Origin of the sequence: Polynucleobacter sp. (genome assembly GCF_044342855.1) — a bacterium.
In the GTDB taxonomy this organism is placed as follows: Bacteria; Pseudomonadota; Gammaproteobacteria; order Burkholderiales; family Burkholderiaceae; genus Polynucleobacter.
Genome location: NZ_JBIIPA010000013.1, coordinates 1 through 57,480, shown reverse-complemented (window position 1 = coordinate 57,480; position 57,480 = coordinate 1). Strand labels below are relative to the sequence as shown.

Here is a 57,480-nt window from a genome sequence, read left to right as displayed (position 1 = left end):
TAAACCGCGGCGATAGCGGTCCAACCAGTAAGTTGCAATCGTTGTTTTCACGTCCGTAATTTCACCCTGCTCCACCCACTCCAATAGTTGCTCCAGCGGTGCGGCAAATACATCTAAAAACTCTTCATCATCTAGGTGACTTTTGCCGGAGACCAAGCCTTCAGCAAGATAGATATCAATAAACTCGGTCGAATAAGAAATTACTGGATGGATGCGGCGGATAAAACTCCACTTACTTGCGGAGTAACCTGTTTCCTCTTCCAATTCTCGCTGAGCACATACTAGATGATCCTCTTTGGGATCTAGCTTCCCCGCCGGAATCTCCAGACAAGCCTTAGCAACGGGGTATCGATACTGGCGCTCCATTAATACCCTGCCATCATCCAAGATCGCCAAAATAGCTACTGCGCCAGGATGTGTCAGGTATTCACGTACCGCTTGATTGCCATCGGGCAAACTGACTTGATCGCGCTTCATATTCAGAAAGATACCGCCATAGATATCCTCACCTGAGAGACGTTCCTCTCTCAAATGGGCATCACCAATGGGAAGGTCTTTGAATGATTTTTCAGTCATAGCGCGTCTTTCATTAATTGAATGTCAATCATACAAAACTCAGATGACAGAAAAGAGAAAGGCTCCAATAAGGAGCCTTCATCACAAGCCAATTGGGCTACTGATTTATGAGCCCAATAAAGTGCGGCGCATTGCATCAAGGCACACAGCCATTAGCCCAGCTGGGAAAATCCCCAAAGCCAAGACGAATACTGCATTCAGACTCAAAAGGCCATGAGCAAATCCTGAGCCAGTGATCTCGGAAGCTTGCTCATCCTTTGGCTCATCAAAGTACATAACCTTAATTACCCTGAGGTAGTAGAAAGCGCCAATCAATGAGGCGATTACGGCAATGATGGCTAAGGATGTGTGCCCGCCATCTACCAAGGCTTCCAGTACACCCAACTTGGCAGCAAAGCCTACTGTTGGCGGAATACCGGCTAAAGAGAACATCATTACTAAGCCAATAAAAGCAAACCATGGATGGCGCTTATTTAAACCCTTGAGATCATCAATGGTTTCGCAATCATGCCCTTTGCCTGACAACATCATCAAGAGGCCGAAGCTTCCCAAGGTGGTCAATACATAAGTAATGGCATAGAACATCGAAGCACTAAAAGCATGGTCATCAAATACGGACAACATGCCTAGCAACACAAAGCCCATCTGCGCAATTGCAGAATAAGCCAACATGCGCTTCATATTTGTTTGTGCGATAGCTGTTACGTTACCGACCACCAAGGATAAAACCGCTAACAAGACCAGCATTGGCTGCCAATCTCCCATGAGAGGCAATAAAGTATTTACCAGCAAGCGGAGTAACAAGGCAAAGGCCGCAAGCTTCGGCGCAGCTGCAATCATTAGTGTCACTGCTGTTGGAGCGCCTTGATATACGTCAGGAACCCACATATGAAATGGCACTACGCCTAATTTAAAGGCTAGACCAGAAACAATAAATACCAGACCAAAGGCCATTACCAAATGATTTACACGAGGATCAGCAACCGTTCTGAAGATTTCGATAAGATCGAGTGAGCCGGTTACGCCGTACAACATAGACATGCCGTACAGCAAGAAACCAGAAGCTAATGCACCCAGAATGAAGTATTTAATACCTGCTTCAACACTCTTCTCATTGCTATGACGCATCGCTACCAATGCGTAAGTAGGCAAAGCCATCAACTCAAGACCTAAATACAGAGTCAAAAGGTTTGCGCCCGAGATGAGTATGCACTGCCCCAACAAGGCCAGCAAGGTTAGGACAATGAAGTCTGGACGGAACAACGCACGATCAGTCAGGTATTGCTTTGAATATACCAAGCTAACCAATACCGCTCCACATGAGCAAGCCTTTAGCAGGTTTGAAAAGGGGTCCGACTGAAATAAGCCATTCATGGCCACAACAGAAACATCTCCAATACGACCTACATAGGCAAAGATCAAATAGGCCAGCAAAATGATGGAGAAAAAGTAAACGAAACCTACACCACGCGGCGTATGGAAGATATCCTGCTCGACACCAGGGGTTGCTGGCTGACGCTCGGGAACATAAACACTTGCCACCAACAAGAGGCAGGCAGCTACGAGTAAAACAAGTTCCGGCAGGACGGCGTATAGGTCAAATGCTTGCATTAGCTTTTACTCAGAGTTTGCTAACAGCAACATGCTGCAGCAGATTAATCACGGCTGGATGAATGATGTCGGTAAAAGGTTTTGGATAAACACCCATACCGATCACACAGATGGACAACACTGCCATCATGAAATACTCACGCGCATTAAGGTCTTTTAACTCCTCAACATGCTTGTTAGTAACCGCACCGAAGAACACGCGCTTCACCATCCACAAGGAATAAGCGGCACCGAGGATCAATGCAGTAGCTGCCAAGATACCAATGGCAAAGTCGTAATCAACTGCAGCCAAAATCACCATAAACTCACCAACGAATCCAGAGGTAGCAGGCAAACCGCAGTTAGCCATTGCCATCAAAACTGCAAATGCTGTGAACGCAGGCATGCGATGGACAACGCCACCGTAATCCGCAATTTGACGGGTGTGCATGCGGTCATACAACACGCCAATAGAAAGGAACATTGCGCCGGCAACAAAACCATGAGAAATCATCTGCACAATACCGCCCTCAATCCCCAGAGGGCTAAAGAGGAAGAAACCGAGGGTCACAAAACCCATGTGGGCTACTGAAGAGTAAGCTACTAACTTCTTCATATCCTTCTGCACCAAAGCCACTGCACCAACGTAAATCACAGCCACTAAAGATAAGAAGATGACAAATGGGCCTAGATACTGACTTGCATCTGGGGCGATTGGCAATGAGAAACGTAAGAAACCGTAAGCGCCCAACTTCAACATGATTGCAGCCAACACAACAGAGCCACCGGTTGGCGCCTCCACGTGAACATCTGGCAACCAGGTATGCAAAGGCCACATTGGCACCTTCACGGCAAAGGCCATGAAGAAAGCAAAGAAGAGGAGGATTTGCTCAACGATATCAAGGCGCGCATTGTGCCAAGCCAAGATATCAAAGGTATTCGTTACGCTATACAGGTACAGCATGGCAATCAAAGTGAGTAATGAGCCAAGCAAGGTGTACAGGAAGAACTTAAATGCTGCGTAGATGCGGTTATGACCACCCCACACACCAATAATGATGTACATCGGGATTAAGGTTGCTTCGAAGAAGACGTAGAACAGCAATGCATCTAGAGCAGCGAATACGCCAATCATTAATCCTGAAAGGATTAAGAAGGAGGCCATGTATTGCGAAACCTTCTTATCAATTACCTCCCACGCTGCGATCACCACAATAATATTGATGAATGCGGTCAAAACGATGAACCACACAGAGATACCGTCGATACCCAAGTGATAGTTAATGTCGTAACGCGGAATCCAGCTGAGTTTTTCAACAAACTGCATACCTGGGTTGGCAATATCAAAGTTAATCACCAGTGGCAGAGTTGCAATGAAGCCAAGAACTGAACCGACGAGGGCTAACCAGCGAACGCCGGCAGTCGGCTTCTCCGAACCGTAGAACAAAATAATGATGCCGAAGAAAATCGGGATCCAGATGGCGTAAGAAAGAATCATGATGGCTACTTAAGTAACAAAGGCCTAGCGAACAAAAGGCAGGTAAGCGTACAAAACCCAAGCCAACAATATCGCCAAGCCCGCAATCATTGCGAAGGCATAGTGATAGAGATAGCCGGATTGCAAATGGCGAATAACCCCGGAGAAGCGCCCTACTGCATGCGCACTACCATTAACCAAGAAACCGTCGATAACCTGCTGATCACCGCGATGCCATAAGACACCACCGATCCACAGCAAGCCCTTAGCGAAAACAGCTTGGTTTAAATCGTCTAGATAGTATTTGTTATCCAATAGCTTCTTGATTGGCGCAAATGCCTGTGCTACTACACCCGGCAACTTCGGAGCCCAGAGGTAACCAATCGCAGCAGTCAATACGCCCAGCACAACCAGCAGTAATACCGGCGATGTCAATGAATGGATTGCCATGGCAATCGGACCATGGAACTCTTCAGCAAGTTCCTTCATCGCTGGGTGCTTACCGATATCGACAAAGATCGAATCGCCGAAATAGGTACCAAATAACAAAGGTGTAATTGTGTAGTAACCAATGATGACTGAAGGAATTGCCAACAAGATCAATGGCAAGGTCACAACAAATGGTGACTCATGTGGTTTTTGACCTGGAGCCAAACCATGATTTGCGTGATCGTCACCCTGCTCTGCATGATCATGGTGGTGATCGTGCGCATGAGCATCATCATGACCCCAGCGTGCTTTACCGTGGAATACATAGAAGTACAGGCGGAAAGAATACAAAGCCGTTACAAAGACGCTAGCCATGACTGCGAAGTAAGCAAAGCCTGAACCAGGAATGTGGCTAGCAGCTACCGCTTCAATGATGGAGTCTTTTGAGTAGAAGCCGGAGAAAAATGGCGTACCGATCAATGCCAAGTTACCCAGCAACATCATCAGGCAAGTAATTGGCATGTACTTCCAGAGACCGCCCATCTTGCGCATATCTTGCTCGTGGTGCATACCCAAAATCACGCTACCCGCAGCAAGGAACAAGAGCGCCTTAAAGAATGCGTGCGTCATCAAATGGAAGATCGCTACTGGATAAGCAGATACACCCAAAGCGACAGTCATGTAACCCAGCTGTGACAGTGTTGAGTAAGCAACTACCCGCTTGATATCGGTCTGGACAATGCCCAAGAAACCCATAAAGAGTGCAGTGATCGAGCCAATCACCAAGATGAAGCTCAAGGCTGCATCAGACAATTCAAACAGCGGTGACATACGTGACACCATGAAGATACCGGCAGTCACCATCGTTGCAGCATGAATCAATGCTGAAATCGGGGTTGGGCCTTCCATGGAGTCAGGCAACCAAACGTGTAATGGGAACTGTGCTGATTTACCCATCGCACCGATGAATAGGCAGATACAAGCTACCGTGACTAAATTCCAGCTAGTACCAGGCAATGTTTGCGCAGCAAGCGCTGTGTTCTGAGCAAAGATCACGTCGTAGTTCATGGAGCCAGTACTAGCTAATAGCAAGCCAATACCGAGAATAAAGCCAAAGTCACCAACCCGGTTAACTAAGAAGGCCTTCATGTTGGCAAATACAGCGGATTGACGCTCAAAGTAGAAGCCAATCAATAGATAGGAAACCACACCCACCGCCTCCCATCCGAAGAAGAGTTGCAAGAGGTTATTACTCATTACCAACATCAACATTGCGAAGGTAAAGAGTGAAATGTATGAGAAGAAGCGGTTGTAACCCTCTTCGCCCTGCATGTAACCGATGGTGTAGATGTGGACCATCAAAGAAACAAAGGTCACTACACACATCATGGTGGCTGTTAGTGGATCAATTAAGAAGCCAATATCCAGATTAAGCTCGCCTAATTGCATCCAGCGGTACACGGTGCCATTGAAATAGAAGCCATCCATGACCTGAACGAGCACAAAGCAAGACAAGACGAAGGCGATCATCACACCAAGGATGGTTACGAACTGGCAAGCGCCGTTACCAATGCGATTACCACCCAATTTGGTGCCGAAGAATCCTGCAATTGCGGAGCCAAATAATGGCGCCAGCGGAATTGCGCAGAGAATAGGAAGAGTTAAGGTCAATTGCATGACTAGCCTTTTAGGTGGTCAAGGTCTTCAGCATTGATGGTATCTACCTTACGGAAGAGAACAACCAAAATTGCCAGACCGATTGCTGCCTCAGCAGCAGCCACAGTCAAAATAAAGAATACGAATACTTGACCAGCCATGTCACCCAAATAATGAGAGAAGGCTACAAAGTTCATGTTCACCGAAAGAAGCATTAATTCAATTGCCATTAAGAGCACGATGATGTTCTTACGGTTTAAGAAGATACCGATCACGCTAGTCGCAAACAAAATTGCGCCAAGCACTAAGTAGTGAGCTAGGGTAATAGTCATTTCTTCTCCCCACGTGTATCTTGTTTTGCGGCCATATCAGAGCCCATCTTCACGATACGCATACGATCCGCAGAGTTCACATTCACTTGCTCATGAATATTCTGGGACTTCGAATCTTTACGATTACGCAGTGTCAATGCCACGGCAGCGATGATAGCCACCAAGAGAATGACGCCAGCAACCTCGAAGGCATAAACATAGTCAACAAAGATCAACATTCCTAAGGCTTGGGTATTACTAGTAGCCATTTCTTCGAGCATCGGCTGTACTGGTGCACTAGTCCCAATAAAGCTGCGAATCAGGACGATGGATAACTCCAATACGATGACCGCACCCATTAAGAAAGCTACGGGTAAGAATTTCTTGAAATCACGACGTAAGTGCTCAAGATCTAGGTCCAACATCATGACCACGAACAAGAAGAGCACCATAACAGCGCCAACGTAAACGAGGATCAAGGCTAGACTTAAGAACTCCGCCTTCAGAAGCATCCAAAGGCCAGAAGCGCAGAAGAAAGCTAAAACTAGGAACAGTGCGGCATGCACTGGGTTACGAGCAGTAATCACGCGCAATGCTGAGAGCACTAAAAGGCCAGCAAAGGCATAGAAGAATGCTGCAAAAAGTGTGGAAGTATCGAATGTCATATGTCGTTGTGCTTTATTCGATTAACGGTAAGGCGCATCAGCTGCGCGGTTAGCGGCAATATCTTTTTCATACTTATCGCCTACTGCCAAAAGCATTTCTTTAGTGAAATACAAATCGCCGCGCTTATCACCGAAATACTCAAAAATATTCGTTTCAACAATGGCATCAACTGGACAAGCTTCTTCGCAGAAGCCGCAGAAAATGCACTTGGTTAAATCAATGTCGTAACGACTAGTACGGCGCGTACCATCATCGCGCTCAGCAGTTTCAATCGTGATTGCGTAAGCAGGACAAACAGCCTCGCACAATTTGCAACCGATACAACGCTCTTCCCCATTTTCATAACGGCGCAAAGCATGTAAACCGCGGAAGCGCACGGACTGCGGCGTCTTCTCTTCAGGATATTGAACGGTAATTTTTGGTTTGAAGAGATAGCGACCAGTAATCGACATACCGACCAAGATATCTCTCAACATCAAGCTATCGAGGAATTGGGAAATTTTCTTAAACATGATTGATCAACTTATTTCCAAATATTCAATGGGGATACAACCCATGCGCCAACGACAACTACCCAGAATACAGAGATAGGAATAAAGATCTTCCAACCCAAACGCATGATTTGGTCATAGCGATAACGTGGCAATGTGGCACGCAACCAGATAACGCAAGACAAGAGGAAGAAGGTTTTTGCAAACAACCAGAAAAAGCCTGGGATATCACGAAGGATTGGTAAATCAACGATAGGCAACCAGCCGCCTAGGAACATCGTTGCTGCTAATGCCGCGATCAAGATCATATTGGCGTATTCAGCCAAGAAGAACATTGCAAAGGCCATGCCAGAGTACTCGACCATATGACCCGCAACAATCTCAGACTCACCCTCAACCACGTCAAATGGATGACGGTTCGTTTCAGCAACGCCAGAGATGAAGTAAATCACGAACATTGGCAGCAGCGGCAACCAATTCCAAGATAGGAAATTCAGGCCCATGTTGGCAAAGTAGCCCTGCTCTTGTGAAGCCACGATCGTGCTCAAGTTCAAAGAGCCGGAAGTCAACAACACGGTAACCAATGCAAAACCCATAGCGATCTCATAAGAAATCATTTGAGCCGAAGCGCGCATTGCACCAAGGAACGGGTACTTGGAGTTAGATGACCAACCCGCCAAAATCACACCATAAACACCAATGGATGAGATTGCCATTACATATAACAATCCAGCATTGACATCAGCTAAGACCATTTTGGCCTGGAAAGGAATCACTGCCCAAGCAGCAAATGCCGGCATGATCACCATGACTGGAGCAATGAAATACAGCACCTTACTTGCTTGAGTCGGAGAAATGATCTCCTTCATCAAGAGCTTCAAGGCATCAGCGATTGGCTGCAGCAAACCTAAAGGGCCAACGCGGTTAGGTCCAAGACGGATATGCATCCAGCCGATTAACTTACGCTCCCAAAGCGTCATGTAAGCAACAGCACCAAACATCGGCAACACGATGATCACAATACGCACCAAAGCCCAAACAAGCGGCCATAGTGAGCCAAAGATGGCCTCACCTTGGGTGGTAACGAGGTTCAAGAAATTATCCATCTCGTCCCTTATGCCTTGCTAACTGTTACAGGACCAAACATCGATCCCAATTTAGCGCTAGCCATAGTGCCCGCAGAAATTCTGACGGCACCCTTAGCTAAGTTCGCCTCTAATGTGACAGGCAAATCTACAAACTGACCACCTTGGGTCACTCGCACAGCATCGCCCTCTTTCAGGCCCAACTCATTAAAGAGTGCCTGACCTAATCCAACTTGATTGCCACGCTTAGCATCACGCGTTAACTGCAATGCAGATGAACGGCGTACGATTTGATCGCCGGCATAAATGCCAACGTCAGATAAGCGCTCTAAACCTGCTGATGAACCTGCATTGCCATTAGCTAAATTAGTTAAGCTAGTCGCTGTAAATTGATTTGACAACATAGTGCAGTAGTTTTCACCAAGCGCCTCACCCAACACCTCTTCAGGCATGTTGTAGAGGAAGCCATCTAAATTCAATAAGCCACCCAAAACACGGAGAACTTTCCATGCTGGACGTGAATCGCCCAAAGGTTTTACAGCTGGCTGAATCGTCTGCCCACGGCCTTCTGAATTAACAAAAGTAGACACTGTTTCTGTAAATGTAGAGATCGGCAGAATCACATCGGCCACCTCAAGAAGATCAGCGCTCTTATAAGCGCTTAAGGCAATCACTGTATTAGCCTTAGCCAAAGCAGCACGAGCTTGCGCAGGGTTTGGCAGGTCAGCGTCTGGCTCGATATTCATCAAGATTACAGCACGGCGATCACCGGATAACACGGATTCAACACCGGCACCGTTGGCATTGACCAAGCTAGCACCAACAGCATTACCGCCAACAGGCAAGAAACCTAAAGTTGCACCAGTTTGCTCAGCAATGAATTGCGCCAAGACATGCAAGTCAGATGCTTGTGGATGCGCGATTGCAGCAGATCCCAGTAAAACAGAAGCGGATGTACCGGAAAGCAAGCTATCTGCAATCTTTTGCGCAGAAGCGGATACTGGTAAGTTTGGTGTGCCAGCCGGAGCAGTAGCAGACTTCGCTTTGGCCACAGCCAATGCCACTTCACTCAAAGTATTGAGCCATGCGCTTGGAGTAGCGGCAATACCAGTATTCGGAATTAACCAATCGTCACCACCCGCATCAATACGTGAAACCTGCAAGCCACGCTTAGCTGCAGTACGTAGACGCGCAGCAATCAATGGCTGCTCTTTGCGCAAGAAGCTGCCGATCACCAAAACACGATCCAACTCACTTAATTTGCTAATGGGCATACCCAACCATGGGGCAGAGGCAGCGCCCTTCACGTCAGTTTGACGCAAACGAGTCTCAACCTGCTTAGAACCCAAACCACGAATCATCTTCTGGAGGAGGTATAACTCTTCAGTACTAGAGATTGGATGCGCTAAAGCACCAACTGCTTCAGGGCCACTCTCAGAGGAAATGGTTTTAAGTGAATGCGCAACGTAATCCATTGCAGATTGCCAATCAGTCTCAAGCCACTGACCGCCCTGCTTCACCATTGGTGTAGTTATGCGATCAGCACTATTCAAGCCTTCGTAGGCAAAGCGATCACGATCGCTAATCCAGCACTCATTGACTGCATCATTATCCAAAGCAACAACGCGCATGACTTTGTTAGCTTTAGTTTGAATAGTAGTATTCGCACCAAGACTGTCGTGCGGACTTACTGAGCGCTTGCGACCCAATTCCCAAGTACGCGCTGCGTAACGGAATGGCTTACTTGTTAAAGCGCCAACTGGACAAATATCAATCATATTTCCAGATAACTCTGAATCAATGGTTTGACCTGCAAAAGTCGTGATTTCAGAATGCTCGCCACGGTTGACCATACCCAATTCCATGACGCCAGCAACTTCTTGACCAAAACGTACGCAACGGGTGCAGTGAATACAGCGCGTCATCTCTTGCATCGAGATGAGTGGTCCTACATTCTTATGAAATACAACACGCTTCTCTTCTTCGTAGCGTGAATTCGACTTACCGTAACCAACTGCTAAATCTTGTAACTGGCACTCACCACCTTGATCGCAAATTGGGCAATCCAAAGGATGGTTAATTAGCAGGAACTCCATGACAGAACGCTGAGCCTCGACTGCTTTAGCAGAATGCGTAAACACCTTCATGCCCTGCGTCACTGGAGTTGCGCAAGCTGGCATTGGTTTTGGCGCCTTCTCTACCTCCACCAAACACATACGGCAGTTAGCGGCGATAGATAATTTCTTGTGATAGCAGAAGTGAGGAATATAAGTGCCGATCTTGTTCGCCGCGTGCATCACCATCGAACCTTGCGGAACTTCTACAGCCTTACCATCTAATTCGATTTCAACCATGCTCACTTTAAGATGTCCCGTGCTCAATGTCTTATAAAGGTTTAGCAGAATCTAAGCAGCGCTTATGTTCTACGTGATACGCAAATTCATCCATGTAATGCTTCAACATGCCACGAACTGGCATTGCAGCTGCATCACCCAAGGCGCAAATAGTGCGACCTTGAATATTGGCTGCTACATCATTCAATAAATCTAAATCTTCTGGACGTCCTTCGCCATGCTCAATTCGACTCACAATGCGCCATAACCAACCAGTACCTTCACGGCATGGGGTGCACTGACCACAAGATTCTTCGTGATAGAAGTAAGACAAGCGCTCTAAGGCGCGAACCATACAGCGTGTTTCATTCATCACAATCACAGCACCAGATCCCAACATCGAACCTGCTTTCGCAATGCTGTCGTAATCCATTGTGAGAGTCATCATCTCGGCGCCAGGAATAACTGGAGAGGAAGATCCACCAGGAATTACCGCTTTCAGTGGGATGCCATCACGCATACCTCCAGCAAGCTTCAGTAGCTCAGAAAATGGAGTGCCCAATGGAATCTCGTAGTTCCCTGGATAAGTCACGTCACCAGAGATGGAGAAAATCTTTGTACCGCCATTATTTGGCTTGCCCAACTCTAAATACGCTGGGCCACCAATTGCCATGATGAATGGCACAGCAGCAAATGTTTCAGTGTTATTGATCGTGGTTGGCTTGCCATACAAACCAAAGCTAGCAGGGAATGGTGGCTTAAAGCGTGGCTGACCCTTCTTACCTTCAAGAGACTCCAGCAAAGCAGTTTCTTCACCACAGATATAAGCACCCCAACCTGGAGCAGCATGCAACTGGAAGTTGAAATCACTTCCCATGATTTTGTCGCCAAGATACCCGGCAGCACGGGCTTCTTCAAGAGCCTCTTCGAAGCGGGAATAGACTTCCCAAATTTCGCCGTGAATATAGTTGTAGCCCACGGTGATGCCCATAGTGTAGGCACCAATAATCATGCCTTCAATCAAAGCATGTGGGTTGTAGCGCATGATGTCGCGGTCTTTAAATGTACCGGGCTCACCTTCGTCACTATTACAAACTAAATACTTTTGGCCGGGGAATTGACGGGGCATAAAGCTCCACTTCAATCCCGTTGGGAAGCCTGCACCTCCACGACCACGCAATGATGAAGCCTTTAATTCAGCAATGATCGCATCCGGTGCGATTTTGTCATTAATGATGCGACGCAGCTGTTGATATCCGCCACGGCTTTCGTAATCCTTTAAACGCCAGTTCTCGCCATTCAATCCAGCTAGGATCAAAGGCTTTATGTGTCTGTCGTGCAAGCTGGTCATGCTGCTTTCCCTTCTGCACGGAGCTCATTTAAGAGAGCGTCAATCTTTTCATTACTCATGAAGCTGCACATGCGCTTGTTGTTCACCAACATCACTGGAGAATCACCGCAAGCACCCATGCACTCACCCTCTTTAAGAGTGAACGTGCCGCAAGGCGTTGTCTCGTTATAGCCAATGCCAAGAGTTTGTTTTAAATATGTTGCAGCAGTTTCACCATGCGTTAACTGGCAAGGCAAGTTTGTACAAATCACCAACTTGTACTTACCAATTTTTTTAGTGTCATACATGTTGTAGAAAGTAGCCACTTCATCAACTGCAATCGTTGGCATTTCTAAAATTTGTGCGACTGTTTCAATCACCTCTGGTGAAACCCAACCTATTTCGGTTTGAGCGGCAATCAGAGCAGCCATCACAGCGGATTGTTTTTGCTCTGGAGGGTATTTCGCGACATTGCGCGCAATGTCTGCGAGTGTCTTATCTGAGAGTTGAAGAGTTGTTGTCATGAATTCATCCTTGGCGCGCTGTATTAGCGGTCAATCTCCCCGAACACAATATCTTGGGTACCAATAATAGTTACGGCATCAGCCAACATGTGACCACGTGACATCTCATCCATTGCGGATAGATGCACAAATCCTGGTGCACGAATCTTCATGCGATATGGCTTGTTCGCACCATCAGAAATCAAGTAAATACCAAACTCACCTTTTGGATGCTCAACTGCAGAGTAGGCCTCGCCATTAGGAACGTGCATACCTTCAGTGAAGAGTTTGAAATGGTGAATCAACTCTTCCATATTGGTCTTCATATCTACACGCTTCGGTGGAGATACTTTGTGGTTGTCACTCATGACAGGGCCGTGGTTTGCTTTGAGCCAAGCCACGCACTGTTTAATGATGCGATTGGATTGACGCATTTCTTCCATGCGAACTAAATAACGATCATAAGAGTCGCCATTTACGCCAACTGGAATATCAAAGTCGAGTTTGTCGTAAGTTTCGTAAGGTTGCTTCTTACGCAAGTCCCACTCAATACCAGAACCACGCAGCATTGGACCAGTGAAGCCGAGCTGCAAAGCGCGCTCAGGAGTCACAACACCAATACCCACTAAGCGTTGCTTCCAAATACGGTTATCCGTCAAGAGATTGCAATACTCATCTACGTTAGCGTCAAATCCATTAGCGAATTGCTCAATGAAGTCTAGCAATGTACCGCTACGGTTTTCATTTAAACGCTTGATTGCAGAAGCACTACGAATCTTCGACTTGGAGTACTGAGCCATCTCTGTTGGCAGGTCACGATAGACGCCACCCGGACGGTAGTAAGCGGCATGCATACGAGCGCCAGAAACGGCTTCGTACATATCAAAAATATCTTCACGATCACGGAATGCATAGAGGAACACTGCCATAGCACCCACGTCTAGACCGTGACAACCAATCCACAAGAGGTGATTGAGTAAACGAGTTAACTCGTCAAACATCACTCGAATATATTGAGCGCGTTCTGGCACGTCTACTTGAAGCAATTTCTCAATCGCCATCACGTAAGCATGCTCGTTTGCCATCATCGATACATAGTCCAAACGATCCATATAAGGAACGTTCTGAATCCAAGTACGTGTCTCTGCTAATTTTTCTGTAGCGCGATGCAATAAACCAATATGCGGATCAGCGCGTTGAATCACCTCTCCATCAAGCTCTAACACGAGACGCAATACGCCGTGCGCCGCAGGATGCTGAGGACCAAAATTGAGGGTGTAGTTCTTAATTTGTGCCATGACTTAAACCGGACCTCCGTACTGCTCTTCGCGCACGATACGTGGCGTAATTTCACGCGCTTCAATCGTGACAGGCTGATACACCACACGCTTTAACTCTGGGTCATAACGCATTTCTACGTTGCCAGAAATTGGGAAATCTTTTCTAAATGGATGGCCGATGAAACCGTAATCAGTCAAGATGCGACGCAAGTCTTCGTGACCATCAAATAGAATGCCGTACAAGTCAAATGCTTCGCGCTCAAACCAGTTAGCAGCAGCCCAAACTGGAGTTAGCGAAGCCACTACTGGGTAAGCATCTTCTGGCGCAAATACGCGTACACGTAAACGCCAGTTGTGCGCCAAAGACAATAGATGGGTCACAGCAGCAAAACGCTGACCACCCCACTGCCCTTCGCGGAAATCCTGATAATCCACGCCACACAAATCAATCAGCTGCTCGAAAGCCAATGAAGGCTCGTCACGCAACAACATAGCGGATTCAAAATAGGTGTCTGCATTAAGAACTACAGTCACTTCACCTAAAGCTGTTTCAATAGACTGAGCGCGCTTACCTAAAACTTTATCTAGATTGGCGGCGAGTTGAACTAAACGATCTGACATGGCTTAAGCCTTCCGCGCAATCGTGCTGGTGCGAGAGATCTTGGATTGCAACTGAATGATTCCATAGATCAACGCTTCTGCAGTTGGAGGACAACCAGGAACATAAATATCGACTGGCACGATGCGGTCGCAACCGCGAACTACTGAATACGAGTTATGGTAATAACCGCCACCATTGGCACAAGAGCCCATCGAGATAACCCAACGTGGCTCAGGCATTTGGTCATACACCTTACGAAGCGCTGGAGCCATCTTGTTACACAAGGTGCCAGCAACAATCATGAGGTCTGATTGACGTGGAGATGGGCGGAAAACCACACCAAATCGATCTAAGTCATAACGGGATGCGCCTGCGTGCATCATTTCTACAGCGCAGCAAGCAAGACCAAATGTCATTGGCCATAGAGAGCCATTACGTGTCCAGTTGATTAACTGGTCTGCAGTAGTGGTAACAAATCCTTCTTTGAGAACGCCTTCTAATGCCATATCTATCACTCCCAGTCGAGAGCGCCCTTTTTCCAGATATATACAAAGCCAACGATGAATTCCAATAAGAAAATCACCATAGAGGCGTAGCCGAACCAGCCAATGTCACGTAAAGCCACACCCCATGGGAACAGGAATGCAGTTTCTAAGTCAAATAAGATAAAGAGGATAGCAATGAGGTAGTAGCGCACGTCGAACTTCATACGCGCATCTTCAAAAGCTTCAAAACCGCACTCGTATGGAGAAAGTTTTTCAGCGTCAGGCTTCGAGGGAGCCAAGATTTTTCCGAGGAACATGGGGACTAAACCAACCCCAATACCTACGAGGATAAAAAGCAGAACAGGAAAGTAATTAGCAAGATTCAAAATGGCCCTGAGTCGTTCGTCTGGTAAGTCCTAAGAAGCTACAAATTATCAATTATTCCGGTAGATAAATCCTTGATTTACAGCATAAACCCCTACAGTTTTTACAATTTGGTGCCGACGGCGAGACTCGAACTCGCACAGCCTAAGCCACTACCCCCTCAAGATAGCGTGTCTACCAATTTCACCACGTCGGCATCTTGTAAAACCTGTCAATTCTACTGCATTGCACCACTTAGCTACCCCAAAAATAGGGGTAGAAGTCGTTTAAAACCTACTTTTTTACTTTGGAACCGCTGGCTTCGTTGGATCTTGAACCGGAACGGCTGGTGCGGCAGCAGGAGCTGCAGCGGGAGCAACGGTGCCAGACAAAATACCAGGGCTAACTTCCTTCTTATTGCCAATCCAGGTAATCCCCAAAGTGCAGACAAAAAAGGCTGCTGCAAAAATAGCAGTTGTGTGGGACAAGAAGTTGGCTGAGCCGCTGGCGCCAAAAAGGCTGCCAGAGGATCCAGACCCGAAAGCAGCACCCATATCGGCACCCTTACCCTGCTGAAGCAACACAAGCAAGATCACAGCCAAAGCTGAAATAACCTGCAAAACGATCAATAAAGTCTTAAACCATTCCATGGCTTATCTCCAAATAAAAAATCTAGGCCTGACAAATAGCGAGAAAATCCTGTGGGTTCAATGAAGCACCCCCAATCAATCCGCCATCAATATCTGGCATTGCAAACAATTCAACGGCATTGTCCGGCTTTAAACTGCCGCCATACAAAATTCCCACATGGGAAGCTACATCTTCATCAAATTCCTCTAGCTGCAAGCGAATTGCTCGGTGCATGTCTTGAGCCATCTGAGCACTTGCTACCTTACCCGTGCCAATCGCCCAAATAGGCTCATAAGCAATGAGACAGTCTGCTAAACGATCTTGCAAGACAGCAACCTGTCTTGCAATTTGACCTCTAACCACTTCAACTTCGCGACCTGAATTGCGCTCATCGGCAGACTCACCAACGCAAATCACCGGAATCATTCCGCCATCGAGCACCTGAAGAGCCTTCTCAGCAACCCGCTCATCAGTCTCCCGATGGTATTGGCGACGCTCAGAGTGCCCAACAATCACGTAAGCGCAATGCAACTCTTTAAGCATGGATGCAGCAACTTCACCGGTATAAGCACCAGCAACATAAGCAGATGCATCCTGAGCACCCAAGCTTAAAAAAGCGAGTGAGCATTCTTGAATCAATTCACCACACTGCGACAAATAAGGCGCTGGAACGCACACTGCATACTTCCGACCTGCAGGCATGCCCTGCTCCATGCCACGACAAACGGTTTTGACCCAGTCTGCATTGCTTGCAAGACTGCCATTCATTTTCCAGTTGCCGATAACAGTGAGTGGACGCATTAAATCTAACTCAATACTTAAACAGTTAACACAATCTTGCCAACGTGCTCAGAGGATTCCATCAAACGATGGGCATCAGCAGCCTGGTCCAAGGTAAATGTTTTATAAATCACCGGCTTTAACTTGCCCGCATCTAACAAAGGCCAAATACGCGCATGCAACTGCTGGGTAATTTGCTTCTTGAATGACACTGGACGTGGGCGCAACGTAGAACCAGTGATGGTTAAACGGCGACGCAAAATTTGACCAGTATTCACCTCTGCCTTTGAGCCGCCCATGATTGCAATAATCACAATGCGGCCATCATCAGCCAAACAATCAATTTCTTTTTGTACGTAAGCACCAGTGACCATGTCGAGTACTACATTGACACCTTTGCCATCTGTAGCTTTTTTCACTTCTTCAACAAAGTCTTGTGTCTTGTAATTGATAGCCAAGTCAGCACCGAGCGCAACACACGCTGCGCACTTCTCATCAGTACCAGCAGTAACAAATACTTTATGACCTAAAGCTTTAGCAATCAAAATGGCAGTAACACCAATACCGCTCGAACCACCTTGCACCAACAAAGTTTCACCCTCAGATAACTCACCACGCATGAAGACGTTGCTCCACACAGTGTAAAAAGTTTCAGGCAATGAAGCCGCTTCTTGATCAGTAAATCCTTTTGGGTAAGGTAAGCATTGCGCAATAGGAGCAGTACAGAATTCTGCGTAACCACCACCCTGCACAAGCGCGCACACCTTATCGCCAACTTTGAGACCAAACTGATTATCGGCGTGAGCTAAATCACCACCGACAATCTCGCCAGCTACTTCAAGACCGGGAATATCCGATGCGCCTGCTGGAACTGGGTAATGGCCTTTACGTTGCAAAACATCTGGGCGATTAATGCCGGCAGCAATTACCTTAATCAAAATCTCACCCGTACCAGCAGCCGGAGCCACTGGATCAGGACGAGTGGCAGACACCAGCATTTCTGGTGCGCCAAATTCTTTGATTTCCATTACGCGCATATGAACTCCCGCTCGCTTACTTTACTTAAGCAGTTTCGTCAGATGCCGGAGCGGCTTCAGCAGTAGCTTCAGTTGCGCCTGCTAAAGGAGCAATCGTGCCACCTTCATCAGCCATTGCAGCCTTGAGTGATAAACGCAAACGACCACGCTCATCAGCAGCTAACAACTTCACGCGAACCACTTGGCCCTCTGCTAAATAGTCCTTAACTTCTTTTACACGCTCATTGGAGATTTCAGAGATGTGCAATAGACCATCTTTACCAGGAAGAATGTTTACCAAAGCGCCGAATTCGAGCAATTTCACCACTGGACCTTCGTAGATCTTGCCTACTTCAGCTTCAGCGGTAATACCTTCGATACGTGCTTTTGCTTCAGCCATGCCTTCAGCAGAAGTAGACGCAATAGTTACAGTACCGTCATCTTTAATGTCGATGCTGCAACCAGTTTCTTTAGTCAAGGCTTGAATTGTTGCGCCGCCCTTACCGATTACTTCACGAATCTTGTCTGGATGAATCTTGAAAGAAACCATACGTGGAGCATGTGCAGACAATTCAGTGCGAACTGAACCCATTGCTTCTTGCATCTTGCTCAAAATGTGCAAACGGCCTTCTTTAGCTTGGGCCAATGCAACTTGCATAATTTCTTTAGTGATGCCTTGAACTTTAATGTCCATTTGCAAAGCAGTAATACCGTTAGCGGTACCAGCCACTTTAAAGTCCATATCGCCCAAGTGATCTTCATCACCCAAGATGTCTGTCAATACGGCAAAACGATTGCCATCCAAAATCAAGCCCATTGCAACACCAGCAACGTGCGCTTTAACTGGAACACCAGCGTCCATCATTGCCAAACAGCCGCCGCAAACGGAAGCCATGGATGAAGAACCATTGGACTCAGTGATTTCTGAAACTACACGAATGCTGTACGCAAAATCTTCAGCGCTAGGCAATACTGGAATCAATGCACGCTTAGCCAAACGACCGTGACCAATTTCACGACGCTTTGGGCTACCTACGCGACCAGTTTCACCAGTTGCGAACGGAGGCATGTTGTAGTGGAACATGAAGCGATCACGGTACTCACCTTCGAGCGCGTCAATGATCTGCTCATCACGTGCAGTACCTAAGGTAGCTACTACGAGAGCCTGTGTCTCACCACGAGTAAACAATGCTGAACCGTGTGTGCGTGGCAATACGCCATTACGAATTTCAATCGGACGAACAGTACGTGTATCACGACCATCAATTCGTGGCTCGCCGTTCAAAATTTGGCTACGAACAATCTTCGCTTCGATTTCGAACATGATGTCGCTAACAGCAACCGCATCAACATCGCCCTCTTCGGCAAGCTTAGCTAATACTGCTTTAGTAGTCTCTTTAAGTCTGTCTGAACGAGCGCCTTTTTGACGAATCTGATAAGCCTCGCGCAATGGCCCTTCAGCCAATGCAGTTACCTTAGTGATGAATGGCTCATCTTTAGGAGCAGCAGTCCAATCCCACTCTGGTTTGCCAGCTTCAGTCACCAACTCATTAATTGCGTTAATGGCAGTTTGCATTTGGTCATGACCATATACAACCGCGCCCAACATGATTTCTTCTGACAACTGATTCGCTTCTGACTCAACCATCAATACAGCAGCTTGTGTACCAGCAACAATCAAATCCATTTCGCTAGTAGCTTGCTCTGTACGAGTTGGGTTCAAGAGGTATTGACCGTTAGCGTAACCAACACGTGCTGCGCCGACCGGGCCAGCAAAAGGAATGCCTGAAACAGCCAATGCTGCTGAAGCAGCGATCAAAGCAGGAATATCAGAAGGAACATCCGGGTTGATAGACAACACATGAATCACCACCTGAACTTCGTTCAAGAAGCCTTCTGGAAACAATGGGCGCAATGGACGGTCAATCAAACGGGAGATCAATGTCTCGCCTTCTGATGGACGACCTTCACGACGGAAAAAGCCACCAGGAATTTTTCCTGCGGCGTAAGTTTTTTCGAGGTAATCAACAGTCAAGGGGAAAAATGACTGGCCTGGCTTGGCTGATTTAGAGGCAACTACTGTGCCCATTACAACTGTGTCATCGATATTGACGATTACAGCTCCGCCGGCTTGACGAGCGATCTCGCCTGTTTCCATTGTTACTTGATGGTTGCCCCATTGAAACGTCTTCACTACTTTTTTAAACATAGTCATTCTGATCTTCTCCAAATTGTTCACGTAAAAGCCACATGGATTTCACGCTTGTCGTGGGATAAAGCAGTGTCACGACAACACTGGAGCGATTGAAGATCACAGGGGATGCCATTCCAGGGAGACACTGAATTCGAAAACCCAGAAACTCATTGGAATGACACGATCCCCTACACAAATAATCTTGAATCGCTCAAAAAACATGCCATCTGCTTAAGACTGATTCTGTTACGAAACAACCCTAAGAAAGATGGCATTGCAATACCGATAAGAATTACTTACGGAGACCTAATTTCTCGATCAATGCGCGATAGCGACCCAAATCCTTGCCTTTGAGGTAATCCAAAAGGCGGCGACGGCGTGAAACCATCTTCAACAAACCACGACGGCTGTGATGATCTTTAGCGTTAGCTTTGAAATGGGGGGTTAATTCATTGATACGGGCTGTTAGCAATGAAACTTGAACTTCAGGGCTACCTGTATCGTTTGCGCTGCGCGCGTTTTCTTTGACGATTTCCGCCGTTTTAATATCAGCAACTGCCATTTTCATACTCCTTACTTGCGAACACCTGAGCTTTCACCCAATTCGTGTCGTGCATTTATTAATCAAATAAAACAAAAAATCTTTAAAAATCAAAGCCCTCGAATTGTAGCAGAGAGAATCCAAAAATTAAGCCCTTCCCTACGAAACTTGGTATTCTTTAGCTACATCCCAAAGTCAGTTTTTACAGAAACTCTAATAAAATCAAGAACTTAATAAAAATGAAACTATCTACTTTCCGCATAATCGCCATATTTTTAGGCACCCTACTCCTTCAAACGAACGCATTTGCCCAATTTTCCAACCCTTTTGGCCCCCAAAAGACGGTTGAACAGCAGCGCCAAGAAATTCTCAAAAAGAATGAGGACACCCTCAAGCAGCTCTATGCAATTCAACCCAAAGCCAAAGAATTGATTGAAAGATCAGCTGGATATGCAACTTTTAGTAACTTCGGTATGAAGATTCTGATTGCTGGCGGCGGTACAGGCAGTGGCGTTGTGATTCCAAGAGATAGAGCTAAACCCGTTTACATGAACATGGCTGAGGTTCAAGCCGGCTTAGGACTTGGAATTAAATCCTTCCAAAACATTTTTGTTTTTCAAACTCAAGCGGCTATGAATGACTTTGTTAATTCCGGCTGGACTTTCGGGGGCCAAGTTACAGCTGCAGCCAAATATGAAAATAATGGTGATGCATACCAAGATGCCGTGGTGGTAGCACCTGGTGTACTGATGTACCAATTAACTGACTCAGGCCTTGCCGTAGAAATCACCGGCAAGGGTACCAAGTACTACAAGAACACAGACCTCAATAAATAAGAGGCGTATTACTCAGATACTGCAGATGCCACCAAGAATGATTAAGGTGTCATCTGCGCATTGAGCTTAGCTTGGCTAGGATCATGCAATTTATTCAGTGCAGATAAGTAAGCTTTTGCTGATGCTGCAATGATGTCTGGATCAGTACCAACGCCGTTGACGATACGTCCACCCTTAGCGAGTCGCACGGTAACCTCTCCTTGAGATTGAGTGCCTGAAGTAATCGCATTCACGGAATAGAGTAACTGCTCTGCCCCACTCTTCACAATTTCTTCAATCGCATTCAAGCTAGCGTCAACTGGACCATTGCCTTCAGCCTCGGAGCTTGCTTCTTTATCACCAACTCGGAAAGTAACCTTAGATTTTGGACGCTCGCCTGTTTCAGAATGCTGGCTCAAAGAAATAAATTTATAAAACTCGCCCTCTTCAGCGGCAGCAGAATCCGACATGATGGCAATAATATCTTCATCAAATATTTCTGATTTTTGATCAGCCAATGCTTTGAAGCGAACAAATGCTTCATTCAAATCGGCTTCAGCTTCAATTGCAATACCCATCTCTTGTAAACGTTGCTTGAATGCATTGCGGCCAGACAACTTGCCCAACACAATCTTATTGGTTGCCCAACCCACATCTTCTGCGCGCATGATTTCATAGGTATCGCGATTCTTCAAGATGCCATCTTGGTGAATGCCGGAAGTATGCGCAAAGGCATTTGCCCCTACGACCGCTTTATTGGGCTGAACCACAAATCCCGTGATCTGAGAAACCAACTTCGAGGCAGGAACAATTTGAGTGGCATCAATGCCGCATACCATGTCAAAGTAATCCTTGCGAGTGCGCAAGGCCATCACAATCTCTTCTAATGCCGTATTGCCAGCACGCTCACCCAAGCCGTTAATGGTGCACTCAATTTGTCGAGCTCCACCGATCTTCACGCCTGCTAAGGAGTTGGCAACAGCCATACCCAAGTCATTGTGGCAATGCACGGACCAAATCGCTTTATCCGAATTCGGAACACGGGTGCGTAAGGTCTTGATGAATTCACCATACAACTCTGGCGTGGCATAACCTACGGTGTCAGGAATATTGATGGTGCTCGCACCCTCATTAATGACCGCCTCAACCACTCTGCACAAGAAATCCATTTCTGAACGATAGCCATCTTCCGCAGAGAACTCGATATCCTCGGCCAAGTTTCTGGCAAAGCGGATAGATCGTTTAGCTTGCTCTAAAACTTCTTCTGGAGACATGCGTAACTTCACAGCCATGTGCAATGGGCTGGTAGCCAAGAATGCATGAATACGTTTTGCATTGGCAGCTTTCAAGGCATCTGCAGCGCGAGTAATGTCTTTGTCGTTAGCGCGAGCGAGTGAACATACGATGGAGTCTTTCACGGCTGCTGCTACAGCGGAGATCGCCTGAAAGTCGCCCTCAGAGCTAGCGGCAAAACCAGCCTCGATCACATCAACCTTGAGACGCTCTAACTGGCGAGCAATGCGAACCTTTTCATCCTTGGTCATTGAGGCGCCAGGCGATTGTTCGCCATCACGTAAGGTGGTATCAAAAATGATTACTTTGTCACTCATCACTACTCTCCGGTTCAATATTGCTTAATTATGTTTGCTACTCAATTGCGAATCTAAAAACAAAAACCCCAGCAATTTGCTGGGGCTGGTATGTCGTGGTTAATGAATTACTTTAATCTCATTAACTCAGGCCTTACCTGCCCCAAGCTTTAGGCTCAGTGCTAGTAGAAGCAAGTTAGGAAGTGAGAAATTCATCAACATGGATTAAATATAACCTAAATATTCCAAATCAGCTAAAACGGCGACCGCTGAGATGCTCCCAAGCCCAAATGACATATCCAGAGATGGAATACACGACAAATAGACCGAATAGGGTTAAAGGCGGATTGGAGGAGATCAAAACGAAGGTAAGGATCATTAAGACCATCACACCAAAAGGCACGCGGTAGCGAACATCCAAGGCTTTGCCACTATAAAAACGGGCATTCGATACCATGGTCAAACCAGCATAAACAGCAATAAAGAAAGTAATCCAAGGAATTGCGGTATCGCGCACCGGGATCTTATTGTCATCAGCCAGCCAGATAAAACCAGCCATCAAAGAACCGGCCGCAGGACTTGGCAAGCCTTGAAAAAACTTCTTGTCAACAACGCTGGTATTGACGTTAAAACGGGCTAGACGCAAAGCAGCGCCTGCACAATAAGTAAAGGCAGCCAACCAGCCCCACTTACCTAGATCTTTTAAAGCCCACTCATAAGCAACTAAGGCTGGGGCAACGCCAAATGACACCATATCAGCCAAAGAGTCATACTGCTCTCCAAAAGCGCTCTGGGTATTGGTCATACGGGCAACGCGGCCATCCATACCATCCAAAACTAAGGATGCAAAGATGGCAATAGCGGCCATCTCAAACTGGTGGTTCATTGCATTAACAATAGCAAAGAAGCCGCAGAATAAAGCTGCTGTAGTAAATGCGTTAGGAAGTAGGTAGATTCCTTTGCTACGTTGACGCGGCTTATCCGCATGCAACTCTTCTACTTCGAAATCAATTCCATCACCAAGTTCTTCAGCCCATTCTGCTTCAGAACGCTCAGCACGTTTAGGGGCAAGGCGACTACGGTCTATGCGGCCACGACGACGAAATGTACTCAAGGAATATTCCCAGTTAAAACGGCTTAATTAATCTAAGCCGGGTACGCGAGCTAATGCGGTATTCGTAGCAAAAACTTTATCACCAACACTGACCAAAGGTTCAGCTGTTAATGGCAAATATACATCTACGCGAGAGCCAAAGCGAATAAAGCCATAACGCTCACCTGCTTTAAGTCTATCGCCAACATGGATATAGCAAAGAATGCGTCGCGCAATCAGGCCTGCAACCTGAACCAAAGTCACGATTTGACCATTGGCATCAATCACAACAGCATTACGCTCATTCTCAGTAGAGGCTTTATCTAAATCAGCATTCACAAACTTGCCTGGGAAATACTGAATCTCTTTTACCAAACCGTTCACTGCACCGCGGTTGGAGTGAACATTAAACACGTTCATAAAAACACTAATCTTCAAAGCTTCGCGACCGGCATAAGGGTCATTAGCCACTTCCACTACGACGATACGACCATCGGCTGGAGATAAAACTAAATCACGACCAAGAGCAGCAATGCGCTGTGGATCGCGAAAGAACTGCAGAACAAAGATAAAGATGATCCATAAAGGCCATGACCATGCAATGCCACCAAGATAGTGGACTAGCAAAGTAACGGCCCCCACCAATGCCAAATACGGCCAACCTTCTTTCGCAATAATGGGGTGCGGATACATCATCTTTGTTCTGAGCCTTATTTAATGAACTACTTATTTCGTCGATTAACTATCGTCTTGCTTAGTTCTTAGTTTGGTCAACTAACTTGTTCTTCGCAATCCAAGGCATCATGGCGCGCAACTTAGCACCAACCACTTCGATGTCATGCTCAGCATTCAAACGACGACGTGAAATCAAAGTAGGCGCACCCGCTTTGTTTTCCAAGATGAAGCTCTTAGCGTACTCACCAGTCTGAATGTCTTTCAAGCACTGACGCATTGCATTCTTAGTATCTTCAGTAACAACACGTGGGCCAGTCACATACTCACCGTACTCAGCATTGTTAGAGATGGAGTAGTTCATGTTGGCGATACCACCTTCGTAGATCAAGTCAACAATCAACTTAAGCTCATGCAAGCACTCGAAGTAAGCCATTTCAGGAGCGTAACCAGCCTCTACCAAAGTTTCGAAACCAGCTTTAATCAATTCCACTGCGCCGCCACAAAGAACAGCTTGCTCACCGAACAAGTCAGTTTCAGTTTCTTCACGGAAGTTAGTTTCGATAATGCCGGCACGACCGCCACCGTTTGCAGTTGCATATGACAACGCAACATCACGCGCAGAACCAGATTTGTCTTGGTACACAGCGATCAAATGAGGAACGCCGCCACCTTGAGCGTAAGTACCGCGAACAGTATGACCTGGTGCCTTAGGAGCAATCATGATCACATCCAAGTCAGCGCGTGGCTGAACTTGACCGTAGTGAACGTTAAAGCCGTGAGCGAATGCCAATGCAGCGCCCTGCTTGATATTGCCATGAACTTCTTTGCTGTACACATCAGCAATTTGCTCATCAGGCAAGAGCATCATCACTACATCAGCGTCTTTAACGGCTTCGCCTACTTCTTTTACCGTCAAGCCAGCATTTGCAGCTTTGCTCCAGGAAGCACCATCTTTACGCAAACCAACAGTAACGTTGCAGCCTGAATCTTTCAGATTCAATGCGTGTGCGTGACCTTGTGAACCATAACCAATGATGGTTACTTTTTTGCCTTTAATGAGGGACAAATCAGCGTCTTTATCGTAAAAAACTTTCATGCTCTTTCCTTGTTTTGAAAATGTAGTTAATTCAGTAATCAGTTAAAAAAATTAAACCTTGAGGATACGTTCACCGCGCCCAATACCAGAACCACCCGAACGGACAGTTTCTAGAATCGATGCACGATCAATCGAATCAATAAAGGCGTCTAATTTGGCACCATCACCAGTTAATTCAATGGTGTAACTCTTATCGGTCACATCGATGATGCGACCACGGAAGATATCCGTTGTACGTTTCAACTCTTCACGCTCTTTACCTACGGCGCGAATTTTGATCATCATGAGCTCACGCTCAATATGAGGACCTTCAGTCAAATCAAAAACCTTAACCACTTCAACCAAGCGATTTAAGTGCTTGGTAATTTGCTCAATTACGTCCTCGGAGCCAATCGTCACAATCGTCATGCGGGAAAGTGAAGAATCTTCAGTAGGCGCAACGCTTAAGGTTTCAATGTTGTAACCACGCGCGGAAAATAAGCCAACTACCCGGGACAATGCCCCTGGTTCGTTCTCTATCAATACAGAAATAATATGTCGCATTAGAGATCCTCGCTACCCAAAAGCATTTCAGTAATACCCTTACCCGCTTGAACCATTGGCCAAACGTTTTCTTCTGGGTCGGTTTGGAAATCCATAAACACAGTGCGATCTTTCAAGCGAATTGCTTCTTTAAGAGCGCCTTCAACATCGGACTTCTTCTCAATACGCATACCAACGTGACCAAAAGCCTCAGCCAACTTCACAAAGTCTGGCAATGAATCCATGTACGAGCTGGAATAACGCTTGTTATAAGTCAGCTCTTGCCATTGGCGAACCATACCGAGATAACGGTTGTTCAATGACACGATCTTTACGGGCGTGTTGTACTGCTTACAAGTGGATAGCTCTTGAATACACATCTGAATAGAGCCTTCACCGGTGATAGCGAATACATCTTTATCCGGGAAAGCTTTCTTGATGCCCATTGCATATGGTAAACCAACACCCATAGTCCCAAGGCCACCAGAGTTAATCCAGCGACGTGGCTTATCAAACTTGTAGAACTGAGCAGCCCACATTTGATGCTGGCCTACGTCAGAAGTAATGATGGCATCGCCACCAGTAAGCTCCCACAATTTTTGAACAACGTACTGTGGCTTAACAATTTGCGATGCTTCGTCGTACTTCAAGCAATCTTTTTTACGCCATTCATTGATCTGCGCCCACCATGCGGCTAACTTAGCCTCATTCTTGCGTGGACCAGCGGCTTTTAGTTGCGCAGTCATCTCCCGCAATACTTCTTTGAGATTGCCAACAATAGGAACGTCCACCCTCACCCGCTTAGAAATCACAGATGGATCAATATCAATATGAATGATCTTGCGTGGATGACTTGCAAAGTGCGCAGTATTACCAATCACGCGGTCATCAAAACGTGCGCCAATCGCGATCAATACATCACTGTGCTGCATAGACATATTGGCTTCGTAGGTGCCGTGCATACCGAGCATGCCCACAAACTGTGGACTGGTACCTGGAAAGCCACCAAGGCCCATCAAGGTATTGGTCACTGGGTAACCTAACAAATCAGCAAACTCTTTTAACTCTGGAGCGGCGTCAGCCAAGATCACCCCACCACCGGCGTAGATGAATGGGCGCTCAGCTTCTTGCAATAAAGAAACCGCTTTACGAATTTGTCCGCTATGCCCTTTTACAACTGGGTTGTATGAGCGCATCTCCAATGTTTCTGGGTAGACGAATGGTCCTTTGGCTGCAGAGACATCCTTAGGAATATCAATCAATACTGGGCCTGGACGACCTGTCTGCGCAATATGGAAAGCCTTCTTAATGACCAAGGGTAGGTCTTTAACATCCTTCACGAGGAAGTTGTGCTTTACCACCGGGCGAGTGATGCCAACGGTATCGGCCTCTTGGAAAGCATCTTCACCAATTGCGTATGTCGGCACGTTACCGCTGATGACGACTAGCGGTATGGAATCTGTGTAGGCAGTAGCAATTCCAGTAACCGCGTTGGTTACACCAGGACCTGAAGTAACTAAAGCGACACCAACCTTACCGGTTGCACGCGCATAGCCATCGGCCGCATGAACTGCTGCTTGCTCATGGCGAACAAGAATGTGTTCAAACTTGTCCTGCTTGAAAATTTCGTCGTAGATAAAGAGAACGGAACCGCCTGGATAACCCCAAACGTATTCAACACCCTCTTTGTGCAATGCCTGCACCAACATCTCGGCGCCAATCATTTCAGGCACATTCGCTGTGGAATTCGGGTTTGCTGTGTCTTGGTTAGCTTTAGAAGCTAAAAATTCTGCGCTGCTTGTATTCATTTTCTTTCGTCCTTTGCAATTTTCGGCAAAAAATTGATTGGTCTGCTCTGTCTCCTGCTTATGGCCTGAGTTCGAACGGCGCTGCTACCGGAAAAAACCACTTCTTGAATGAGATTCTAGGTAGTAAGCCCTACATTCTATAGCAATCCCCTAAAATGGACGAATTCCATCAGATTCAGGTCTAATCTACTAAATGGCTTCACCCCAAGAACTTTCTGACTTTCTGAGTAGTGTTGAGCAGCGCGCTTTCAAGCAGGCAGTCTATGCTGTGCGGGATGACGATGCAGCCTTAGACATTGTTCAAGATGCCATGATCAAACTGGCGGAAAAGTATGGTGATCGTCCTGCAGCGGAATTACCACTAGTTTTCACCAGAATTCTGCAAAATCGAATTCACGACTGGTTCAGACGGCAAAAGGTTCGAAACACCTGGGTCACCCTCTTCTCCAATATGGGCAAGAAATCAGATGAAAGCGATGATTTTGACCCATTAGAGTCACTTTCAGCTCCGGATGACAGTGAAATTCACCAGGATGGTGCATTTAAGCTAGAACGAAGTCAGCTCCTGCAGTCCCTAGAATCAGAAATATCAAAATTACCTGCCCGTCAACGAGAAGCCTTCCTGATGCGTTATTGGGATGAGCTGAGTATTACTGAAACTGCCCTTGCTATGAGTTGTAGCGAGGGAAGCGTCAAAACCCACTGCTCAAGAGCCACCCAGGCTCTAGCTAAAGCATTGAAATTAAAAGGAATTACGCTGTGAACCGCAATCAAGACCTCCTCAATACAACAGAAGCTGACCAGTTTGGCCAGTCTGCTGCTGCCCTGCTCCGCCAAGGATCCCAATCCCTGCCAGCCGGCATTAAAGATCGTCTATATGCAGCGCGCCTCAAGGCACTTTCCGTCAAAAAGCCAGAAAAAGTACGTGTTCAACAGCATGTTCTGGCCGGCACCTCTGGAAACTGGTCCTCAGGCTCACGTTCTTTTTGGGATAACGTGGGTTGGGTTGCCCCGCTAGTTGTTCTTGTATTTGGCCTGATTGGCATAGCCCAATGGCAACAAGACTCCCGCATTAACGATATTGCTGAGTTAGACGTCGCCCTCTTGACCGATGATGTTCCGCCAGATGCCTATGCTGATAGCGGCTTTTTGGGCTTCCTCAAAAATGGTCCTTTGGCTGAATCTGATCAAGATAGCCTTGATTCAGTGAAGTCACCATCCTAAGGTTCAGACTAAGCCGAATTAGCTCATGCTAAAAAATCCAGGATCTTTGCGTGCTGTTCTCAGCATCTCCATGATGATGGCGATTGGCATTGCTGGATCAATCCAATCTTCGGTTGCGCTCGCTCAAACTGCCACTGCTAGTCATGGAAAAAGTACTGGTATTCCAGAAAAGAAGCCAGATGGAACTTGGGAAGGTCTCAAACCAGGGCAGCAGAAAATCTTAGCGCCACTGGAGAGCGATTGGGATTACATGCTTCCTGATAGTCGCAAGAAATGGATCCAGGTTGCCAATCTATACCCAAGAATGAGCGAGGTCGATCAAAATCGACTGCAGTCTCGCATGACTAGCTGGTCAAACCTTTCACAAAAGGACCGTCGCTTGGCCCGCGAAAACTACTTAAGTAGTTTGAAGTTCCCTGCTGAAAAAAAAGCAGAAGCCTGGAGCGCATATCAAAAACTCACTGATGAACAAAAGAAGAAATTAGCTCAAGCAGAAGTCGGCAAGAAGAAGCCAACTGCTACCAGTGCACCAACATTGCAACAGCATCCCATTGCGCAAAAATCCAATTTAGCACCAACCCTGCCAGCAAGCAGCGCTCCAGCTCAAGAAGCTCCAGCTCCGAGCGCAAGCTCTGAGAGCAACTCAAGCAATCCTTAAAAATCCCTAAGCTGTGATTACCCCCGCTGAATTAAACATACTTCCTGCTCCGCAATTTTGGCGCCGGGTGTCTTGCACACTTTATGAACAATTAGTTTTGCTTGGTGTGATCGCCTTTACCTTCCTTGTCCCCAATTTGGGATTAGGCATGCTCTTCAATATTTCACTACCAAGTTGGCTCACTTTCCTCTATCTCTATGTCGTCCTGGGCATTTACTTTGTTTGGTATTGGACTAAGTCTGGGCAGACGCTAGCAATGCAAACTTGGCGCGTGCGCATGATTGGTCCGGGCGGCTACAACCTGACGCGCAGACAGGCCATCTGGCGCTATGTTTTTGGGTCTTTGTGGCTCGCACCTTGCGTTCTTCTGCAATGGATCTTCGAGCTGCAGAGATGGCAGATTATTGAAATGCTGTTTACGGTTGCTGTATTTCTGTGGCCATTGACTATTTATTTGGATCGCGCCAGCACCCTGCTACGTCAAAGTCTGCCAGATCGTTTTGGTAGAACGCGTTTAGTGGAACTGCCAAAGAACTTGGTGACACTCTCGTAAGCACGAGAATGCGTGAGCCTTAGATCTCGCGCAAGCATTCCATGGCGGTAGCAGTTTGAATTTTTCTCTGAAAACGAAAGCCTGCCAAGAGGCAAGCAACCACTCCAAAGCAAATTCCAATCGCCAGAGACTGGGCGAATGCATTGAACTCAATCTCCAATACGAAACGCCCAAGTGCCCAAGCGGCTATTCCGGCCGCTAGTCCAGCCAATGCGCCTGCCAGGACCCCAATAATTAAGAGCTCAGCTAAGGCAATCTTTCTCAGCAAGGCGCGCGATGCACCTACCGCCTTGAGTAAAGCCGCACTTCTGAAACGTTCGTCTTGCGTCGCTGCAATTGCGGCTACTAGTACTAATATCGCTGCAGCAATCGTGAATGCAAACAACAAACCCAGCACAGAAGATAGTCGATCTAATACATCTTGGATTTGCTGCAAGGATGTAGCCACATCCACAATAGTGAGATTTGGATAGGTCTGCGCAAGCTGATAATCGAGACCTTCAATTTCAGCGCTTTGGTAATAAGAGGTAATCCAAGATTGCGGCATTTCTTCCAGCATAACGGGGGGCATAATGACAAAAAAGTTCACCTTCATCGAACTCCAATCCAACTTACGCAAAGAAGTAATTGGCGCAGTCAATTTTTCACCGGCGAGCTCAAAGGTCATTTGATCGCCCAGTTTTAACTTCAACGTTTTCGCAATCCCCGCCTCCAAAGAAACTTGCGGTGCACTTCCTTCAATCCATTTTCCAGTAGTAATACGATTGCCCTCAGGCAATTGCTCGGTATAAGAGAGATTGAATTCTCGATCAACCAGGCGACGGGCATTTTCATCAACATAGTCATTAGGGCCAATAATCTTTCCATTGACTTCAACCAAGCGTGCGCGAACCATAGGGCTAAAGCTCGGCTTTACCACGCCCGCATCGAGCAGTGACTGAGTAATACTTGGCTTTTGATCATCCTGAATATTAATCATGAAACGATTGGGCGCATCAACTGGAATGTTTCCCTGCCAAGTAGAGAGCAAATCCTGCCTGAGCAAGAGAATTAGGAGCAAGGCCATCAAGGCGATACCTAAGGCGGTAATTTGCATGACTGCAAATCCTGCGCGTCGTGCTTGTGCGGTCAATGCAAAGCGCAAAGCAAAGTTCTGAGCACCCCACTTAGAAAACAGAATATTGAGAATTCGTAGCGAGCACCAGGAGACCAGAGCAAAGAGTGCGACAGCAGCGCCAAAGCTAGCAGCAACCCAAGAGGCTAGCTTCCAGTCCTGAGCTGCAATCGCAATTAAGGCGAGGCAAGTTATGAGTCCAAAAAGTGCCACCCAGAGTACTTTCATGTTTACTGAGCCCAACTCCTTCCGAATGAGTCGCACCGGTGAAATCATGACCAAACTCAATAGAGGTGGCCCAGCAAAACCAATCAACAAGCAAGAGGAAAACAAAACACTCCAAGCTAAGGGCCAGAGGGATAGCGAAGGCAAATTGGCAAACACCAAGTTTCCTAGAATACGAATCAATACTTCTTGCACACCGTAAGCAATGGTAGCCCCCATGATGGCAGCCAATAAGCACAAAGCACCCAATACTTTTATTTGATTTACCAAAATCATCTTTTGGCTTGCACCAAGGCATTTCATCACCGCACAAACATCAGCTTGCTTCAAGACATAGCGACGTGCTGATAAAGCAATGGCTACTGCAGCTACCATTGCAGTCAGTAGGGCAACCAAAGATAAGAAGCGCTCTGCCCGCTCTAAGGTTTTACGCATGACAGGCTGCGCATTCTCCAAGGTCTCAATGCGCAATCCTCTCAGGCCTTCGACCTCAATCCATTGCGTCGCCCACTTCTCATAATTAGAGATAGCTTGATCCTTGCCCGCTAGCAGCAGACGATAAGTCACGCGGCTACCTTGACCAATGAGACCTGTTGCAGGTAAATCATCAAGCGACATCATGACGCGTGGTGCAAAGTTCATGAATCCAGCACCCCGATCGAGCTCGCGCTCCAAGACACCGCTAATCAGGAGAGTCTTATCTCCCAATGACACGCGATCACCCACTTTAGCCTGTAGTGCGTTGAGCATTGCAGGATCCACCCAAACCGAACCAGCCGGTGGAATTGTGCCGACTTGCTCCGGCGACACTTGTAATGACCCGCGCAGGGGATAGGCGCCACTTACCGCCTTAAGAGAAGCCAGCTTACTTTGAGTACCAACAGTGGCCATGCTTGGGAACACAATAGTTTGAGCTGAGCTCAACTGCAAGCTCTTAGCCTCTTGAATAAAACGTTCAGGCAAAGGCTGATCAGCAACCAGCAACAGGTCCGCAGCCAGAAGTTGGCGAGCATCAAACTGAAAAGCCCGCTGCATTCGGTCTGCCAAGAAGCTGACGCTGGATAAGGCTGCGACAGAGAGCGTCAGCGCAACCAGTAAGGCTACCAACTCACTAGATCGAAGGTCTCGTCTTGCGGTTCGAAGAAAGCTTGCTAACACGGATATTAAATTGCCTGAATCTGGCCACCATCAACACGGATCACTGACCCAGTGATAAAGGAAGCGCTTTGACTGGCTAAAAACGCAGCAGTATCGCCGTATTCCTGAGGATCGCCGTAACGACCCATCGGTATCTGTTTTAAGCTAGCTTGCACAGCAGACTCGTAGCTAACATTTTCTCGTTGAGCACGCGCTTCATCTAGTTGACGTAAGCGATCCGTTGCAACACGACCTGGCATGATCACATTCACCGTAATGCCTTCAGCAGCTACTTCTGCCGCCAAGGTTTTAGACCAAGCTAGCAGTGCAGCGCGTAAGGTATTGGAGATTGCCAAGTTTTTGATTGGGGCAATCGCGCCTGAAGTGGTGCTCGTAATGATGCGACCCCATTTACGCTGACGCATTCCTGGAAGAACTCGATCAGTAATGCTGATGAGTGACAAGACCATATCGTTAAAACTCTTTTGCCATAGCGCAGGGTCTTGCCCGGTTGCCAGTGTTGGAGGCGGTCCGCCAGTGTTATTAATCAGAATATCAATCGGTCCGAGCTCTTGCTCTACTTTTGTAACTAACGCATCAATCACTGAGCTGTCAGATAAATCCCAGCTTAAAGCCAATGCTTTGCCACCAGCAGCCTCAATCAACTCCACTGATTTTTTCAACCCTTCAGGGTTGCGACCAGTAACCGCCACCTTGATACCTTCGCGCGCCAATGAAACGGCCATCGCCTGACCTAAACCACGACTAGATGCCATTACTAAGGCAACCTTACCTTTGAGCCCTAAATCCATATCTTCTCCATTATTTTTATATGTACTGCAATTTCAATATAACTACTGACCTAGTGGTGGTGGCAAATTACCAGCGTACTTATAAAGTACCACCTCGTACTCTTTCAGAATTTGCGCTAAAGCCTCTTGCTGACCTAGCGCTAAAGCTTGCGGCGTATTGTCTTTAAGGGCAATTCTCTTGCTATAGCGGTTTTTACCAATTACAGGATTGCGTTTTTGAGGGTCTGTAGCGGTAAGGAAAAACTCAACCGTGACCACAGCCTCTGGACGAACTCGGTAATCGCCATAAAACTCCTCTACAGAAGTCTGCAGGATGTAATACGGAAAGAAGCTATTGCCCTGCCCTACAGTCATGGAGAAGATCTGAGCGTTATTGAGCCACTGACGGGTCGCATTACCCACCATCTCATTGGGTAGCGCAGAATAAATATTGTAGAAATCCTTTTCATAGCGCTGGTCACCCAAGCGATAAACCAAAGACTTACCATCAAAAGGAGGTGCTGTAGAAACTGAACTCGTCTTCAACCAAATATCTGTACGCGGTTTGTAAGGCACGCCTGTACGTTCTGGCGCCACCATCCAGCTAGCAGTGTCCAATGCCGGTCTGTTAGGTAAAGAGCAGGCGCTTAATGCAGTCACAATAAATGCGAAGGCGGCGAGCTTAATGAGGCGTGAGTTTTTCATCATCTGAATTTTCATTGATGTCATTTCTGAACTCCATTCATTGGAGGTGTAATGCGTGCAGGTGGCTCACCCCAAATCACGGTGGATGGTGATTGACTTGCAATACGAGTGAACTCATTGAGCTGTTCGCTTGCCTGACGGATATTTTCCAGGGACGCAGTCGTATCGCCCTGAACGCTGGTAACAGTTTGACGCAGGGAAACCATAGTGGCAGCCAATTCACGCATCAAAATATTGAGCTGATCTTTATCTGTCGCTTTAGCAATTCGATCCAAAAGCTGATTGAGGTCCTTAACCGAGGAAATGAGGCCAGAACTATCCTTACCATCACCCGCCATCAACTTATTCAGATTACCTAAGAGTGCATCAAATTTCTTTTGGGTCCCATCCACATCCAGGCTATTGAGTGCACCAATTAACTTCTGAATACCAGAAATAATTTCATCCGCTTGGTTTGGCATCGACGGTACTACCGGATATTTAGGCGACCACGTATACGCTAAGGGCGGGTACTGGCTTGCACTTGAGTAAAAATCTAACTCAACATAATTAACACCGGTAATACCCATGGACTTAATACGAGCGCGAAGATTATCTTTAAGGTAGGTTTCCAAATGACTCAATTGAACTTTATCGCCAAAGATTTGCATCCTCACTACAACGTATTCACGATGCTCCGGCATCGGTACCTCTTTTTCGTATACATCACCGGATAAAGAAATAGCCGTTACCTGGCCGATCTTGACACCCCGAAAACGCACTGCTGCTCCAGAATCTAGACCAGTGACAGATTGCTTGACATAGGTTTCCACCATGAATGATTTTTTAAAGAACTGCCCTGAACCAAAGATCAAAATAATGGCGAGCAAAACGCCGATTGCCGCCAAGACAAAAACACCCAAGCGGAAATAATTGGGATTGGAGTTATTACTCATGCTGCGTCCTTGCTCATAATGCGATTAAAGAATTGATGCACTCTAGGATCTTTACTGGTATCTCTCAATACCTTAGGGTCGCCCTCAGCAATAATGCCCTTGGCATCTTTGTCTAGCATGATCACTTTATCGGCAATCGAATAAATACTCGCCAACTCATGCGACACAATCACAAAGGTGAAACCCAAATTTTTTGAGAGGTCCAAAATCGTATTATCGAGATCAGCCGATGTAATGGGATCCAAACCTGCCGAAGGCTCATCCAAAAACAAGATCTTCGGATCTAAAGCCATCGCACGGGCAATTGCGGCACGCTTTTGCATGCCGCCACTAATCTCGCTAGGCATGTAAGTTTCGTATGGAAGTAAACCTACAAGGTCGAGCTTACAGCGCGCCAATAGATTCATTTGGTCTCTGTTGAGCTGGGTGTACTCCTCCATAAAGAGCGTCACGTTGTCGAGCAAATTCATAGAACCAAATAAGGCGCCCTGCTGATACATGACCCCAAAGCTCGTCATAATTTTTTGACGCTCTGCACCTTGAGCATTTGTAATATTTTGACCTTCAATCAATACATCTCCAGAGAGCGGTTGATATAGGCCAAACAAATTCTTTAAGAGACTCGATTTGCCACAACCCGATCCACCTAAAATCACAAAGATCTCACCATTCTTGACTGAGAAATTGAGATTCTGCAAGAGTACTTTTGAGCCATAGCCCACAGCCAGGTTTTGAACATCGATCGCGTTATCGATTGCGCCCATCAGAAACCCGTCCTGTAAGAGATGTAGGCAAAGATACCGTCTACCAAGACGATCATGACAATACTACTCACCACTGCCCGGGTTGCAGAGATACCAACAGCGGCGGCACCGGTACCTGTTTGCATGCCACGTAAGCAACCCATCGCGGATATGACTACACCAAATAAAGTAGCCTTCAGAAGACCTGACAGAACATCTTCTACACCTACAGCAGCCAACATACCGTTATAAAAATTAATAAAGGGGATGCCATAAATCTGCATCGTCAGCATGGAGGAAAAAATACTTACGATATCGGCAAATAAGGTCAATATCGGGGCTACCAATATTCCCGCCAATACTCTTGGCACAACCAAAAATCGTATTGGGCTCAAGCCACCTGTGACCAACGCATCTACTTCACTATTCACAGTCATAGTGCCAATCTCTGCAGCGAAGGCGGCCGATGAACGACCAGCGAGCAAAATCGCCGTAATCAGCGGCCCCATCTCACGCACGATACCTAAGGCGGCAAGCGGTCCCACAAAAGAAACGGCGCCAAATTGCTGCATGCCAATGGCAGCCTGGAAGGACAGAATCACTCCAATCAAAAAGGCAACCAAACCCACGATGGGTAATGCCGCAATACCCGCCTCTACCGCGGCATTTACAAAATCACCCCAGCGCACTTGATTGATGTGGCGTATTGACCAAACCAAATCAGCCGATAGGTGGCCCGTAAAAGTTACCAGCCCCCGCGCATCATCCAACAGGTTTTGAACGGCCATTCCAGTACTCACAACCAGGTTTCGTTTTTGCTTTTGCACTGGAGCGGGAAAGAGCTTATTGATGGGATCGAATTCATGCAAGAGCGGTTGATATTTGGGATCTAGACCCTGAATATCAAATTGACCGCCTGCTTTTTTCTGAGCCACTTCAACGTCAATCAAAAATGCAAATGCAGACCCATCAAGAGAACTTACCTTGGAGGCATCGAAAATTAGAGTTTGGGACTTACCACCGCCCAGCTCCAACCAAGCAGCCTGCTTCTGACGAATGTCAGTCCAAATACCCCCCAAAGAGTAGACGTTAACAGCACCACTTAAGGATACCCGAGCATGGTCACGGTCAACTTGGGACCAAACCACTACCGGCGCAACAGCGGGCAAAGAAACAGGGTCTGAAGTGCTCATAAGCAAACTATAAGGTATCCGCATAAAACTACAGTGAAACACCCAAAAAGAAAAATCGGGGCAATCTCTTAACAAGACACGTCATGGAATGCTTAATTCCAACAGAAATTGAACCAATTTATCCCAAACCTCAATTAAATTGGCTGGGCACCATGAAGCACTTGGTCAATTGTGAGTATAGGGTATTGAGTCCATGGTATGGATTTACATGGGAGTATCTCTAGAAAAGAAGGTTGGCCTCAAATAGACATTAGCCCCACTGCACCCCAAAAATAGGGCTTTCGGGTATTGGACGAAACAAAACTACCGTGTAACTCTCCAGACACCAGTGCTTTGCCGAGCCTGTAGTTGGTATGAGCGCGTTTGCACGCAGTAGTAAGTTGTGGCTGAGGCTTTTGAATCACCAATACTTGCAGTTGCCGCTCAATATAAACAGTGGTGGGTTTAGTCTAGACAACCCGTGGTTGAACATACGCCGACCGAACAACATAGGGCTGGTAGTATGGGGTAATAGTTACTTGCCACTACACTGCCCAGAATGGCACCACCATGCCATCCATGCGCAAAAACTGAGCCAGAACTGAGCACGACAAATGCTGCAATATCTTGAATGAGTTTCCTTTTCATTTCAGTTAATTGGGGTCTATTTCTCGCCCTTTTTTCGCAAGCTGATTTAGAAGCAGTTGGAGCTGCTTCAGACTTCGCTTCTTTTTTGCTTTAGCGACTTTGGAGTGCCTGGCTTTGCCTTCTCTAACCCAGCCTAATCTGCAGCAGCTTTTTGTTTATGAGCATCAGCTGCGCTTTGTGCTGTTGGTTGAGCGGACTGAGCAAATGCAGTTAATGCTCATACGGTTGCGATACATTTCATTTGGCACCTTTTTTATGGCTATCGGGTCACATGCCCCCTACCCTAACAACGCCGCCCAAAACTCGATGGTTGACAGAATTATTTATATTTCTAGAAGAGGGTTCCGACTTTCTAAAACGAATCATGAGCTCTAGAGTTCTGTCGTTAATCTACAGCACTTGAGCGGATATGACTTCATCAGTGTTTGATGTTTGTTAAGTAATCCAGTCACCCATTTAAGTGGTTCCTATCTTTTTTAAATCATTTAGAAATCAATATCGCCCCATATCTGGTAGCGCATGCGCTGAACTCAAGCCGAGAAATTAAATTGAGGCCCTTGTAAACAAAATCTATTTAGCGCGCGTTGTATCTACTTTAATTCCTTAAAAGAAAGATAGTGATGCAAACAAAAAAACAGTTGCTCGTGGCACTCAGCGCAGTTAACATTCTCTCCATCGCTGGCGCAGCACAAGCAGTTTCGCTAGACCAACTAAGCCAAATAAGCCAAGAAGCCAATAATTTATACCAGCAAGGTAAAGACATCGCAGATAAAGCCGATGAACATCAAACCAATCGAAAAGGCCAGCAAAACACTTCAACTGCATGCCACAATGAGCATGGTCTTCGTTCGAAAAAGGGCAATGTACATACCCGCATGAAGTTTGTAAACAATAGCGCGAAAGAGGTGAAAATATATTGGCTTAACTACAGCGGTGATCGAGTTTTTTATAAAAGCATTGCGCCACATGCAAAATATGTTCAACCCACTTACAAAACACATCCATGGGTTGTAACGGATCGACACGAAAACTGCATGAGTATTTTTGTTTCCTCATTACCATCGGCAATCGCAGAGATTCGCTAATTAATGTCATAGAAATCTAGGCAAACCTATTTGCCTAGATTGAACGCATTATGTGGATTTATTACAGCACCATTGCTAGAGACTTGGTCAATCATTTTTCAGGTTGACCTCATCGTCAAAGTAAGAATTCTTACTTTGCAACAGCAAGCTTAGATTCAGACACGCCTGCTCGCCCTTCTTGGGCCCCCACTTCTTGCAACTTATTGCGGGCATATAAAAATCCCGCCTTAACCTCCTGCCACACATAAATCAGAGTTCCAGGCTTGGCATCAATTTCTAGCGTGGAAGTGTTTTCCGCTTCAGATGTAATCTTGTGCTTCCCCGGGGTAACCTCTGTATAAAGATAGGTCTGGGCTACGGTATAACCCAGTGGCTCACCATCTACCGCCACATCCATCTTGACGCCAGCGCCGATGATCTCATTTCGATAGATATAGATACCAGCACCTTGAGCGGGAGCCTTAAATGTTTTTAACGTGGCATCCTGCGCAGGATCCCCCATTGGTGCAGAGGCGCAGGCGCCCAAAAGCATAGCCATTGCTGTCGCAGAAAAAAATAATTTGATGTTCATTTAAAACCCACTGTAAATTTAAACCCAATGCGCCGATCAAATCAAACCGAAACACAGGGTAAGAAAAGGCGGCATAACTCTAGAACAAAAATACTACCACCAAGAGGGTGGAGTGGATGCCGCTTAAATGGGTAGTCCCATCTAGCAATGGCGGAAGCCGCTGGTTCTGTGCGAACAGGTTTTGTGGATTACCTCATGAGTAAAACCAAGGCGGCAACCCGATTTCCTGAAAATGATTGATGCGTCAAATGGGCGCAGGATGTTGAAGGCAAAAACATGCGGGAGATCTCTAAACTCGCGCAAATACAAAAAGAGTTGCTTGAATCTAACGCAGAAAATGTGTAATAGTCAATTTGCTAGATCGCAGTGAATTAAAAGGGCAAATTCACAATCTACAGCACAAAAGGTAAGGGCCTCCGAGAGGAGGCCCTTATAGTTGGTGCGGCTGGCAGGAATTGAACCCACGACCCCTTGGTTCGTAGCCAAGTACTCTATCCAGCTGAGCTACAGCCGCAACAGCCATAATTATGCCATGGAAGAGAAAAACTACATCACACCAGCAGGTCACGAGCGCATCAAATGTGAGCTGTTACAGCTCCTGAACCTTGATAGGCCTGAGGTTGTGAGGGTTGTGCACTGGGCCGCCTCCAATGGCGACCGCTCTGAAAATGGGGACTATATCTATGGAAAAAAGCGACTTCGGGAGATAGACCGCCGAATTCGCTTCCTCAATCAACGTCTTGAATTTGCCGTGGTGGTCGATAATCAGGCCCGAAAATCAGGAGATGCGGACGCCGAGCAGGTGTTTTTTGGCGCTTCGGTCACTTATGCCAGTCTGGAAGGTGCTGAAGCTGGCAAAGAAACCACCATCACCATTGTGGGGGTGGATGAAGTCGATTTAGAGGTGGGTCACGTCAGCTGGGTATCCCCCATTGCTAGAGCCTTAATTAAAGCCCGTTTGGGTGATTGCGTCAAAATTCAGACGCCAACAGGCCCCACTGAGATTGAAATACTAGACGTTCAGTACCGGTAAGCCCGGTTTAAAGAAATTTAGCTGACCCGGACGCGGGTCACGCGCATCACATCGTGGTTGGCGCGCAAGCTTCGCATTACCTTAGAGAGGTGTAAGCGATCTGAGACTTGGATTGTGAAGCGGATAGTGACGGCGTCTTCTTTATAACGGTCATCCATCGACACATTCATGATGTTGGAGTCGGCAGCAGTCACACTACTGGCTACCCTTGCTAATACTCCCTTACCCTGGCGCGTATCGATTGCGAGATCGACCTCAAATTCTCGGCTAACCTCTTTGCCCCACTCGACCTCCACCCACTTATCGCTATCCTTAGAGAGCATTCTGAGGGCGATTGAACAGTCGTTGGCATGAACCTGCAGCCCTTCACCCTTGCCGAGATAGCCAATGATGTTGTCACCCGGAATCGGGTGGCAGCAAGCTTGGAAACTAATCGAATTACCTTCGCGACCATCTACCAAAATAGCCTGACGTTGATGGTGGTGGGAGGCTATCTCCTGTAGAGGAGACACCCAATCTCCCGCCCCCAAGCGCATTTGCTCTGAGCCGCCCTCATCATCAATCAAAATCTTCAATCGAATTGCTAGCTCTTGAGCAGATCTACGACCTAAGGCAATGTTGACACAAGCCTCTTCACGGGTTTTATCACCAGTCCAATGCAATAATTTTTCCCAGAGCTCAGGTGTTAACAGTCCAGCATCGACCCCCTGCTGACGCAAGGCATGAGCCAAGAGACGCTCGCCTAGCTGCAGAGACTCGGCATAGTGTTTGGTCTTGAGTGAGTGACGAATAGAGGCGCGAGCCTTACCGGTTCTCACAAATGCCAACCAACCAGGATTGGGTTGGGAGTTGGCCGATGTCACCACCTCAACGATATCGCTATTTTTCAATTCGCTACGTAAGGGCAACTGCATGCCATTAATCTTGACGGCAACACAGGTATTGCCCACATCACTATGAATCGAATACGCAAAGTCTAAGGCGGTAGCGCCGCGCGGCAAAGCTCTAATTTGACCCTTTGGTGTAAAGACATAAACCGCGTCTGGGAACAAATCAATCTTGACGTGCTCTAAGAATTCTTGTGAATCCCCACTGCTATCCTGAATATCAATCAAGGATTGCAGCCATTGATGTGCGCGGTTTTGCACCTCACTCATATCCGGGCCACCATCTTTGTAAGCCCAGTGTGCAGCAACACCCGCTTCAGCAACTGCGTGCATATCACCTGTACGAATCTGAAACTCAACCGGCACACCCGACGGCCCTAAGAGCGTCGTGTGCAAAGACTGATAGCCATTGAGTTTAGGAATCGCAATGTAATCCTTAAACTTGCCAGGCATGGGTTTATAGAGTGCATGCAAAATACCGAGCGCACGATAGCACTCATCAATCGAATGGACGGTTACCCTGAAGGCATAGACATCAAGAATTTGAGAAAAACTCAAATGCTTGTTGCGCATTTTGTTGTAAATACTAAAGAGTGTTTTTTCTCTGCCCTGTAGATCAACGTCGAGATTCACTTTTGCAAAAGCCATACGGGCGTTCTGCAAAATCTTTTCCACCATCTCTTTGCGATTACCACGCGCCCGCTTCACTGCATCTTCGATCACCCTAAAACGCATGGGCATTGAATAGCGGAAACTCAAGTCCTGTAAGTCGCGGTAGATTACATTCAGACCTAAGCGATGGGCAATCGGAGCATAGATCTCAATGGTTTCAGCGGCTACTCTGCGACGCTTTTCCATTGGAACGGCATCAAGCGTGCGCATATTGTGAGTGCGATCAGCGAGCTTGACCAAAATGACTCGGACGTCGCGCGCCATTGCCATAAACATCTTGCGGAAGCTTTCCGCTTGCGCCTCTGCATGACTTTGGAATTCCAACTTATCGAGCTTGGTTAAACCTTCTACAAGCTCCGCCACTTTGCTACCAAACTTACTAACCAGATCAGCTTGAGTGCAGCCAGTATCTTCAATCACATCATGCATTAAAGCTGCCATGATGGAGGACGCATCCAAGCGCCAGGTCGCACAGAGTTCAGCAACGGCTACGGGATGAGTAATGTATGGCTCGCCGCTATGGCGATACTGTCCGAGGTGAGCCGCATCAGCAAAATGGAAGGCCCGCTTGATAAGGGCTACTTCATCAGGCTTGAGATAGCCTAATTTAGAAATGAGGGCATCAATCGAAACAACTTGATGCTTTAAAGGTAATGTTGGCGCAGAGGTAGGGCCAAATAAATGTCGGCTCGACTGGGCCAACAAGGTGGCGATGATAGAAGACTTATCGCTCTTAGCGGTCTCTTTAGGCGAGACCTGACCTTTGGATTCCGAAGTGTTTGGATCGCCTAAGGGGAGCTCCACAACGGAACCCCTGAATTACAAAGGTACTTTGGTCAACATGTCACGATCAGTTACACCAGCAGCAACTTCACGCAACGCAACAACAGTCGCCTTATCTCTGGACTCAACACGTGGGGAGTGACCTTGAACCAATTGACGAGCGCGATAAGTCGCAGCCAATACCAGCTCAAAACGATTTGGGATAGTTTTTAGACAATCTTCTACAGTAATACGGGCCATGCTGAACTCACTTAAAATTAGCTTCAATACCTATAGGATAACTGATTAAACCCCAAGACGCCTTAAAAGCGCAGGGTTTCGAGCCATAATCGGTCCTGAGCGCAGGCGGCTGGCTGCAACCACCTGGCGTAAATCAATTAAAGCCCGCTCAAAATCGTCGTTGATGACAATGAAATCCGCTTCATGGGCATGCTGAAGCTCTAAATGGGCTGCAGCTAACCTTCTCTGAATGGTTGCCTCGTCATCCTGCCCACGTTTACGCAAGCGCTCTTCTAGAGCCTCAAATGATGGTGGGAAGATGAAGATCCACTGCACTTCCGGAATGATTTGGCGAATTTGCTGGGCACCTTGCCAGTCAATTTCTAACATGACATCGCGCCCGGTTTTCATCTGGGTTTCGATCCAAGCTTTGGAAGTGCCGTAAAAATTGCCATGCACTTCTGCATGCTCTAAAAAATTCCCTTGCTCACGCTCCGCAATAAATTCCGCTCTTTTGATAAAACGGTAATCCTTGCCATCCACCTCACCCGGTCTTGGTGAGCGTGTTGTGGTGGAAAGGGAAAGCTTCAGCGCCGCATCTTCTTGCAGGAGCGCATTGACCAAAGAGGATTTACCGGCGCCAGAAGGGGCAACAATCATCAACATACTGCCTTGGTAGGCAGGAGATAAGTTAGCTTTAGGTTTGGGGCTGGCCATAATAATTTGTGTAAGTAACAGTTACTCTAAATTTTGCACTTGCTCACGCATCTGCTCAATCAAGAGCTTAAGCTCTAAGGCAGCTTGTGTACATTCCTCAGAAACGGATTTAGAGCTCAAGGTATTAGCCTCTCTATTTAGCTCCTGCATTAAGAAATCCAAACGCTTTCCTACTGGTCCTTTGCCTGCAAGCGCAGTATCCACTACCTGCAGATGAGTCTTGAGGCGCGCAAACTCTTCCGCTACATCGATACGAACCGCATAGAGCACAACCTCTTGACGAATACGCTCCATTAACTCAGTACCAGATCCACTGCTACCTTTGCCTTGTTCTTGAGCAGCCAATGCTTCTGCCAGGCGCTCAGTCAGCTTCTCTTGATACTGGGCAACATAGACAGGAACCTTAGGTTCAATCACCTTAACAATCTCACGCATCTTGCTGGTGATGTTGGTGAGTACCGTAACCAAGGCTTTACCTTCTGCATGGCGACTCTCCAAGAGGGCGGCTAAAGCAGCTCGGCCCGCTTCTACTGTGGCAGCAATCCAGCCCTCTTCTTCGCCTCTAGGCTCAGAAACAATTCCGGGCCAGCGCAAAATATCAGCGATACGTAATGCTTCAGCAGTCGGAAAGGCGACTTGAGCATGCTCCTGAAGGGTGTAGAGAGCGTCTAGGCGATCTTTGTTTAAGGCGCCTAAGGCATGGGGGTTAGCTTTAGCAGCCCCAGCAGCACCGGAATTCACACGCCAGGCAGCCCGAAACTCGACCTTGCCCCGAGAAAGGCTTTGAGTAGCCATCTCTCGTAAGCCAGGCTCAGCTCCGCGACACTCGTCCGGAAGACGAAAGCCTAAATCCAGAAAGCGGCTATTAACAGCCCGACATTCCACCTGCAGATCAGCTAAAACGCCAGCTCCCAGGGAGACTTGGCGAGAAGCGCTGCCATAACCAGTCATGCTCGATATCATATGGACATTGTAGATCTTTAGGACCACACCCCATGACTCAGCACAACATCACCCGCCCTAGTGGCCGCACCCCCACTGAATTGCGCCCTGTGAGCATCAGCCGCGCCTTTACCAAGCATGCGGAAGGCTCTGTCCTGATTGCCTTTGGTGACACGAAAGTGCTCTGCACGGCCAGCGTTCTGGAAAAAGTGCCGCCGCATAAAAAAGGCTCTGGCGAAGGTTGGGTTACCGCTGAATACGGCATGCTCCCCCGCTCTACTCACACCCGTAGCGATCGTGAAGCGGCTCGCGGCAAACAATCTGGTCGCACACAAGAAATTCAGCGCTTGATCGGTCGCGCGATGCGCAGCGTCTTTGATCTGAAAGTCTTAGGCGAAAGAACCATCCATTTAGATTGCGATGTCTTACAAGCCGATGGCGGAACAAGAACTGCATCGATTACTGGCGCCTATGTAGCGGCACGTGATGCAATTAATACCCTTCTACAAAGTGGAGCGCTCAAGGCCGATCCAATGATTGATAGTGTTGCAGCGATTTCTGTTGGTATCTATCAAGGCATCCCTGTACTCGATTTAGATTACCCGGAAGATTCTTCTTGCGATACCGATATGAATGTCGTCATGACAGGCAAAGGCGGCATGATTGAAGTGCAAGGCACTGCTGAAGGCCCCGCCTTCTCCCGCACCGAATTAAATGCACTGCTAGATTTAGCAGAACAAGGCATTGCAGATTTAACGCAACTACAAAAAGAAGCATTTAAATAAAAGATTAAAGGTAGATGGTGCAAAAACTCGTTCTCGCCTCTAACAATGTCGGTAAGGTTCGGGAGTTTCAGGAACTCTTAGCGCCTTTTCGCTTTCAGGTCATCCCTCAAGGCGAGTTGGGTATTCCGTCAGCAGAAGAGCCGCACCATACTTTTGTTGAGAACGCGCTTGCTAAAGCGCGTCATGCCAGCGCTGCCAGCGGCTTACCCGCACTTGCCGACGACTCTGGAATTTGTGCTCATGCATTAGATGGAGCTCCAGGAGTCTACTCAGCTCGTTACGCAGGTGCCGATGGAGATAGCGCGGCTAACAATCAAAAGCTGATTGCAGCATTACAAGGTAAAGCGGATCGCGGGGCACATTATGTCTGTGCCCTCGTCATGGTCAATAGCACCAATGATCCAGAGCCGCTGATTGTGCAAACTCGCTGGTACGGACAAATCATAGATGAGGCTAAAGGCGATCGTGGATTTGGTTATGACCCCCACTTCTTTCTGCCGGAGCTTGGCAGCACTGCCGCCCAATTAGAACCACCTGAGAAAAATCTCATCAGCCATCGTGGTCAAGCCTTACGCGAACTGATCGCCGAACTTCAAAGCCGTGCTCAATCCACTTAATCCGGTGTTGGCGACTCAGCCAAAACTCACCGCCCTTCCCCCGCTGTCTTTGTACATTCACTTTCCGTGGTGTGAGAAGAAGTGTCCATACTGTGATTTCAACTCGCATCAAATTAAAGATACGAACGAAGGTGGGAAAGTTTCACAAGGGTTTGATGAGGCGCGTTACATCAAAGCGCTTATTGCCGATCTTGAGACAGAATTACCCTGCATCTGGGGTCGTCAAGTACATAGCATCTTTATTGGCGGCGGCACTCCGAGCTTGATGTCAGCTAATGGCATGAATGAGCTCCTCTCAGCGATTCGAGCGCGCGTGAACTTAGAGCCTGATTGTGAAATCACCATGGAAGCTAATCCCGGCTCAGTCGAAGCCGAAAAGTTTGCCGGCTTTGCGAAAGCTGGTATCAATCGAGTCTCTTTAGGTATTCAGAGCTTTCAAGATCACCAACTCAAAGCTCTGGGGCGTATTCATAACGGTGAGGAGGCCAAACGCGCTATTGCGATTGCCTTACAGCACTTTAAATCCGTCAATCTGGATTTGATGTTTGGTTTACCGAATCAAACTTTAGAGGCGGCTAAAGCGGATATTGAAACCGCCCTTTCATTCAAGACTCCACACCTGTCCTTCTACAACCTCACACTAGAGCCCAATACCTATTTTGCAAACTTCCCGCCAAAGCTTCCAAACGAAGATGAGATTGATGCGATCTTTGAGCAGAACTTGGCCCTTCTAGAGGCGGCAGGCTATCGACGCTATGAAGTGTCTGCTTATGCTAAAAAAGATCAGGAGTGCAAACACAATCTCAACTACTGGCGCTTTGGGGATTACATTGGGATTGGCGCAGGTGCTCATGGGAAGATTTCCTTCCCAGACAAAATTACTCGTCAAGTTCGAGAGCGTCACCCAGAAACCTACATGCAGGCAATGGAAAGTAAGGGCAATGCCTTAATTGAAGCAAGAGAGATTCCCGCTAAAGATCTTCCTTTTGAATTCATGCTCAATACATTGCGCCTGACAGATGGTGTTGATACCGTTACCTTTAACGAGCGTACTGGCTTGCCACTGAACGTGGTTTCAAAAGGATTAGATGAAGCCAGCAAAAAAGGTTTATTGGATCCCAATCCCAATAAACTCAAAGCCACCGAACAAGGGTTGCGCTACCTCAATAACCTACAGGCAATGTTTTTGTAAGGCGTAGGAATTTTCCAAGGGGTATAAACCAACATTCCCGAATGAAATCACTGGAATCTGGTAAGTTATTTTTAACGATTCTTGATGGGGCTTTTTTAATTCCTGTATGAATGATAAATGCAATGTGTACGAAAGCGAAAAATTCTAGCCATGATCAATTCAACCGCTGATAAACATAACTACAAAGATCGCTACTGCGCGTTTGTTGATATGCTTGGCTTTAAGAGTTTTGTGAATAGCGATAGTTACACAGAAGTTTATAGCGCCTTGCAAAAATTTAAGGTCGTTGCAAGCGCGCGCCAACCAGTGATATCTGCAACTTGTTTTTCTGATTCGGTAATTCTCTCAATTGACGTCAAAAAAGAGCATGCGCTATATACATTGACGATGCTGCTTTTTTATCTTGCGATCAATCTAGTTAATCACAAGGTTTTATTGCGAGGCGGAGTTACTCGGGGTAAAGTTTTTCACGACAGTGAATATGTTTTCGGTCCCGGCATAAATAAAGCACATACATTAGAGAGCAAAGAAGCGCTTTACCCACGAATTATATTTGACCGGTCCCTGAACGACCGTGAATTTTTATTGGAATCCATGGATGATGCTGAAGAAACTGAGTTTTTGGACGGCCTTATTCCAAAAGATCCAAAAGATCCAAAAGATCCAGAAGATCCAGAAGATCCAGAAGAACCGGAGAATGAATATCGGTATTTAAACTACCTTTCACCAGATTTTTTGCATAGCGAACTTGATGACGGCTACGATGCCACGGGCTACTACAAAAAACTTAGAGATCTTACAAACGAACACAAAGACTCTGGCTGTAAAAATATAGCTGAAAAATATAAATGGTTAGACCGCAAATTGATTATTGTCGACAGGTGAGGCGGACAACGCCTCCTCAATGACTTTTGATACAGAAGACTCTAATTCGACCCAAGTTTTTGCCCCCCCCCCCCGAAAGGTAGAGCTGCCCCTGCTTGCACAAATGACTCGGGAGCTCTCACAGGCGGAGGATATCCAGATATTTTCAAATAGTTATTGCAAGCGCTCTCCGCCCCACGAATTAAATCTCCAATCACATCTGCCATTGCAGTTGGGCCTTATGCGACCGTAGGTTAAGCGCCATCTGAATTGGCAATTGGAGGAGCCTCAAACGGATCTTTGATTGGTTGAGCTGGCGGAGCTTTTTTAGCTTTTGTACCAGGCATCAACTCAAAGTCCGGAGTAAAGGTAGTCATCGTGCTTCGTAATTGATCAAATGCCCTGCGATCACCCTCGAACTTGGCCTTTCCTTCAGCCTGCAGTTTTTCAAAAGTAGTTTGACCGCCCATGACTTTCTCTAAGTCACTGCGATTAACGGTGATGGTCAGATTTGGATTTTTATCCTGGTAACCCTTGATATTGGTCAGCGCAGAATTACTCATCTCAACCACAAACTTCTCGCCGTTGTCAGGAGTGCTCAAGTTAATAGTGAACTTCATGCCGGCAGCTTTTTTACTATCCATGCTGATGGCCAGAGCATTGAGCCAAAGCTCTGTAGTCATTGCTCTGATCATGTCAGGACCATTGGTCTTTGGTGACGCTCCAGAAGGCATGCCGTGACGCAACTCGTAGGCAGCACCCAAGAAGCTGTTACGCACACTAGGACTTTCTTTTTGATAGCCAATTTGCTCAAAAATATCTGCAAGCAAATCTTTAGCAGCAGTATTGTTTGGCTCTGCATAAACTAATTTATTTACGATCTCCATTGCTTCGCGATACTTACCCTGTTTATAAAGTTGCTTGCCTTTGGCCATGATCTTGTCAGAGCCGCCCATCATTTCTACATACAGCGGTGCAGAATCTTTTGGTGATAACGGAATCAAGGTAGCAGGATTAGCATCCCAGTAACCTAAGTAACGATTGATCACTGCACGGCTGTTGTGCTCTTCTGAACCGTGGTAGCTATGTGCAGCCCATTGAGACTTTAAGCTCTCAGGTTGTTTGTAAACGTTATGTACTTCATTGATCGTTACGCCATTATTAGCTAAATGGAGAACCTCATTGTTCAAGTGTGCATAACTATCACGCTGCGTGCGCATCACTTCTTGCACGCGATCATTACCCCAGCGCGGCCAAGAATGGGAAGCAAACATCACCTGCGCTTCATTGCCATAGCGATATAAGGCATTGTTAATATTCTTAGACCATGCCAAAGCATCACGTACTAGAGCACCGCGTAAGGTATAGATGTTGTGGATGGTGCCGGTAATATTTTCAGCAGCCCAGAAAGCCTTCATCTGTGGGAAATAGGTATTCATCTCAGCAGGCGCCTCTGTACCCGGCGTATTTTGGAACTCCATCTCCACACCATCCACAGTCATTTTTTCAAATGGCTCATTGATCAGAATGGTTGGCTCAATTAAACCCAGGTTTCCTGCTGCAGTATTTTTACCAATGGATTGGTCAACATGACCAAATGGGCTGCGCGGTAATAAAACCCCATACTGGAAATACAAGCGGCGCGTCATGGCATTGCCCGCGTATACGTTCTCTGCAACTGCGTGATCCATGAAGCCGGCTGGGGCAATAATCTTCACCTTGCCACTCTTCACATCCGCCTCATCCACTACACCGCGCACACCACCAAAGTGGTCAGCATGAGAATGCGAGTACACCACTGCTACCACTGGGCGCTTGCCTAACTTCTCATTCACCAACTCCAAAGCTGCTCTAGCAGTTTCTTTTGAGGTCAATGGATCAAAAACAATCCACCCGTTATTGGTTTTAACAAAACTAATATTCGATAAGTCAAAGCCGCGAACTTGATAAATTTTTCCGGGGACGACTTCGTACAAGCCATAACCCATATTGAGAATCGCTTGGCGCTGCAAGGATGGATGAACACTATCGAAATCCTTGCCTTGTAATAGGAACTCATAACTACCCATATCCCAGGCTACGTTACCTGCATCAGCCATGATGGTTTTATAAGCGGGCGCAGCAATGAATCCCCTCTTAGACTCTTCAAAGTCACGCTTATCTTCAAACGGCAAGGTTTTGCGCAAACCATTTTGCAATTCAACCGTATAGGTTGATGGCGCCCTCCCTTTTGGGTCAAAGTGCTTTCCTTGCATTGCACCCGGGTCAGCTACTACCCCGCCGCCACCAGCAGCCAAAGCAGAATTTGTCGCAATGAGAGTGATAGAAAAAGCGATTAGATGCAGTTTAGTTTTCATGAAAAGCCTAGAAAATGAGTTGAAATAATACAAATGACGCTTTTACAAATGTAAAGAGGGCTAGATCTTTGGACAATTAGCTCTAAGGCTAATAACTTACTCATGGATAGCTGGCAAAAAGACGATAAAACGCGCCCCACCACCCGGCACATCCTCATAGCGAATCCAGCCACTATGACGAGTAATAATGTGCTGGCAGAGCCATAAACCCAAGCCCATTCCAGCCCGCTTATCACCTCCCGCCAGCAGTTCAAATAGATGGGCCTGAGCTGCTATAGAAATACCCGGGCCGTTATCAGAAAAAATGAGTTCTACGCCCTTGGGAACATTGCGAGTTTCGATTGTGAGAGTACCGGTGCGATTACCGACTCCACTCAAAGCTTGAATGGCGTTATTAACTAAATTGAGGATGACTTGCTGCATTTCACTCTGGTTGACATTCACCCTGCAACCAGATGCAAGAGCAAGAACAACCTGTATGTTGCGTGACTGAATTTCTGGACTAGTAATCTTCAAAACAGATTCAATCAGATCAGCCGCCTCAACTTGCGTAGCTCCAATCTTTCGATCTGAAAAGATGGATCTGAGTGATTTAATAATATTTGCCGCCCTTTGATTATCAGAAAGCAGTGCTGATAAAACCTCTTGATTTTGTTCGGCACTTAAACTACGGTCGGCGAGTTTCTTTTGTAAAAACTGAATATTTAAATATGAAGCACCTAAAGGTTGGTTCAACTCGTGAGCAAGCGAGGCAGATAAAGCTCCAGTAGCTACAGTTTTATTAGCCTTAAGCAGGCTGGAGATCAAGCCCTCCCGCTCAGATAAGAGAGTCTTGATTTCCGCATTCTCAGTCTTGGATTTTGCGTTTGCCAAGGCCACTCTTTCCGCCCAATAAGCCCCGAGAGCAATGTAAGAGAGCGTATTAGTAACTAATTGCCCAACAGTCAACAATATCAACAGTTGCGGAATTTGCTCCATCCTGCTGATAGTAAAACCGCTTGAAGCTAAAACCCTCCAGGCGGCCTAAGGAAAAACATAACTCAACTGCAGTTGCATATTGCATATACATTAACTGCTGAGAAGGCTCTGATCTTCTTTTGCGTCTGAGCATCATAATTTGCCAAGAGAAAAAGATGATCCCTATCGCACACATAAATGTAGTTCGAATCTCATAGCTTCCGTATAGGCGAAGAAACTCGAAAGTCGGCATAAAAATAATGGCGGAAAGTCCAAAGCTATATTGCAAACGCTTGCTAATTGGGCCAATCAGTGATTTGCAAAATAGGAGCTGAAAAATAGCAGCGATATAAAACAGGGAATTCGCAATGGTGAAATTGAATTCAGGATTTTGTACACTCTGAATTACTAAGGTGCCACTACCGAAGATCAATAAGGCAAGAATATTTACTATAAACGAACCCATCCAATATGGATTTGGCCTGAGCTCACTTTGCGAGCGATGATAGTGATAGATTCCCAATATCAGACCCAACTGAATCGTAGCCAGAATAAAGAAATACAGGGCAATCAGAAGCTTCATGCCATCTATCGCACAACGAGGAGCAATGTTCGGGAACTACACCCCCAGTAGGTGAGACATTTACTGTGTGAGGCTAGGCAAGCCGCCGCTCAGAGTTAGATAAAAGAAGTAGATAGCACCAAGGAAAATCAAAGATCCAATCAGGTACTGGGGATATCGAATGCCCTGCTCTGGCATACCGAGCTTTTTCCCATTGACCATCGACTTCACCAGATTTTGCCGCTCCAATACACTCATCAGGATTGCAGCGCAAATATGAAGAATCACGAGTGCCAAAGCTAAGCTAGCAACAGCTTCATGCATCTCAGATGCAAAATTACCGAAGAATTCTTTAACTGTCAGGTAACCAGTAAATCCGATCAAGAGAATTAGGAGCATCAGCGCAAACATCACTAAGCCACCCGCTGGGTTGTGGCCAACATCATGATGGGGATGACCACGCAACATCGCCATGAAATGCCCAATGACCTCCTTAGGGCTTTTGAGGAACTGACTGAATCTTGCGTAGCGAGTACCAATGACACCCCACACCAATCGAATGAGCACAAGCAAGCCTGCGGTATAGCCAAATGCATAGTGAATCATGGCCAAGCGCTCACTCTCTGAAGTGAGCCAAGCACCAGCAAAACAAACTGCCAATAGCCAATGAAAGACTCTCACCGGCATATCCCACACCATAATTAATTGCCTCGGCTTGCCGGTTGCGCCAATCGTGTCGTTTGCAGGTGTATTCATTTTGCAGGGATCCTAATATTATTTTCACTAAAGATACCCTTAGCGGCATCGATATGACATGCTCCACAGTTGGCAGGACTCTTAATCCCCGCCCTCTTCCAGACATCCGGCCTCACCTCATCATGCTTCCGAATAAACCAAGATATTTTGGTGATGCGATTTTCTGGAGCAGTCTCGCTATATTTTTGGCGAGTAGCCGCATTCTTAATTAACCAGTTCGTAATCTCGGCCCGAGTCTGTGCATCCACGCTAGCATCAGTGCCAAAGTGTTTCGAGAGACTAGCCATCAGATTTTTCCAGCTTTGCTCGCTTAATAGCCCTGGCGGATAGGCCATATGGCAACTTGCGCACTCCGCCTCATAAGAAGCCGGTGCATCGGCAGGCATCGGCATCTTGGCGGCAAAGATGGAAGATGTACTGAAACATAAGCAAAGGGAAAGGTAAAACGTGTGGTGGATTTTCATATGTGTTTATTTGACCGTCATTAACCAAGAGAGGACGTCCGCTTTTTCTTGCGCGCTACAGTCCCTACCAAGTACATCATTGCAGTTACGCTTAAACCACTTATCGGCTTTAGCTTCATCAGTCAATCGCACAGGATTGGCACTAGGTGCTAATGGCTTAATTACCTTGCCAGTAACGATATGTTTGGTGTCGTGATTGGGAGGATTTTCATGGCGGGATGCACAACTCCACTCTTTGCCATGCTTGGCATTGAAGAACTACTCTCCACGAGCTGGCGATGCCTGGCCGGATTGAGCCTCATAGGACTTCAGCAAGTCCGATGGCGTTGCCGCTCGAGCAGTAAACGCCAGACTCATGAAGACCATTCCAGAGAAGAACTTCAAAAACATATTTACCCCTTATTAATGATATTGGCCCCACTTATCCAGTATGCGCCTTTGATATGACAGCGCTTTTTGAGAAATAAGCAAAATAGTCAAGTATTTCAAGGGGATTGGGTCGATTTAGACCCGCAATCATTCTGATTACTGATAGGAGTAATACAATCATCACAATTGATAAAAATAGCTTTTACCAATTAGCCCATGAATTTTTTAGAAGGGCTGTGCATTAACCTACTTAAGGACCCAAACTATTATGAAAAAAATCATCATTGCCATCGTTATTGCTGCTATCGCAGTTGGAGCATACCTTTTCCTCACTAAGCCAAAAGCACCTATCGCTGGTGTAGCTGCTCAAGAAGCTGCCCTTATTTATGACGGCGAAGTAACTAAGATTGATGCTGCTACTCGCACTGTTACTTTAAAAAATCAAGATGGCGAAACTTCTATCGTTGCCGGTCCTGAAGTTAACAACTTTGCTGAAATTAAAGTTGGCGACCATTTTGACGTTGTATACGAACTCGCTGTTGCCATTGAGTTAGTTAAAGTAAAAAATCCAGGCACAACTAGCGAGCAAGTTACTACTAGCACGACCACTGCTCCACAAGGCGACAAGCCAGGCATGATCACTACTAACACTGTTACTGCTACTGCCAATGTTGAAGCGATTGATACAGCCAAGAACATCGTTTCTTTAAAAGGCCCACAAGGCAACATCTTCAAAGTTAAAGCTCAGAACCCTGACTTGATGAAAGATATTGCTGTAAACGACCAAGTTAAAGTGGTTTACACAGAAGCAATTGCTGCAGTAGTAAGCGCACCAGCTGCTAAGAAGTAATGCAATAACGCCTTTCTAGCCACTAGAAAGGCAAAACTCCAGCAAGTGATTGAACTGACCCACAAAAGTTGGACAGTTTGATTGGGTTACCAGAAGGGATTGAGTTCGGTATTGCACTGGGCTCAATCCCTTTAGTTTTTGTTTGATTCGATCATGGTTGTAGTAGCGGATATATTCCTTTAGCCCTGCTTTAAAATGGGTCTAAACGACATTACTCCAGTTTTGAGGTCTACCAGCTTATTGGGAGAGGGTCAATTGCTCATTACTAATCCTTGATTACTTAATATCCAATACAACTGGTTCATCAGGAATTTCATTATCCGAATAAGAGGTCTTTGGAAATTGACTGTGTAATAGTTGACTCACCATTTCAATTCCAGACAAAATGCCGGCTCGATATTGATCAAGTGCGAATTTAGATTCAATCTCATGACAAATCACGTCCCAAGCGCCGGTATCTGCTTTTGAATGAATGCCTCTATCAGCAACAATTTCTACTGCGTGATCGGCCAATAGAACATATATGAGCACTCCATTATTGTGCTCCGTGTCCCAAACTTTTTGACTTGCGAAGACCTCAATTGCACGATCGTGAGGGTTTACACCTTTAAATACAGAAGAGACTTCTAGGGCGCCTTCAACAGCAAAGCAGATTTGGCCAGAATGCTTAGCCTCACTATCTTGAATAGCTTGTGTGATTACAGCAAGGTCTTGCTTCGAAAAGAATTTTTCCACCTTGCGACCATGGGACCAGAGATGCTTAATTAGTCGATCCATAACCATATTCACCATCTCCCCGAAGATCCGCCACCGCCAAAACCACCTCCACCTCCGCTAAATCCACCACCACCGCTTCGCCCCCCACTGCTATAGCCACCAAAACCATGTCTACCCAATCCTATTCCAGATAGGGCCACCACTAGCGCCACAACACCGGCGATTAAAGCCATAGAAATGGCGCCAAACATAAACCATGTAATCAGAGCCACAAATCCCCCAGTAACTAGGGAGCCGGGCAATCTCCCCATCATTGATCGCAATATCCCCCCAAGCACTAAAGCCGCAATGAAGATGATTGGCAAAAACGAGCGTATATCCCCTGGCTCACGTATATCGGAGTTATTTGGGGTTGGTGCTGGTAGCGCCTCACCATCAACCACTCCAATAACAGCATTCACCCCTTCGCTAATGCCACCATAGAAATCCTGTTGTTTAAATCGGGGCACAATAATTTGATCGATAATTCTCTTGCTAGTCGCATCAGTCAAAACACCCTCAAGCCCATAACCCACCTCAATCCGAAGAGCTCGATCTGCTTTAGCAATAATGAGAATCGCTCCATCGTCCACTTTCTTTCTGCCAATCTTCCATTTCTCAGCAACCCGAATTGCGTATTGCTCAATCGCTTCAGGAGCAGTAGATGTCACCATCAAGACCACAATTTGACTACCCTTGCGAGCCTCAAAACTACTTAAGGATTGATCTAGCGAACTAATCTGGCTAGGCGTTAAAGTGCCCGTTTGATCAATTACCCGCCCTGACAAGGCTGGTACTGCTTGCTGGGCTAAGGAAAATGAAGTCCAACAAAGCAGCCCCAAAAGCGACAGCAACGCCAGGAGGCTTTTAGACATTAGAAAGATCCAATTCAAAGGACATGTGCTAATTATTTGGCTGCAGGCGCATCAAATGAAACGCTAGGAGGGCTTGCCAATTCCTTTTCATTCTCAACAGTAAAATTGGCCTTAGCTTTATAACCAAAGGCTAATGCAGTTAAATTCGATGGAAACGAGCGGATAGTCACGTTGTACTCTTGTACGGATTTAATGTAGCGATTGCGTGCCACCGTGATACGATTTTCAGTTCCCTCTAGCTGCGCCTGCAAATCCCTAAACCCTTGATTTGCTCGTAAGCTAGGGTAGTTCTCCGAAACTAACAGCAGTCTAGATAAGGCCGAAGTTAGCTGCCCTTGTGCCTGCTGGAATTTTTGGAAAGCCTCTGGGTTATTCACTAAATCAGGCGTAGCCTGAATTGAGGTTGCCTTAGATCTGGCCTCCACCACCTTAGTTAAGGTATCTTGTTCAAACTTAGCCTCACCCTTAACCGTGCTCACTAGATTTGGAATAAGATCGGCCCTACGCTGATACTGATTTAACACCTCAGACCAACTAGAGGTAACTTGCTCATCTTGAGACTGAATTTGGTTATATCCGCAACCTGAGAGCAATACTACCGCCAGTGCCAGCAGACCAATGAGATATTTACGCATTTGATACCCCTTCATTTAATTAATATATTGAACCGCCCCGACTTTCATGGAGGCCATTTGGTTTAAGTAAGGTCGATATTCTGACCCATCTTGCTTTGCTGCTGTTGGCACTGCTTTTGCTGCTGGTAATAGTATGCTTCATATTCTGCTGGAGGAACATATCCAATGGGCTCTAAGCGTCTTTGGTTGTTAAACCAAGAGACCCATTCCAAGGTAGCTAGCTCCACTGATTCTCTGGTTTTCCAAGGCCCACGGCGATGGATGACTTCTGCCTTGTATAGGCCATTGATGGTTTCAGCTAAGGCGTTGTCATAGCTGTCACCCTTGCTGCCCACCGAAGGCGCAATGCCAGCCAAGGCCAACCGTTCCGTATGGCAAATAGAGACATATTGCGATCCTCTATCGCTGTGATGGATCAGACTGCCATCCTTATCTGGCTGCCTTGCATGCAGCGCCTGTTCTAGTGCATCAAGAACAAAATCGCTGGCCATGGATCTACTCACCCGCCAACCAACAATGTATCTGGCATAAACATCAATCACAAAAGCCACATAGAGCCAGCCCTGCCAGGTCGAGACGTAGGTAAAGTCCGACACCCAAAGCTGATTGGGGCGATCGGCTTTGAACTGACGCTTGACTAAATCCGATGGACGATCAGCCAACTCATCAGGAACGGTGGTGCGCACCTTCTT

General features: G+C 46.7%; 59 protein-coding genes, 2 tRNA genes and 2 pseudogenes (1 of these 63 only partly in view). 12 read left to right on the top strand and 51 right to left on the bottom strand.

Annotated features, from left to right (window positions below; translation table 11 throughout):
• The 21 genes from ACIQZ3_RS06040 to rpsO form a co-directional block, all read right to left on the bottom strand.
• On the bottom strand, positions 1–576 hold the 5' portion of the coding sequence (locus tag ACIQZ3_RS06040) for an NUDIX domain-containing protein (RefSeq protein WP_397391287.1). The gene continues 27 nt to the left of window position 1, outside the view; only the first 576 of its 603 coding nucleotides appear in the window; it begins with the start codon at positions 574–576; the stop codon falls past the left edge of the window.
• 105 nt (positions 577–681) lie between these two features.
• On the bottom strand, positions 682–2,187 hold the full coding sequence (gene nuoN / locus ACIQZ3_RS06035; RefSeq protein WP_397391285.1) for an NADH-quinone oxidoreductase subunit NuoN: 1,506 nt from the start codon (positions 2,185–2,187) through the stop codon (positions 682–684).
• Positions 2,188–2,197: 10 nt separating this feature from the next.
• Positions 2,198–3,664, bottom strand: coding sequence for an NADH-quinone oxidoreductase subunit M (locus tag ACIQZ3_RS06030; RefSeq protein ID WP_397391283.1), 1,467 nt, complete (start codon positions 3,662–3,664; stop codon positions 2,198–2,200).
• Between the two features lie 24 nt (positions 3,665–3,688).
• Positions 3,689–5,749, bottom strand: coding sequence for an NADH-quinone oxidoreductase subunit L (gene nuoL, locus ACIQZ3_RS06025; protein WP_397391281.1), 2,061 nt, complete (start codon positions 5,747–5,749; stop codon positions 3,689–3,691).
• Between the two features lie 2 nt (positions 5,750–5,751).
• Positions 5,752–6,060, bottom strand: a complete 309-nt coding sequence (gene nuoK / locus ACIQZ3_RS06020; protein WP_015420930.1) for an NADH-quinone oxidoreductase subunit NuoK — start codon at positions 6,058–6,060, stop codon at positions 5,752–5,754.
• Positions 6,057–6,704 (bottom strand): NADH-quinone oxidoreductase subunit J, encoded by a 648-nt coding sequence (locus ACIQZ3_RS06015; protein WP_216229362.1) that lies wholly within the window; start codon positions 6,702–6,704, stop codon positions 6,057–6,059. Before ACIQZ3_RS06015 ends, nuoK begins: the two co-directional genes overlap by 4 nt.
• Positions 6,705–6,725: 21 nt before the next feature.
• On the bottom strand, positions 6,726–7,217 hold the full coding sequence (gene nuoI / locus ACIQZ3_RS06010; RefSeq protein ID WP_216224821.1) for an NADH-quinone oxidoreductase subunit NuoI: 492 nt from the start codon (positions 7,215–7,217) through the stop codon (positions 6,726–6,728).
• An 11-nt stretch (positions 7,218–7,228) separates the two neighbouring features.
• A complete protein-coding gene (gene nuoH, locus ACIQZ3_RS06005) occupies positions 7,229–8,302 on the bottom strand; it encodes an NADH-quinone oxidoreductase subunit NuoH (RefSeq protein WP_397391279.1) in 1,074 nt (357 codons plus the stop codon).
• 8 nt (positions 8,303–8,310) lie between these two features.
• A complete protein-coding gene (nuoG, locus tag ACIQZ3_RS06000) occupies positions 8,311–10,635 on the bottom strand; it encodes an NADH-quinone oxidoreductase subunit NuoG (RefSeq protein WP_397391277.1) in 2,325 nt (774 codons plus the stop codon).
• A 31-nt stretch (positions 10,636–10,666) separates the two neighbouring features.
• Positions 10,667–11,965, bottom strand: coding sequence for an NADH-quinone oxidoreductase subunit NuoF (gene nuoF, locus ACIQZ3_RS05995; protein WP_397391275.1), 1,299 nt, complete (start codon positions 11,963–11,965; stop codon positions 10,667–10,669).
• Positions 11,962–12,468 carry an NADH-quinone oxidoreductase subunit NuoE gene (nuoE, locus tag ACIQZ3_RS05990; protein WP_397391273.1) on the bottom strand — a complete coding sequence of 169 codons (507 nt, stop codon included), beginning with the start codon at positions 12,466–12,468 and terminating at the stop codon, positions 11,962–11,964. Before nuoE ends, nuoF begins: the two co-directional genes overlap by 4 nt.
• A gap of 23 nt (positions 12,469–12,491) precedes the next feature.
• Positions 12,492–13,745: an NADH-quinone oxidoreductase subunit D gene (locus ACIQZ3_RS05985; protein WP_397391271.1), complete on the bottom strand. Its 1,254-nt coding sequence runs from the start codon at positions 13,743–13,745 to the stop codon at positions 12,492–12,494.
• A 3-nt stretch (positions 13,746–13,748) separates the two neighbouring features.
• Positions 13,749–14,348, bottom strand: a complete 600-nt coding sequence (locus ACIQZ3_RS05980) for an NADH-quinone oxidoreductase subunit C (protein ID WP_397391269.1) — start codon at positions 14,346–14,348, stop codon at positions 13,749–13,751.
• 3 nt (positions 14,349–14,351) lie between these two features.
• On the bottom strand, positions 14,352–14,834 hold the full coding sequence (locus tag ACIQZ3_RS05975) for a NuoB/complex I 20 kDa subunit family protein (RefSeq protein WP_397391267.1): 483 nt from the start codon (positions 14,832–14,834) through the stop codon (positions 14,352–14,354).
• 5 nt (positions 14,835–14,839) lie between these two features.
• Positions 14,840–15,199 (bottom strand): NADH-quinone oxidoreductase subunit A, encoded by a 360-nt coding sequence (locus tag ACIQZ3_RS05970; protein ID WP_011902892.1) that lies wholly within the window; start codon positions 15,197–15,199, stop codon positions 14,840–14,842.
• A 109-nt stretch (positions 15,200–15,308) separates the two neighbouring features.
• Positions 15,309–15,393: transfer RNA gene (locus ACIQZ3_RS05965), tRNA-Leu, on the bottom strand.
• Positions 15,394–15,478: 85 nt separating this feature from the next.
• Positions 15,479–15,826: a preprotein translocase subunit SecG gene (gene secG / locus ACIQZ3_RS05960; protein WP_397391265.1), complete on the bottom strand. Its 348-nt coding sequence runs from the start codon at positions 15,824–15,826 to the stop codon at positions 15,479–15,481.
• 22 nt (positions 15,827–15,848) lie between these two features.
• Entirely contained in the window at positions 15,849–16,607 is a 759-nt protein-coding gene (gene tpiA, locus ACIQZ3_RS05955; protein WP_397391263.1) for a triose-phosphate isomerase, read from the bottom strand.
• Between the two features lie 17 nt (positions 16,608–16,624).
• Positions 16,625–17,623, bottom strand: coding sequence for an NAD(P)H-quinone oxidoreductase (locus ACIQZ3_RS05950; protein WP_397391261.1), 999 nt, complete (start codon positions 17,621–17,623; stop codon positions 16,625–16,627).
• Between the two features lie 25 nt (positions 17,624–17,648).
• Positions 17,649–19,817 carry a polyribonucleotide nucleotidyltransferase gene (pnp, locus tag ACIQZ3_RS05945; RefSeq protein WP_397391259.1) on the bottom strand — a complete coding sequence of 723 codons (2,169 nt, stop codon included), beginning with the start codon at positions 19,815–19,817 and terminating at the stop codon, positions 17,649–17,651.
• Positions 19,818–20,088: 271 nt separating this feature from the next.
• Positions 20,089–20,358 carry a 30S ribosomal protein S15 gene (gene rpsO / locus ACIQZ3_RS05940; RefSeq protein WP_015420915.1) on the bottom strand — a complete coding sequence of 90 codons (270 nt, stop codon included), beginning with the start codon at positions 20,356–20,358 and terminating at the stop codon, positions 20,089–20,091.
• 218 nt (positions 20,359–20,576) lie between these two features.
• On the opposite strand from rpsO, the gene ACIQZ3_RS05935 reads away from it, so the two are divergent.
• Positions 20,577–21,173 (top strand): YSC84-related protein, encoded by a 597-nt coding sequence (locus ACIQZ3_RS05935; protein ID WP_397391257.1) that lies wholly within the window; start codon positions 20,577–20,579, stop codon positions 21,171–21,173.
• 41 nt (positions 21,174–21,214) lie between these two features.
• Here ACIQZ3_RS05935 and ACIQZ3_RS05930 read toward each other — a convergent pair whose 3' ends face one another.
• From ACIQZ3_RS05930 to ACIQZ3_RS05905, 6 genes are all read right to left on the bottom strand, one after another.
• Positions 21,215–22,762 carry a 2-isopropylmalate synthase gene (locus tag ACIQZ3_RS05930; RefSeq protein WP_397391255.1) on the bottom strand — a complete coding sequence of 516 codons (1,548 nt, stop codon included), beginning with the start codon at positions 22,760–22,762 and terminating at the stop codon, positions 21,215–21,217.
• Positions 22,763–22,991: 229 nt separating this feature from the next.
• The gene (pssA, locus tag ACIQZ3_RS05925; RefSeq protein ID WP_397391253.1) at positions 22,992–23,855 is read right to left on the bottom strand and encodes a CDP-diacylglycerol--serine O-phosphatidyltransferase; all 864 of its coding nucleotides are present in this window, start codon (positions 23,853–23,855) and stop codon (positions 22,992–22,994) included.
• A 27-nt stretch (positions 23,856–23,882) separates the two neighbouring features.
• Positions 23,883–24,530 (bottom strand): phosphatidylserine decarboxylase, encoded by a 648-nt coding sequence (locus ACIQZ3_RS05920; protein WP_397391251.1) that lies wholly within the window; start codon positions 24,528–24,530, stop codon positions 23,883–23,885.
• A 58-nt stretch (positions 24,531–24,588) separates the two neighbouring features.
• Positions 24,589–25,605 (bottom strand): ketol-acid reductoisomerase, encoded by a 1,017-nt coding sequence (ilvC, locus tag ACIQZ3_RS05915; RefSeq protein ID WP_046329933.1) that lies wholly within the window; start codon positions 25,603–25,605, stop codon positions 24,589–24,591.
• 51 nt (positions 25,606–25,656) lie between these two features.
• Positions 25,657–26,148, bottom strand: a complete 492-nt coding sequence (ilvN, locus tag ACIQZ3_RS05910; RefSeq protein WP_397391249.1) for an acetolactate synthase small subunit — start codon at positions 26,146–26,148, stop codon at positions 25,657–25,659.
• Positions 26,148–27,935: an acetolactate synthase 3 catalytic subunit gene (locus ACIQZ3_RS05905; RefSeq protein WP_397391247.1), complete on the bottom strand. Its 1,788-nt coding sequence runs from the start codon at positions 27,933–27,935 to the stop codon at positions 26,148–26,150. Before ACIQZ3_RS05905 ends, ilvN begins: the two co-directional genes overlap by 1 nt.
• A 193-nt stretch (positions 27,936–28,128) precedes the next feature.
• Between ACIQZ3_RS05905 and ACIQZ3_RS05900 the strand changes: the two genes are divergently transcribed.
• From ACIQZ3_RS05900 to ACIQZ3_RS05885, 4 genes are read left to right on the top strand one after another with little or no spacing between them, the layout of a single operon-like run.
• On the top strand, positions 28,129–28,698 hold the full coding sequence (locus ACIQZ3_RS05900) for an RNA polymerase sigma factor (protein WP_397391245.1): 570 nt from the start codon (positions 28,129–28,131) through the stop codon (positions 28,696–28,698).
• Positions 28,695–29,159 (top strand): DUF3619 family protein, encoded by a 465-nt coding sequence (locus ACIQZ3_RS05895; protein WP_397391243.1) that lies wholly within the window; start codon positions 28,695–28,697, stop codon positions 29,157–29,159. Before ACIQZ3_RS05900 ends, ACIQZ3_RS05895 begins: the two co-directional genes overlap by 4 nt.
• Positions 29,160–29,184: 25 nt before the next feature.
• Positions 29,185–29,817, top strand: coding sequence for a DUF3106 domain-containing protein (locus tag ACIQZ3_RS05890; RefSeq protein WP_397391241.1), 633 nt, complete (start codon positions 29,185–29,187; stop codon positions 29,815–29,817).
• A gap of 13 nt (positions 29,818–29,830) precedes the next feature.
• Positions 29,831–30,370 carry an RDD family protein gene (locus tag ACIQZ3_RS05885; protein WP_397391240.1) on the top strand — a complete coding sequence of 180 codons (540 nt, stop codon included), beginning with the start codon at positions 29,831–29,833 and terminating at the stop codon, positions 30,368–30,370.
• 19 nt (positions 30,371–30,389) lie between these two features.
• Here ACIQZ3_RS05885 and ACIQZ3_RS05880 read toward each other — a convergent pair whose 3' ends face one another.
• Genes ACIQZ3_RS05880 through ACIQZ3_RS05855 form a run of 6 tightly spaced genes read right to left on the bottom strand, consistent with a single transcriptional unit; the run spans position 30,390 to position 37,213 of the window.
• Complete coding sequence (locus ACIQZ3_RS05880) at positions 30,390–32,867, bottom strand: ABC transporter permease (protein ID WP_397391238.1); 2,478 nt, start codon at positions 32,865–32,867, stop codon at positions 30,390–30,392.
• Positions 32,868–32,872: 5 nt separating this feature from the next.
• Positions 32,873–33,658 carry an SDR family oxidoreductase gene (locus ACIQZ3_RS05875; protein ID WP_397391236.1) on the bottom strand — a complete coding sequence of 262 codons (786 nt, stop codon included), beginning with the start codon at positions 33,656–33,658 and terminating at the stop codon, positions 32,873–32,875.
• Positions 33,659–33,700: 42 nt separating this feature from the next.
• Entirely contained in the window at positions 33,701–34,366 is a 666-nt protein-coding gene (locus tag ACIQZ3_RS05870; RefSeq protein ID WP_397391234.1) for a membrane integrity-associated transporter subunit PqiC, read from the bottom strand.
• Positions 34,363–35,277: an MlaD family protein gene (locus tag ACIQZ3_RS05865; RefSeq protein WP_397391232.1), complete on the bottom strand. Its 915-nt coding sequence runs from the start codon at positions 35,275–35,277 to the stop codon at positions 34,363–34,365. Before ACIQZ3_RS05865 ends, ACIQZ3_RS05870 begins: the two co-directional genes overlap by 4 nt.
• On the bottom strand, positions 35,274–36,041 hold the full coding sequence (locus ACIQZ3_RS05860; protein ID WP_397391230.1) for an ABC transporter ATP-binding protein: 768 nt from the start codon (positions 36,039–36,041) through the stop codon (positions 35,274–35,276). The genes ACIQZ3_RS05865 and ACIQZ3_RS05860 overlap by 4 nt, the downstream gene beginning before the upstream one ends.
• The gene (locus tag ACIQZ3_RS05855) at positions 36,041–37,213 is read right to left on the bottom strand and encodes an MlaE family ABC transporter permease (RefSeq protein WP_397391228.1); all 1,173 of its coding nucleotides are present in this window, start codon (positions 37,211–37,213) and stop codon (positions 36,041–36,043) included. The genes ACIQZ3_RS05860 and ACIQZ3_RS05855 overlap by 1 nt, the downstream gene beginning before the upstream one ends.
• Before the next feature lie 1,247 nt (positions 37,214–38,460).
• On the opposite strand from ACIQZ3_RS05855, the gene ACIQZ3_RS05850 reads away from it, so the two are divergent.
• The gene (locus tag ACIQZ3_RS05850; protein WP_397391226.1) at positions 38,461–38,925 is read left to right on the top strand and encodes a hypothetical protein; all 465 of its coding nucleotides are present in this window, start codon (positions 38,461–38,463) and stop codon (positions 38,923–38,925) included.
• 130 nt (positions 38,926–39,055) lie between these two features.
• On the opposite strand, the gene ACIQZ3_RS05845 is transcribed toward ACIQZ3_RS05850, so the two are convergent.
• Both ACIQZ3_RS05845 and ACIQZ3_RS05840 read right to left on the bottom strand, forming a co-directional pair.
• Positions 39,056–39,496, bottom strand: a complete 441-nt coding sequence (locus ACIQZ3_RS05845; RefSeq protein WP_397391224.1) for a DUF2846 domain-containing protein — start codon at positions 39,494–39,496, stop codon at positions 39,056–39,058.
• A gap of 437 nt (positions 39,497–39,933) precedes the next feature.
• A tRNA-Arg gene (locus ACIQZ3_RS05840) sits at positions 39,934–40,010 on the bottom strand.
• Between the two features lie 18 nt (positions 40,011–40,028).
• On the opposite strand from ACIQZ3_RS05840, the gene greB reads away from it, so the two are divergent.
• Positions 40,029–40,529 carry a transcription elongation factor GreB gene (gene greB, locus ACIQZ3_RS05835; protein ID WP_397391222.1) on the top strand — a complete coding sequence of 167 codons (501 nt, stop codon included), beginning with the start codon at positions 40,029–40,031 and terminating at the stop codon, positions 40,527–40,529.
• A 17-nt stretch (positions 40,530–40,546) separates the two neighbouring features.
• Here the strand turns inward: greB and ACIQZ3_RS05830 are convergent, their stop codons facing one another.
• The 4 genes from ACIQZ3_RS05830 to ACIQZ3_RS05815 are packed head-to-tail and all read right to left on the bottom strand — an operon-like array spanning position 40,547 to position 44,770.
• On the bottom strand, positions 40,547–42,892 hold the full coding sequence (locus tag ACIQZ3_RS05830) for a RelA/SpoT family protein (protein WP_397391220.1): 2,346 nt from the start codon (positions 42,890–42,892) through the stop codon (positions 40,547–40,549).
• 15 nt (positions 42,893–42,907) lie between these two features.
• Positions 42,908–43,111: a DNA-directed RNA polymerase subunit omega gene (gene rpoZ, locus ACIQZ3_RS05825; RefSeq protein ID WP_011902918.1), complete on the bottom strand. Its 204-nt coding sequence runs from the start codon at positions 43,109–43,111 to the stop codon at positions 42,908–42,910.
• Positions 43,112–43,156: 45 nt separating this feature from the next.
• Positions 43,157–43,807, bottom strand: a complete 651-nt coding sequence (gmk, locus tag ACIQZ3_RS05820) for a guanylate kinase (protein WP_397391218.1) — start codon at positions 43,805–43,807, stop codon at positions 43,157–43,159.
• Positions 43,808–43,828: 21 nt separating this feature from the next.
• A complete protein-coding gene (locus ACIQZ3_RS05815; protein ID WP_397391216.1) occupies positions 43,829–44,770 on the bottom strand; it encodes a YicC/YloC family endoribonuclease in 942 nt (313 codons plus the stop codon).
• Between the two features lie 32 nt (positions 44,771–44,802).
• Between ACIQZ3_RS05815 and rph the strand changes: the two genes are divergently transcribed.
• The 4 genes from rph to ACIQZ3_RS05795 all read left to right on the top strand — a co-directional run bounded on the left by rph (position 44,803) and on the right by ACIQZ3_RS05795 (position 48,228).
• Positions 44,803–45,534 carry a ribonuclease PH gene (gene rph, locus ACIQZ3_RS05810; protein WP_397391214.1) on the top strand — a complete coding sequence of 244 codons (732 nt, stop codon included), beginning with the start codon at positions 44,803–44,805 and terminating at the stop codon, positions 45,532–45,534.
• 17 nt (positions 45,535–45,551) lie between these two features.
• Positions 45,552–46,151: an RdgB/HAM1 family non-canonical purine NTP pyrophosphatase gene (rdgB, locus tag ACIQZ3_RS05805; RefSeq protein WP_397391212.1), complete on the top strand. Its 600-nt coding sequence runs from the start codon at positions 45,552–45,554 to the stop codon at positions 46,149–46,151.
• The gene (gene hemW, locus ACIQZ3_RS05800) at positions 46,135–47,343 is read left to right on the top strand and encodes a radical SAM family heme chaperone HemW (RefSeq protein ID WP_397391210.1); all 1,209 of its coding nucleotides are present in this window, start codon (positions 46,135–46,137) and stop codon (positions 47,341–47,343) included. Before rdgB ends, hemW begins: the two co-directional genes overlap by 17 nt.
• 150 nt (positions 47,344–47,493) lie before the next feature.
• Positions 47,494–48,228, top strand: coding sequence for a hypothetical protein (locus ACIQZ3_RS05795; protein WP_397391208.1), 735 nt, complete (start codon positions 47,494–47,496; stop codon positions 48,226–48,228).
• Between the two features lie 233 nt (positions 48,229–48,461).
• Here ACIQZ3_RS05795 and ACIQZ3_RS05790 read toward each other — a convergent pair whose 3' ends face one another.
• The 7 genes and pseudogenes from ACIQZ3_RS05790 to ACIQZ3_RS05760 all read right to left on the bottom strand — a co-directional run bounded on the left by ACIQZ3_RS05790 (position 48,462) and on the right by ACIQZ3_RS05760 (position 53,693).
• Positions 48,462–50,564 carry an alkyl/aryl-sulfatase gene (locus ACIQZ3_RS05790; protein ID WP_397391206.1) on the bottom strand — a complete coding sequence of 701 codons (2,103 nt, stop codon included), beginning with the start codon at positions 50,562–50,564 and terminating at the stop codon, positions 48,462–48,464.
• Between the two features lie 96 nt (positions 50,565–50,660).
• A complete protein-coding gene (locus tag ACIQZ3_RS05785; RefSeq protein WP_397391204.1) occupies positions 50,661–51,437 on the bottom strand; it encodes a sensor histidine kinase in 777 nt (258 codons plus the stop codon).
• 49 nt (positions 51,438–51,486) lie between these two features.
• Entirely contained in the window at positions 51,487–52,104 is a 618-nt protein-coding gene (locus tag ACIQZ3_RS05780; RefSeq protein WP_397391202.1) for a hypothetical protein, read from the bottom strand.
• Between the two features lie 60 nt (positions 52,105–52,164).
• Positions 52,165–52,839 carry a cytochrome b/b6 domain-containing protein gene (locus ACIQZ3_RS05775; protein ID WP_397391200.1) on the bottom strand — a complete coding sequence of 225 codons (675 nt, stop codon included), beginning with the start codon at positions 52,837–52,839 and terminating at the stop codon, positions 52,165–52,167.
• Positions 52,836–53,303 (bottom strand): diheme cytochrome c, encoded by a 468-nt coding sequence (locus tag ACIQZ3_RS05770; protein ID WP_397391198.1) that lies wholly within the window; start codon positions 53,301–53,303, stop codon positions 52,836–52,838. The genes ACIQZ3_RS05775 and ACIQZ3_RS05770 overlap by 4 nt, the downstream gene beginning before the upstream one ends.
• A 6-nt stretch (positions 53,304–53,309) precedes the next feature.
• A pseudogene (locus ACIQZ3_RS05765) lies at positions 53,310–53,543 on the bottom strand (DUF1924 domain-containing protein); the annotation flags it as partial.
• A gap of 18 nt (positions 53,544–53,561) precedes the next feature.
• Positions 53,562–53,693 (bottom strand): hypothetical protein, encoded by a 132-nt coding sequence (locus tag ACIQZ3_RS05760; protein WP_397391196.1) that lies wholly within the window; start codon positions 53,691–53,693, stop codon positions 53,562–53,564.
• A 247-nt stretch (positions 53,694–53,940) separates the two neighbouring features.
• Here ACIQZ3_RS05760 and ACIQZ3_RS05755 point away from each other — a divergent pair, with 247 nt between their 5' ends.
• Positions 53,941–54,522 carry a hypothetical protein gene (locus tag ACIQZ3_RS05755; protein WP_397391194.1) on the top strand — a complete coding sequence of 194 codons (582 nt, stop codon included), beginning with the start codon at positions 53,941–53,943 and terminating at the stop codon, positions 54,520–54,522.
• 93 nt (positions 54,523–54,615) lie between these two features.
• Here ACIQZ3_RS05755 and ACIQZ3_RS05750 read toward each other — a convergent pair.
• The 5 genes and pseudogenes from ACIQZ3_RS05750 to ACIQZ3_RS05730 all read right to left on the bottom strand — a co-directional run.
• A pseudogene (locus ACIQZ3_RS05750) lies at positions 54,616–54,711 on the bottom strand (IS3 family transposase); the annotation flags it as partial.
• An 87-nt stretch (positions 54,712–54,798) separates the two neighbouring features.
• Positions 54,799–55,299, bottom strand: a complete 501-nt coding sequence (locus tag ACIQZ3_RS05745; protein ID WP_397391192.1) for a TPM domain-containing protein — start codon at positions 55,297–55,299, stop codon at positions 54,799–54,801.
• 8 nt (positions 55,300–55,307) lie between these two features.
• Positions 55,308–56,153, bottom strand: a complete 846-nt coding sequence (locus tag ACIQZ3_RS05740) for a TPM domain-containing protein (RefSeq protein WP_397391190.1) — start codon at positions 56,151–56,153, stop codon at positions 55,308–55,310.
• 32 nt (positions 56,154–56,185) lie between these two features.
• Positions 56,186–56,788, bottom strand: a complete 603-nt coding sequence (locus tag ACIQZ3_RS05735) for a LemA family protein (protein WP_397391188.1) — start codon at positions 56,786–56,788, stop codon at positions 56,186–56,188.
• 62 nt (positions 56,789–56,850) lie between these two features.
• The coding region (locus tag ACIQZ3_RS05730) for an IS3 family transposase (RefSeq protein WP_397391186.1) at positions 56,851–57,480 on the bottom strand (630 nt) is incomplete at its 5' end.

Bases quoted from the DNA above. Each gene is read 5' to 3' on its own strand.
- nuoN (WP_397391285.1), bottom strand. From the start codon at position 2,187: ATGCAAGCATTTGACCTATACGCCGTCCTGCCGGAACTTGTTTTACTC.
- ACIQZ3_RS06030 (WP_397391283.1), bottom strand. From the start codon at position 3,664: ATGATTCTTTCTTACGCCATCTGGATCCCGATTTTCTTCGGCATCATT.
- nuoL (WP_397391281.1), bottom strand. From the start codon at position 5,749: ATGCAATTGACCTTAACTCTTCCTATTCTCTGCGCAATTCCGCTGGCG.
- nuoK (WP_015420930.1), bottom strand. From the start codon at position 6,060: ATGACTATTACCCTAGCTCACTACTTAGTGCTTGGCGCAATTTTGTTT.
- ACIQZ3_RS06015 (WP_216229362.1), bottom strand. From the start codon at position 6,704: ATGACATTCGATACTTCCACACTTTTTGCAGCATTCTTCTATGCCTTT.
- nuoI (WP_216224821.1), bottom strand. From the start codon at position 7,217: ATGTTTAAGAAAATTTCCCAATTCCTCGATAGCTTGATGTTGAGAGAT.
- nuoH (WP_397391279.1), bottom strand. From the start codon at position 8,302: ATGGATAATTTCTTGAACCTCGTTACCACCCAAGGTGAGGCCATCTTT.
- nuoG (WP_397391277.1), bottom strand. From the start codon at position 10,635: ATGGTTGAAATCGAATTAGATGGTAAGGCTGTAGAAGTTCCGCAAGGT.
- nuoF (WP_397391275.1), bottom strand. From the start codon at position 11,965: ATGACCAGCTTGCACGACAGACACATAAAGCCTTTGATCCTAGCTGGA.
- nuoE (WP_397391273.1), bottom strand. From the start codon at position 12,468: ATGACAACAACTCTTCAACTCTCAGATAAGACACTCGCAGACATTGCG.
- ACIQZ3_RS05985 (WP_397391271.1), bottom strand. From the start codon at position 13,745: ATGGCACAAATTAAGAACTACACCCTCAATTTTGGTCCTCAGCATCCT.
- ACIQZ3_RS05980 (WP_397391269.1), bottom strand. From the start codon at position 14,348: ATGTCAGATCGTTTAGTTCAACTCGCCGCCAATCTAGATAAAGTTTTA.
- ACIQZ3_RS05975 (WP_397391267.1), bottom strand. From the start codon at position 14,834: ATGGCATTAGAAGGCGTTCTCAAAGAAGGATTTGTTACCACTACTGCA.
- secG (WP_397391265.1), bottom strand. From the start codon at position 15,826: ATGGAATGGTTTAAGACTTTATTGATCGTTTTGCAGGTTATTTCAGCT.
- tpiA (WP_397391263.1), bottom strand. From the start codon at position 16,607: ATGCGTCCACTCACTGTTATCGGCAACTGGAAAATGAATGGCAGTCTT.
- ACIQZ3_RS05950 (WP_397391261.1), bottom strand. From the start codon at position 17,623: ATGCGCGTAATGGAAATCAAAGAATTTGGCGCACCAGAAATGCTGGTG.
- pnp (WP_397391259.1), bottom strand. From the start codon at position 19,817: ATGACTATGTTTAAAAAAGTAGTGAAGACGTTTCAATGGGGCAACCAT.
- rpsO (WP_015420915.1), bottom strand. From the start codon at position 20,358: ATGGCAGTTGCTGATATTAAAACGGCGGAAATCGTCAAAGAAAACGCG.
- ACIQZ3_RS05935 (WP_397391257.1), top strand. From the start codon at position 20,577: ATGAAACTATCTACTTTCCGCATAATCGCCATATTTTTAGGCACCCTA.
- ACIQZ3_RS05930 (WP_397391255.1), bottom strand. From the start codon at position 22,762: ATGAGTGACAAAGTAATCATTTTTGATACCACCTTACGTGATGGCGAA.
- ACIQZ3_RS05920 (WP_397391251.1), bottom strand. From the start codon at position 24,530: ATGATGTATCCGCACCCCATTATTGCGAAAGAAGGTTGGCCGTATTTG.
- ilvC (WP_046329933.1), bottom strand. From the start codon at position 25,605: ATGAAAGTTTTTTACGATAAAGACGCTGATTTGTCCCTCATTAAAGGC.
- ilvN (WP_397391249.1), bottom strand. From the start codon at position 26,148: ATGCGACATATTATTTCTGTATTGATAGAGAACGAACCAGGGGCATTG.
- ACIQZ3_RS05905 (WP_397391247.1), bottom strand. From the start codon at position 27,935: ATGAATACAAGCAGCGCAGAATTTTTAGCTTCTAAAGCTAACCAAGAC.
- ACIQZ3_RS05900 (WP_397391245.1), top strand. From the start codon at position 28,129: ATGGCTTCACCCCAAGAACTTTCTGACTTTCTGAGTAGTGTTGAGCAG.
- ACIQZ3_RS05890 (WP_397391241.1), top strand. From the start codon at position 29,185: ATGCTAAAAAATCCAGGATCTTTGCGTGCTGTTCTCAGCATCTCCATG.
- ACIQZ3_RS05875 (WP_397391236.1), bottom strand. From the start codon at position 33,658: ATGGATTTAGGGCTCAAAGGTAAGGTTGCCTTAGTAATGGCATCTAGT.
- ACIQZ3_RS05870 (WP_397391234.1), bottom strand. From the start codon at position 34,366: ATGACATCAATGAAAATTCAGATGATGAAAAACTCACGCCTCATTAAG.
- ACIQZ3_RS05865 (WP_397391232.1), bottom strand. From the start codon at position 35,277: ATGAGTAATAACTCCAATCCCAATTATTTCCGCTTGGGTGTTTTTGTC.
- ACIQZ3_RS05860 (WP_397391230.1), bottom strand. From the start codon at position 36,041: ATGGGCGCAATCGATAACGCGATCGATGTTCAAAACCTGGCTGTGGGC.
- ACIQZ3_RS05855 (WP_397391228.1), bottom strand. From the start codon at position 37,213: ATGAGCACTTCAGACCCTGTTTCTTTGCCCGCTGTTGCGCCGGTAGTG.
- ACIQZ3_RS05850 (WP_397391226.1), top strand. From the start codon at position 38,461: ATGCAAACAAAAAAACAGTTGCTCGTGGCACTCAGCGCAGTTAACATT.
- ACIQZ3_RS05845 (WP_397391224.1), bottom strand. From the start codon at position 39,496: ATGAACATCAAATTATTTTTTTCTGCGACAGCAATGGCTATGCTTTTG.
- greB (WP_397391222.1), top strand. From the start codon at position 40,029: ATGGAAGAGAAAAACTACATCACACCAGCAGGTCACGAGCGCATCAAA.
- rpoZ (WP_011902918.1), bottom strand. From the start codon at position 43,111: ATGGCCCGTATTACTGTAGAAGATTGTCTAAAAACTATCCCAAATCGT.
- gmk (WP_397391218.1), bottom strand. From the start codon at position 43,807: ATGGCCAGCCCCAAACCTAAAGCTAACTTATCTCCTGCCTACCAAGGC.
- ACIQZ3_RS05815 (WP_397391216.1), bottom strand. From the start codon at position 44,770: ATGATATCGAGCATGACTGGTTATGGCAGCGCTTCTCGCCAAGTCTCC.
- rph (WP_397391214.1), top strand. From the start codon at position 44,803: ATGACTCAGCACAACATCACCCGCCCTAGTGGCCGCACCCCCACTGAA.
- ACIQZ3_RS05795 (WP_397391208.1), top strand. From the start codon at position 47,494: ATGATCAATTCAACCGCTGATAAACATAACTACAAAGATCGCTACTGC.
- ACIQZ3_RS05790 (WP_397391206.1), bottom strand. From the start codon at position 50,564: ATGAAAACTAAACTGCATCTAATCGCTTTTTCTATCACTCTCATTGCG.
- ACIQZ3_RS05780 (WP_397391202.1), bottom strand. From the start codon at position 52,104: ATGAAGCTTCTGATTGCCCTGTATTTCTTTATTCTGGCTACGATTCAG.
- ACIQZ3_RS05775 (WP_397391200.1), bottom strand. From the start codon at position 52,839: ATGAATACACCTGCAAACGACACGATTGGCGCAACCGGCAAGCCGAGG.
- ACIQZ3_RS05770 (WP_397391198.1), bottom strand. From the start codon at position 53,303: ATGAAAATCCACCACACGTTTTACCTTTCCCTTTGCTTATGTTTCAGT.
- ACIQZ3_RS05760 (WP_397391196.1), bottom strand. From the start codon at position 53,693: ATGTTTTTGAAGTTCTTCTCTGGAATGGTCTTCATGAGTCTGGCGTTT.
- ACIQZ3_RS05755 (WP_397391194.1), top strand. From the start codon at position 53,941: ATGAAAAAAATCATCATTGCCATCGTTATTGCTGCTATCGCAGTTGGA.
- ACIQZ3_RS05745 (WP_397391192.1), bottom strand. From the start codon at position 55,299: ATGGATCGACTAATTAAGCATCTCTGGTCCCATGGTCGCAAGGTGGAA.
- ACIQZ3_RS05740 (WP_397391190.1), bottom strand. From the start codon at position 56,153: ATGTCTAAAAGCCTCCTGGCGTTGCTGTCGCTTTTGGGGCTGCTTTGT.
- ACIQZ3_RS05735 (WP_397391188.1), bottom strand. From the start codon at position 56,788: ATGCGTAAATATCTCATTGGTCTGCTGGCACTGGCGGTAGTATTGCTC.